This window comes from Sneathiella sp. D3-11, from assembly GCF_055809395.1.
Genome location: NZ_CM147911.1, coordinates 1,027,320 through 1,084,990, shown reverse-complemented (window position 1 = coordinate 1,084,990; position 57,671 = coordinate 1,027,320). Strand labels below are relative to the sequence as shown.

Genomic DNA, 57,671 nt, shown 5'->3' with positions numbered 1-57,671 from the left:
TCCCGCGCGCCATCGAACAGCCCCATCACGCCTTCGCCGATAACTAGGTCTTTGTTTCGCCTGACGTGCTCTAGAATGGTGTTTTGGCTTTCCGGTCGCATTGCCCAAGGATCGAGATTGAGACAGGGATTGCCGCTCGCATAGCTATGAAATACCGGGTCGATATAATCTGGACCGATTTTGAAGGAGCCTATGTCGATGCCCTTTCGGCGGAATGCCCGCAGCAGAGCCAGCGTGATTGTCGTTTTCCCTGAGCCAGACGCGGGCGCAGCAATAATCAGAGTAGGGGCATTCGCGGATGCCATGTCAGATCCCGTCAATTCCAGCGGAATAGCGGCTGTACCAGTCAAGATGCGGTCGAAGGTTCACAACTTCCCCGACAACAATTAGGGCCGGAGGCTTCAGGCCACTTTTCTCGACATCTATTGCGGCGTTCTCCAGCGTCGATACAATAACTTCCTGTTCTTCCGTTGTAGCCTTGAAGATGACCGCGACGGGCTCTTCTTTCGGGCGGCCAAAGCCGATTAATCGTTCTGTGATCGTCGCGATATGTTTCAGTCCCATATAGATAACAATTACCGGCGAGCCCTTGGCAATATGCTCCCAATCGACGTTCGGCACTTCGCCACTCGCGTCATGGCCGGTCAGGAAGGTAACGGCAGAATTGGTTTCCCGATGGGTGAGGGGAATGCCCGCATAGGCCAGACCGCCAACACCTGAGGAAATGCCAGGAATGACCCGAAAAGGGATATTGTGGGCAGCGAGCATTAATGCTTCTTCACCGCCACGGCCAAAGATGTAAGGGTCTCCACCCTTGAGGCGAAGCACTTTTTTCCCTTCACGGGCGAGGGCGATCAGCCGCTCTGTGATATCCGTCTGTTTCGGCGAAGGCTTGCCGCCGCGCTTGCCGGCATATTCGAGAATAGTATCTGGCCCGGTCAGGCTAAGAATGTCCTGACCGACCAGCGCATCATAAACCAGTACGTCCGCTTGCCGTAACGCTTCATAGCCGTACAAAGTTAGCAGTCCCGCGTCACCGGGACCGGCGCCAACCAGCCAGACGGATCCCGGATCGAACGCGGGTAGTTTACTCAAAATTTCTTCCATAACCTTCTTTTACACATCTATTCTCAAGACGCCTAGCCATCAGTGAGGCCGGGGCCTATAAATGTAACTATGACAGAGAAATCCGCAAAGGAACTGCGATATGGATGGACCACTGGCGCTTGCGCAACCGCCGCAACGAAGGCGGCATTGACGGCGTTATTTGGTGGCGCCTTTCCGGACCCGGTGACAATTACCCTGCCACGCGGTCAGAATCCTGCTTTTGCCTTGGCAACAGAGGAAAAAGGCCAGGACTTTGTTCGCGTCAGCGTCATTAAAGATGCGGGCGATGATCCGGATGTTACTCATCTTGCGCGGATTATTTCGACCGTCAGGCGAGGTAAGGCCGGTGCAGGTATTCGTTTCCTTGCGGGTAACGGTGTAGGGACTGTCACAAAGGACGGGTTGCCCATTTCCGTTGGTAACGCGGCGATTAATCCCGTGCCGCGACAGATGATGCAGGAGGTCGTTGCCGAGGTAGCCGGTAGTTTTAAGGAACCACAGGATATTGATATCGAGATCAGTGTTGAGAATGGCGAGGAACTCGCGCGTCACACAATGAACAGGCGCCTTGGCATTGTTGGTGGCCTCTCAATTCTGGGGACGACCGGTATTGTCGTGCCCTATTCCTGCGCTTCCTGGATTGCGTCAATCCACCGTGGCATTGACGTTGCGCGGGCGAATAACCTCGCTCATCTAGCTGCAAGCACGGGGTCAACATCCGAAAAGGCCGTGGCGGCGATTTATGATCTGCCGGAAGCCGCTTTGCTGGATATGGGAGATTTCGCGGGCGGTGTGTTGAAATACCTTAGAAAGCATCCTGTGCCACGCCTCACAATTGCCGGCGGATTTGCCAAGATTACCAAGCTTGCGTTGGGGCATATGGATCTTCATTCTGGGCGTAGCCATGTTGATTTTAGCTGGTTGGCCAATCAATTGGCGACCCTCGGAGCGGATGCGGATTTAGTTGCTATGACTGCAAAGGCAAATACGGCGATGCAGGTCCTTCAATCCGCCGAGGCAACGGGTCTCCCTTTAGCGGATTATGTCGCACAAAAGGCGCGAGAAGTTGCGTCGGAGATTGTGGGTGATGGTATTATCCTAAATGTACTTATTTTTGATCGATCCGGAAATTTGGTGGGCCGGAGTGATGACTAAGAATAAGAAAATTCTCCTCCTTGGCGGGACGAGCGAAGCAGTCGAACTAAACGAAACCCTAGCGGGAAGGTCCGACGTTGACTTGATCACCTCCCTTGCTGGACGTACGCGCAATCCGACGTTGCTGTCCGGAAAAACGGTTGTCGGCGGGTTCGGCGGAGAAGAGGGGTTAATAAACTTCATCGCCGACAATCAAATTGAACTTGTCATTGATGCGAGCCATCCGTTTGCTGGAAAAATCACCCAGAATGCCTGCGCTGCATGTGCGGAATGCGGTATCGCCTATCTACGGTTTCAACGCCCTGAATGGAAACAGGAGCCGGGAGATTGTTGGATTTCTGTTTCCAGCGTAGAGGGGGCCGCAAAGAAGGCGTGCGATTTCAATCGAATTTTTCTCACAGTTGGGCGTCAAGAACTCTTACCGTTTGAGGGAATTACGGGTAAATTCTTTCTGGTACGAAGCATTGAAAAGGCTGAGTTTGCGCCGCAGCAAAGCGAAGTAAAATTCATCCGGACACGAGGGCCATTTTCGAAAGAAGATGAAGTCAGATTGCTTTGCGAATATCGGATCGATCTGATTATCAGCAAAAATAGCGGCGGCACAGCGACCTACGCGAAAATTGCGGCCGCTCGGGAACTCAATATACCCGTTACCATGATAGCACGTCCGGTCTTGCCTGATTGCACCAGTTTTTCGGATATGGGTGCGCTACTTACTGCGGTTGGTTTATAGGCCGAAATTTTATGCTTTTCGTTTCGGCCGAAGGACATGCACATGATCCGCATGATAGAGGGCGCTGTCCCGATAACCCTTTGCCTCCAGCACGCGACCGACAATGATCAGGGCGGTGCGGGTGATTTTTGAGGTGCGGACTTTCCCTTGGATATCCGCAAGTGTCCCGCGAATGATTTGCTCATCCGGCCAGCTTGCTCGGAAGACTACAGCGACCGGACAATCCTCTCCATAATGAGGAATAAGTTCCGCCGTCACATTACGGAGATTTCGAACAGAAAGATGAATGGCAAGTGTGGCGCCGGACTTCCCAAGGGTCGCCAAATCCTCCCGATTTGGCATGGCCGTTGCCTTCATGGACGTGCGGGTCAGGATAACAGTTTGACTTACTTCGGGCAGGGTAAATTCAGTTTTTAGGGCAGCAGCCGCGGCTGCAAAAGCAGGCACGCCGGGTGTGATCGTGTATTCGATTTCGAGGTCATCAAGGCGGCGCATCTGTTCGCCAATTGCACCGTACAGACTGGGGTCGCCCGAATGCACGCGCGCAATATCGAGCCCATGGTCGTTCGCCTTGATCATTTCATCGATGATCTCGTCAAGGGTGAGGGGGGCAGTATCAATGATATGCGCGTTATCAGGAGCATGGGTCAGGATTTCCTCCGGCACGAGCGATCCTGCGTAAAGGCAGACCGGGCAACTCGCAATCAAATCGCGACCACGCAAGGTAATGAGGTCCGCAGCTCCCGGTCCGGCGCCAATAAAATGAACGGTCATGTATCTGTTCCTGTTTTCGCCTGTTTATCTGCTGATTTTCCGCTATATCCGCGGGGGTGTAAACCCAGCTTTTTGTTGCCGAATTCGTGGTAGTAATGCGGCTCTCGCTGGAGCCAACCATGACGAGCGTGAGCATATCAATCCTCTCTGGATCAAGATCGCTTAAGGTTGCGAATGAGACATCTTCCGTTTCCCGGCCCAGATTGCGTGCAATAATTACGGGTGTATTCATGGGACGATGCTGAAGCAGAATTTTCTTCGCGGCATGAAGCTGTGTCCGTCTTTTCATGGAAACGGGGTTATAAAATGAAATGACGAAATCGCCTTCCGCGGCGGCCGTAATTCGCTTTTCAATCACCTCCCGCGGGGTGAGCAGGTCGGATAGCGAGATTGTGCAAAAATCATGTCCAAGCGGCGCTCCGGCCCGTGCCGCAGCCGCTTGCAATGCAGAAATACCGGGCGTAACCTCAATATCAAGGCGGTTCCATTCTGAATTTTCTTCTCGGTCGATAAGTTCAAAAACGAGGGTTGCCATGGCATAGATGCCGATATCGCCGGAAGAAATGAGGGCGACATTTTTCCCTTCCGCGGCGAGATCAAGTGCCGCGCGAACACGCTTTTCCTCTTCTCCGAGACCAAAGTCATGGCGCCGCTTGCCATCGATACTATGTCCCAAAAGGTCAAGATAGAGGCCATAAGCGACAAGATCGGTTGCTTCTTCAATCAGACGGCTTGCCTCCGGTGTGCGCCAGGGTTTCTGCCCCGGTCCAATTCCGATGACAGAAAGCTTGCCTTGCATTCGTCCTATGTTGGTTGCGTCGATGAATGCCGGGGATAGCGCGACAGCGCACGTCGCTCTTTGTGACTTTTCTTTTGGGATGATCAGACTTCCTTCCGGTCCGGCCGCGGCAAGCGCGGCGCCCTCGCTCACGCCATAACAGCCGACTTCCTTGAAGACGACGTCCGACGGCGTTGCAAGGCGAGGGGTTTCCTCAGCCAACTTTGCGGCCGTGAAAAAACGTGCCTGCAACCCAAAATGAGCAGCTACTGCATGTACGGCGGGTTCGTCTGATTTCAGGTCAATCGAACAGACGGCGCCCACGGCAAGTGGACTTATCTCCGAAGTAGAGAGTGTCTCTTTCACCAGTTCAATCAGATCGGCGGGCGGGGTGTTTCTCTCGCAGCCTACGCCGATGGCCAGTCTTTTCGGGTGGTAATAGAGCTTCTCGCTACTTCCATTTCCGGCTTTGTGGGTGATTTCAATCGTCAGCGTCCCATCCTCGGCAAAGGGCAGGTTGGATGTGCTTAACCAGCCATGGACGCCTTCCAATCGTATTTTTTCGCCGCTCAGGATCTGCGCCATAAACTCCTTAACATGTTGCGGGTTGGCAAGGGTGAGGTCACTTGGCGGTGCGTCCAATGCGATGTTGAAATGAATATCACTGGCCGTCGTGATTGCCGCATGGGCATTCAGCTTCTCCGCTATTTCCCGGGCCAATCCGTTGGCGCCGTGATGACCGCCGAGAAGTGGCACGATATTGCTTCCATCATCTGCGATAGCAACTACCAGTGGCTCGGTCAGCTTGTTCCGCAGGATTGGGGCGAGGCATCGGATTAGAATGGCGGCGGCGCAAATACCAACTATAGGTGTGCCTGCGCGAAATAGTTCCTGCAAATGGGACGCCGTTTGTGTGAAAGTTAAGTCGGTTTCCTCCGTCCTCCCGGCAAGTCCATGTATGAGGGCTTCCGGATAGGATTTTTGAATTCGTGCCGCTGTCTCCCGGCCACTTTCATTCAGGAGGATGACGGCAATTGGGGGTGTCATTTCCATGCCTGTCCCCGCTTGTGAATAAGGATCATTGAGAAATAAGGGGCGGCGTTCTCAGGTACATCGGAGAGGGGTAGGATTTTCTCTGTCTCCATTGTTGCTCGCTCGATATACCGAGCATTTTCCGCAAGTCCAAGTTCGAAGATTATATCACGGACACGGGCGAAATGGCGGCCAACCTTCATGATTGCGGCACTGTCGGTTTCGCGGAGCCGGTCCCGCAATACTTCGGAAGAGAGCGGTGCGGGCAGCACGGTCAGGATATCATTCCGTGCCGAAAGAGGCGATTGCAGCGCTGTCGCGCAAGCGGTTAGGGAGGAGACACCCGGAACCACTTCGACTGGATATTTCTCGGCAATTCGTCCAAATAGATACATGAAGGAGCCATAAAAAAAGGGATCCCCCTCACAAAGGACGACGACGTCCTCTCCTTTTGCAAGATACTTGCCCAGCTCTTCGGCCGCATCATCATATGCGGCCTGCGCGGGGGCACGTTCGACAGTCATTGGGATGCGCACGGCAATTTCTGTTTTCGGCTCCGTCAAGTGCGGCGCTATGATCGCCCGGGCAAGGCTGTCACCATCTTCAAGCGCCGGATAGGCAAGCACTTTCGTTGCCTGCAGCAGCTTAAGCGCTTTCAGGGTGATAAGGTCCGGATCGCCCGGGCCGATCCCGAGACCGTAGAGGGTGCCTGTCATTCTTTTACCAATCGTATTTGGGTTACCTGGCGGAAGGGTTTCCAGCTTGTGAACCTACCAATTTTTTCCGCACGTGAAATGTTATGCCGTGTCAATGTCCCGCCGAAGCGGTTATGGATTTCAAAGAGGTGTTGTTCGCCTTCAATGGTGACGGCATTGCATACCAATCGGCCGCCCTGTTTGAGGGACGACCAGCAAGAGTCGAAAACGCCTTCATGGCTGAGGCCGCCACCGACAAAGATTGCGTCCGGAGCGCTGAGTTTAGATAGGGCGTCTGGCGCTGTTCCCTTGATCAGTTTCACCTGCGGCACGCCCAGTTTCCGGCAGTTTGCCTCGATCAGGGATTGGCGATCTTCCCGGGGCTCGATTGCAAATGCGCGGTTCGCCGGGTGGCACCGCACCCATTCTATGGCGATGGAGCCTGAGCCGGCACCAACGTCCCAGAGAAGCTCTCCCGGAAACGGCGCAAGGGCGGATAGCGTTGCGGCGCGGATTTCCTGCTTTGTGATTTGGCCATCATGATCGAACGCATTGTCGGGAAGGCCGGGGGTTTTTGAATAGAGTTGCGCGGCTGCATCAGAAGGGCATTGAAGGGCGATCGTGTTCAGATCGCGAAAGGTTTGGGTGCCGAAGTCTTGGGCGGTTCCATGATGGATTTTTTCCGCAGCGCCGCCCATATGCTCCAGTACGGACATCTCCGTTTTTTCCATGCCAAATGATTTGAGAAGAAGAGCGACATCGGATGGTGTCTTGCCGTTATCGGAAAGGGCAAGAATTCGACTGTTTGGCGCAAGATAGGGGATGAGTAGTTCCAGCGGTCGGCCATGGAGAGTGATCTGTTCGGTTCGGGATAGATCCCAACCAAGACGGGCAGCGGCGAGGCTGAACGCGGAGAGGGCAGGGAATATTGCCAGCTCCTCCGCCGGCAGTCTTTTCGCAAAGGTCACGCCGATGCCGTAATGCATGGGATTGCCCGTTGCGAGAATGCAGATATTGTCCCCACGCCGCGCCATGATTTCTTCTACTAGTATCATAAGCGGGCTTGGCCAAGTTTTTCGCTCCCGTCTGTCATCGGGAAGCATGGCGAGGTGTCGATCTCCGCCGACCAGCAGGGCGGCTTGCTCAATTGCGCGCCGTGCTGCGGGAGAAATATTTTCCACCCCGTCTTCACCAATTCCGACAATGCTGAGCCAAGCTGTCATATGCGCTCCTGAGCGAGACTGGCAAAAGCATTTAGGGCGGCAGCGGCCATTGCGCTTCCGCCTTTTCGGCCGCGTAAGGTAATAAAAGGAACGCCGAGATGGCTCTCTACCAAGGCCTGCTTTGACTCTGCAGCACCCACAAAACCTACAGGAAAAGCAAGAATAGCGGCGGGTTTCGGTGCCCCATTCTCTATTTGCTCAAGGAGGTGGAAAAGCGCCGTCGGCGCATTGCCAAAGACAGCCACAGCGTTCTCAATCCGGTCAAGCCAGAGATCAACCGCCGCGGCAGACCGGGTTGTCTTTCTCTTTGCGGCCATTTGCGGTGTATTCGGGTTATTCAAACTGCAAATAACCTCATTTCCAGCGGGCAAGAACCGGCGAATAATGCCATGGGTCACCATTTCGCAGTCACAAAATATTGGGGCACCCTCCCGAAGCGCCGAAACAGCCGCGCTGGCGATATCGGGGTGATAGGCAAGGTCCGGTAAAATCTCCGGCATACCGCAGGCGTGAATTATGCGCGTAGCCACCGTCTGCATGTCGGCACTCATGCCAGAGAAATCAGCTTCGCGCTTTATTGCCGCGAAGGATTCCTCATAGATTGCCGCCGGATCGCGCAAATAGTCATACATGGCGTCAGTTGCCGCTCTTCTTCATACTAACCGGCCCCAACGGGTGATCGGCGTGGGGATAGGGATGATGCGCATGATCATGCGCATGGTCGCCATGTCCATGATGCTCATGTTGATGACTATGGTCATGCTTGTGATCATGGCTATGATCGCCAGTGCCAATCCCTTCCACATGATGGTGGTGGCTTTCCTGTTTTAGACCGACTTCATCCTCAAACCCGAGGGCCTGTTCACGATACTTGCACATGCCACAGTTCATGTTGTTTTGCCCGTTTAGAATTTCCTCAACCCGGTCTGCGAAACAGTCGAGCACAAGCGGATGATCATTGAGATAGGGAGCCTTGATGAATTCGATGTCCGGATGGGCCGCGGCAACCTTATCCGTATAGTCGTAGATCTGATTGACGAGAACACCGGTAAAGAGGAAATAAGGAAACACAACGATCCGCTTATAGCCAAGCCGAGCTGCATGCTCCAACCCCGGCTCCACCAGCGGGAAGGTGACGCCCGAATACACCGTCTCTCCCCAGCCAAAACCAAGCCCTTCCCACAGGAGGCGCATAACCTTCGTGACGTTGGAGTTGGCGTCCGGGTCCGACGCACCACGCCCGACGACGACCAGCATGGTTTCATGCAGTGGCACGTTATCCTGGGCGCTTGCAAGCGCCTCCTTAATGCGCTCTCCCGCCGCGCGGATCATTTTTGGATCGATGCCAAGTTCCCGCCCGTAGGAAATCGTCAGACCGCCGTGCTCGGTAGCATACCGATTTAGGACGGAGGGGATATCATTCTTAGCATGTCCGGCGGCAAATAGCATGCCCGGAACGGCAAGGATATGATTATGGCCACTCTCCCGGAGCCTATCCAGACCATCACGAATGATGGGTGTGGCAAATTCAAGGAAGCCCGATTCAACATGGTACTGGGGCAGGCGTGCGGCAATTCCTTCCGCAACGGAAGCAAACTCACTAACCGCTCCCTTGTCGCGGCTACCGTGGCCGCAGACCATCACGCCATATTTTTCCGTCATATCAAGCTCCAGTTTCTGCGCGTATGTACTGCGCCGTGGTTAGTTTTAGGGGGCAGCCTTGTCCGGGGTCAACAACTTCAGGATTGACGTGCCTGCAAGCCCATATCATGTTGCGTCGATGTCCAACATACTGTTCACGTCTAGCTCTGCTTTTTTCACACCACCGTTGATTATCCTGTTGGCGCTGATTATCGATGCGCTGGCGGGGGACCCGAAGTGGCTTTACCGAACTATACCGCATCCGGTTGTTTTGCTGGGCAACCTGACCGCAATGTTGGAGAAGAATACCAACAAATCCGGAAACAGCGACTGGCAGCAGTTTCTGGCCGGTGTGCAAACCTGTGTAGCCATCATTGGTATTGCGACCGTAGCTGGATATGTCGTCGCGATACTTTGCCAGAGCTTTGCCGCTGGGATGATCTTGCTGGCAATATTGGCGAGCAGTTTGATCGCATGGCGGAGCCTTTACACTCATGTTCAGGATGTGATGATTGGTCTGGATGTCAGCCTTGACGAGGGACGAGGGGCGATCTCCCATGTCGTCGGGCGCGATCCAGAAGGTCTGGATGAGAGCGCCGTTTCGCGCGCAGCTATCGAATCGCTCTCGGAGAATTTTTCCGACGGCACGGTTGCACCTCTCTTTTGGTTTGTCTTGTTGGGACTTCCCGGGCTTTGTGCCTATAAGGCCATCAATACCCTCGATAGCATGATTGGGCATCGCAACGAGCGATATGAATATTTTGGTAAAGCTGCAGCGCGGATCGATGATGCCGCGAATTATATTCCAGCGCGATTGACCGCGCTCTTGATTGTTGTCGCGGCCTGTCTGGTGAAAGGGGCGAACGCGAAGGTCGCCCTTCGAGCCATATTCAACGACGCGCGCTATCACCGCAGTTTTAACGCGGGTTGGCCGGAGGCAGCTATGGCGGGAGCTCTCGGTATCACTCTTGCTGGTCCGCGAGTTTATGGTGGAGTTGAAGTTCCAGACCGTTGGATGAACGAGAACGGCGCGCGTGATGCTGGGCCGGAACATATCTTGCGCGCGCTCATGCTCTACCGGGTGGCGGGCGGTTTGACTATGGCGCTGCTTCTTGGCCTCGCACTTGTCATATACAGCTTTAACTGATCCCATTTGCAACCTCCAGCAGGCCGTTTAGGTCCAAATTATGCTCCATATGACTTGCAAGTTTATCTAAAGTACTCTCCACAAGATATTCAAAGTTATCAATTTTTTCATTTCGAAACTTAAACCGGTTAATAAAATTATATCGAAACTCATCGCTCGCGAACAACCCGTGTAAATAGCCCCCCATAATTCGGCTATTCGCTGAAATTGCTCCGTCTGAGCCAGAGGCAAGCGTAACAAATGGTCGATCGAGAGCCGGGCCAGTACTTCGGCCCACATGCATATGATACCCGCGTATCTTGGTGCCAGTCAGATGCTCCGATCCATCCTCCTCTATCAGTTTCTTTTCCGCCGTGAGGATGGTTTCGAAATCGAGAAGACCAAGTCCGTCGATGGTTCGCGCAGGTCCCTCAATGCCGTCCGGATCAGAGAGCTTTCGGCCCAGCATCTGATAACCCGCACAAAGACCAATGACCGTTCCATCCTGTCTGACATGGGCCTGTATATCGATATCCCATCCTTGAGATCGTATGAAATCCATATCGGCCAGCGTGGCTTTTGAGCCGGGTAGCAAAATTACATCCATTCCGGCGGGAATGGCACTGCCAGTGCCGCACCATATGAACCGTTACGCCGGGCTCCGCAAGCAACGGAACAAGATCATCGAAATTGGCGATGCGTGAAAAGACAGGGACAGCAATATTGACCGTGCCCTCACGCGGGGCCTGCGATGTGATCGCGAAGGCATCTTCCGGTGGCAAGTAATGAGCCTCGGGGAAGAAAGGGAGCACACCGAAGCTTTTAAGACCAGTCTTCTCACTCATAATGCTAAGTCCGTCATCAAAGAGAGAAATATCGCCGCGAAACTTGTTGATAAGGTAGCCTTTTGTTCTCCGTTGCTCCGACGGTGAGAGCAGCATGTGCGTGCCGACAATCTGCGCGATAACGCCACCCCGGTCGATATCCCCGATCAGAGCAACCGGTATATCGGCGGCTTCGGCAAACCCCATATTGGCGATGTCATTGGCGCGGAGATTGACTTCCGCGGGGCTGCCTGCGCCTTCAACAAGCACCAAGTCAGCGCCCTCCCCGATCCGGTGGAAGCTTTCCAGCACCTTCGAGAGCAGCTCCGGTTTCATCTTTTGATAATCGCGGGCGACCGCCGTGCCGTACATTTTCCCCTGCACAATCACCTGTGCGCCGATATCGCTCTGTGGCTTCAAAAGCACCGGGTTCATGTCATTGAGAAGGGGTGTTCTTGCGGCCTGCGCCTGAAGTGCCTGCGCGCGTCCAATTTCGCCCCCTTCAATCGTGACGGCCGCATTGTTCGACATGTTCTGCGGCTTGAACGGCATGACTTTCATCCCTCGATTGCTGTAGGCACGGGCGAGGCCAGCGACAAGCAAAGACTTGCCAACATCCGAACCCGTTCCTTGCAGCATGAGGGTGGCTGTCATTAGAATTCGATCCCGACCTGTGCCTTGACGCCCGAGCGGAAGGGATGCTTGATCTGCGTCATCTCGGTTACGAGATCAGCAATCTTGATCAGCTCGTCCTTGGCGTTCCGCCCCGTAACGACAACATGCAATTTTTCCGGCTTGTTCTTAAGGAACTCGATCACTTCACCAAGCGGGAGGCTATCGTATCGGAGCACGATATTTAGTTCATCAAGGATCACCATATCATAGGCGGGATTGTCCCCGCGGCTCGCCTCGATCATTTCTTTCGATTTCTTCCACGCATTCTCGGCGGCGCGGATGTCTCGCTCCCGGTCCTGGGTTTCCCAGGTAAACCCTTCGCCCATGGTGTGAATTTCGATCTGGTCAGGAAAAGCTTCCAGAACTTTGCGCTCTCCCGTTTCCCATTTTCCCTTCACATATTGCACGACGCCGACTTTCATATCGTTACCGATCGCGCGCGCGGCGAGCCCGAAGGCCGCCGTCGACTTGCCCTTGCCTTTGCCGGTATGAACAATCAGCAGGCCTTTCTCAATTGTTTTTTTTGCCAGCATCTTGTCGCGAGCTGCTTTTTTCTTTGCCGCCTTTTCATTGGCGCGGGCGATTTCTTCCGGGGTCAGCTTGGTGGTCATCGGGTTCCCTCCCGTTTCAGCATTGCAAGGTCATCGTGAATAGTGTTGCGTCGGGGACGCCAAAGGTCGCGGTCAAGCGCTTCCTGAAACCGGTCAGCCATTTCGCTCAGGGCGTCAGGGTTATTCTCTTTCAGGAAGTCACGGACCCGTCCGTCCGCCAGATAGGCGTCAAAAACCGCATCAAAATGATGATCCTTTACGGCCTGTGCCGTGGCGGCGAACGCGAAAAGATAGTCGACGGTGGCGGCCATTTCGAACGCACCCTTGTAGCCGTGGCGCATCACGCCCTCGATCCATTTCGGATTGGCGGCGCGGGCCCGGACGACGCGGCCCACTTCTTCCTCCAGTGTCCTGATTTTCGGGCTTTCAGGACGTGAATGGTCATTATGATAGACAGTCGGTTGCGTGCCCTTGATATGCCGGACGGCGGCCGTTACACCACCTTCAAACTGATAATAATCGTCACTGTCCAGCAAGTCATGCTCACGATTGTCTTGGTTATGGATAACGGCCTCAACATTGCCGAGCCGCTGTTCGAACAAGGATTGCTCTGCCTTACCTTCTTCGCCAGCACCATAGGCATAACCACCCCAGGCGATATATGCGCGCGCAAGATCACCGGAGTCCGTCCAGCCTTTTTCATCGATTAAAGCCTGTAATCCTGCACCATAGGCGCCCGGCTTACTGCCAAAAAGGCGATAGCCCGCTCGCTTTTCAGCAATTTCTTCGGAAATGCCCGCTTTCACGAGTTTATCTTTATCAGCACGGACATGCGCGGCGAGGGGGTTGGTTTTTTCGTCTTCATCCAATGCAGCGACGGCCCTAACGGCACTATCAAAAAGTGCCATCTGCTGCGGGAAGGCATCGCGGAAAAAGCCGGAAATGCGCAGCGTTACGTCAACGCGGGGTCGATCCAGCAACTCCGCGGACATGATCTCAAATCCAGTGACCCTGTTGGATGCCTTATCCCATGTTGGTCGAACGCCCATCAGTGCAAGAGCCTGAGCAATATCATCCCCGCCGGTTCTCATGTTGGACGTACCCCATGCACTTAGGATCATCGTCTTTGGCCATGCACCATTTTCCTGCCGAAAGCGATCAACAAGAAGTCCTGCGGACTTCCAGCCCAGCAACCAGGCTGTCGGGGTCGGGACTGCGCGACTATCGACGGAATAGAAGTTTTTCCCCGTCGGAAGCACATCATTCCGGCCACGCGTGGGCGCACCGGAAGGTCCGGGCTCAACAAACTGTCCGTTCAACCCTTTAAGAAGGCCGGCTAACTCCGCCTTGCCGCTGGTTTCGACGGTCGGCCGCAGATGATTCTCAAGGCCATTCAGCACCGTCTTTGTCCGATGCCAACCTTCTTCGGGAGACGTCTCGCCAGATACAAGAGCGGCGGCAAGCTGTTCGATCCGTTCCACAGTATCGCCGTTGGATCGCCAGGTTCCCTCAAAGTCTAGAGCTTCAGGGCGGGCGCCATCCCATTCTGCGCCCATCTCGCAATCGAGAGGATCGAAATCCTCCAGCAAATTAAGATCCAGCGCGATGCTGCGGATAAGGGAGGCATTCGCGCCGTCGCCATCTCCGCGTGGAATGCGTAGGAGCGCGACCAGCAGATCGGTGAGCTGTCGACCGGACGGAGATTTTCCGAAAATATGAAGGCCATCGCGGATTTGCAGCTCCTTCAATTCGCACAGATAATTATCGAGCTTGGTAAGTCGTTCATCTTCTGGCTCGTCAGGAGCAATTCCACAGTCAATATTGATGCCCGACATCTCTGTCAGTTCAAGAATTTGCTCCCGCAGCAGGACGATGCGCCGGGGATCGACGCCGGCGGCTTCATAATATTCATCGACAAGTCGTTCCAGATCAGCAAGCGGGCCATAGCTTTCCGCACGGGTCATGGGCGGCGTCAAATGGTCGATAATGACGGCACTGGCGCGACGCTTCGCCTGCGTTCCCTCGCCAGGATCATTCACGATGAAGGGATAGAGATGCACTGTCGGGCCAAAAACAGCCTCGGGGTAGCACTCACGGGAAAGCGCAACGGATTTGCCCGGCAGCCATTCCAAGTTGCCGTGTTTCCCCATATGGACAACGGCGTGAACCTGTTCTTCCTCTCGAAGCCAGGCATAGAAGGCGAGATATCCGTGCGGGGGAACGAGGTCCGGGTCATGATAGCTCGCTGTCGGGTCGATATTATAGCCGCGTGCGGGCTGGATGCCGACGATCACATTGCCGAGTCGACGGGCTGCGAGGAGAAACTGCTCCCCTTCGATGAACGGATCACTTTCCGGGTCGCCCCATCTTTCGATGATTTCGTTTTGCAGCTTTTCTGGTAAGGTCCTGAAGTATTCGCAATAGCGGGAGAGGGGATAGGCAATGCCGTTTTCCCTTTTGCCTTCTTGTCTCGGTCATTCGTCGGCCCGTCCAGCAAACCCTTTATCAGGGCATTCCCATTCTCGGGAATGCTTGAGACCGAGTATCCTTCGGATTGCAACGCATTCAGGACTTCGATGGAACTCGCGGGCGTATCAAGGCCAACGCCATTTCCGATCCGGCCGTTCTTGTTGGGATAGTTCGCAAGGATCAGTGCGATTTTCCGGTTCGTCCGCTGCGTGTTGCGCAGCCGCGTCCAGTTTGCCGCAAGATCGGCAACGAAATCCACTCGGTCCTGCACAGGTTTATAGGTGATAATATTCGTTTGGGTCGCCTCGTCATATCCACCGTCGGCCTTAAACGAAACGGCACGCGAGAGAATTCGTCCATCTACTTCGGGTAAGGCGACATTCATGGCTATATCGCGGGAGGAAAGGCCGGTGACACCTTCCTTCCAATGGTCTTCATTGCCGCCAGAAAAAATCACCTGCAGAATTGGGCAATCAGCGGCGTCAAAGGGAGTGGATTTTCTCGCTCCGCCGGGGCTGGAAATAGCGAAGCCAGTGGCATTCAACAACACAGACGGCGGTGCTTCGGCCAGTAGATGTTCGATAATCTCCGCCGAAACTGGATCCTTCAGGCTGGAGACGAAAATGGGAAGCGGGTTTAGTCCACGGCTTGAAAGGGCTTCGATCAGGGCATCCACCGGGGCTAGATTATTCGCCTGATACAGCGCACGGTAAAAAATAATGCCGGTAACTGGAGTATCTTCCTTCCAGTGCCGCCGAATATCCGCCATGCTCAGTTGTGTCTCATTCGGCCAGTACAATCCAGCCTTTAACAGCGGCTTGGGTTCGCGCCAATCGGTTTCATGATCCAGTAGATACGCACTATAATCCAGAAAACCTGAGTAATTCTCTTCACCGCCTTCAACAAGATACCGCCAGAGCCGATGGGCTGTCCCATGCGGAACGGTATTGAGGGCGGCGAGTTCTTCATCCGGTTGATCATCCCCCGGCAGGAAAGCAAGCATAATTCCTTTTGCGCGACAGCATTCGGTGATTTTTTCCACCGCATAGGGCCAGTAGCCGATTCCGCCCAACAGGCGGACAACCACCAGCTTTGCGTTGGCAATCATATCCTCAACATAGATATCGACGGAAAGATTGTGGGACAGCTGCATCGTATTGGCAAGCCGAAGGGATGGCGCGCGTTCACGCGTCTTCTGGCTCAGTGCCAGGCTGGACAGCTCCGTATCCGCCGCGGACAGAAAAATGATATCACCCGGCACCTGTTCGAGATCAACCGCTTCCGATCCATCAGCAATGCCGCCGGGTATGGCCGCCAGAAGATGCATGTTAGCCCTTTATTATTTTGGTGATGGTGGACTGATCCATATCGTGCTCGCCAATTATCACGAGCTTGCTGATACGTTTCTCATCGGCGGCCCATTCCCGATCATAATAGTGCTGTAACCGACTGCCGACGCCCTGCAGAACGAGCCGCATATCCTTGTCCTTCACGGTAAGGAAACCTTTCACCCTCAAAATATCTTCCGCGGCGATGGCCTTTTCCAGCTTGGCAATCAGTGTTTCTGGAGATGTGATCTCCCCGACCTCCAGAACAAAACTGTCAAAGTCGTCATGCTCATGGTCATCGGCATCATCATGAACCGACGGGCGCGCGTCTAGATCATCCTCTGCCGCTGCACCAAGACCCAGCAGAACCCGAGCGTCCAGCTTACCATGGCTCGTCTGGAGCATTTTCACCTGTGGACGGAGACGATCCTTTAGTCCGGCGGTGGCCGAGGAGAGTTCCTCATCTGCAAGCATGTCCGCCTTGTTGAAAATGATCATGTCGGCGCAATTGATCTGATCATCGAACAGCTCTTCCAGCGGGCTGTCATGATCCAGCATTTCGTCAGCTTCCCGCTGGGCCTGCACGGCGTCGGGGTTAGCGGCAAACAACCCATCACGATAGGCCGGGCCATCAATCACGGTAACCACTCCGTCGACTGTTACTTGCGTGCGCACTTCGGGCCATCCAAAGGCCCGGACAAGCGGTTTTGGAAGTGCAAGGCCAGAGGTTTCGACAATGATATGATCGGGGCGATCTTCGCGGCTTAGTATTTTCTGTATGGTGGGGAGGAAATCATCGGCAACCGTGCAACAAATACAGCCGTTGGCAAGCTCGACAATGTCTTCTTCCGTGCAGTTTTCATTGCCGCATCCCTTGAGGAGGTCCCCGTCGACGCCAAGGTCGCCGAACTCATTGATGATAAGTGCCAATTTTCGGCCCTCCGAATTTTCGATTAGGTGGCGGATCAGGCTGGTCTTGCCCGCGCCAAGGAAACCGGTGATAACGGTTGCCGGTATTTTCTCACTCATATCATTACTCCGGGGAAATATGTCGCGCAGGCCAAAGGGCCGGCCGGGCAGGGGCGTTTGGAATTAGGGTGCGGATATCGCAATGTCATTACGCTCATCATGATCCTCCGTCATGCAGCAGAAATTGATACAGTTGATGGCAGGTCTCCTGGCTTGCGAATGGCACCGGCACTTACCTTCCCGATTGTCTCAGTGGTTTTTTGTGCAGGCTAGTCGCATACAGTTGCGGGGACAGCCGCGGCATTGACCCATGGATCGCACCGCATTCCCTTATAATCCCTGATTGGGAACCATCGGAGCGGACGCTACGGCGGAAAGCGTTGCCTGTCAATCCATTGACGGTGCTTTTATCGATTTGCCCAACGGTCCGGGCTTTTTTAGGATGCCCACTCGACCGGCTTCCGTTCAGAGTAGTCCAAAACAGAGCCCCCGGTGATTCTGCGAGACAGAAATCATCAGTCCTGCCAACGATATTGAGATCCATCTCATTTAGTATTGGAAATGGCGTAATTATTCGAACTCGGCATCCCTTAAACTGCTTCGTGATTGCAGAATGCAGTTTGTTTTCGCAAATTTATCCTGTAGTTTCTTGGCCATGGCGGAAACAGCGAAAAATAAAATTGTCGTCAAGGACCTGTATAAGAGCTTTGATGGCGTTCAGGTTTTGAACGGCATAAATCTTGAGGTGAAAGCTGGCGAGATTCTAACTTTGATTGGGCCGTCAGGCGCTGGCAAGACGTTGACGCTGAAATGCATTCTCGGATTGATCAAACCCGACAGTGGCTCGATCCTCCTCGACGGGAAAGAAGTTAGCGATATGCCGGAGAAGGACCGGATGGAATTTTTCCGAAAATTCGGTATTCTGTTTCAGCGTTCGGGATTGTTCGACGGCCTTCGGGTCTGGGAGAACATCGGCTTTCGCCTGAATCAGCAATCCGGTGTGAACAAGCAGGATGTCAAGGCAATGGCCATCAAGAAGCTGCGCTCTGTCGGACTGTCGGCGGATGTAGCTGACTTATTCCCGTCGGAACTCTCCGGCGGTATGCAGAAACGTGTTGGGTTCGCCCGTGCAATAGCCGGGGATCCTCCGATCCTGTTTCTGGATGAGCCAACTGCCGGGCTCGATCCGATAATGAGCAATGTCATCAATGATCAGATTTTCAATAACGTTCGTGAACTCGGCAGTACAGTTATGGCGATAACCAGTAACTTGCTGACAGCACGTATTATTTCCGACCGCATCGCCATGCTGCATGAGGGACGCGTTGTCTGGACGGGCGACGTCCGTGAAGCGGGGCATACGGATGATCCATATGTGTCGCAGTTCTGGAATAAGCGAAAAGATGGACCAATTCAGATGTCGGTTTCGACTGTTTCAGCCTGAATTTCCGTTATTTGGTGATCACGTAAAACATCCTGAAAGCGTCTAGTTTGGGCTTTGTTAGCGAGTCAAATTAGCGTGGTTTCCATGAATGATGGCAAAAGTGACAGCCTGACAGCTTCAGATTTATTGACGCCACGGGACAATCTGCCGTGGCGCAAAGAAGAGCAGGCTCTGACCCGCTGGGTGCGCCCCTTTATAATAGATAACGCGGTTACACGGACGCATTGCACGTCAGTATTAACACAGGAAAGAAGGGAGCGAACACTCCTTCGGGATTCCGTTGAAGGGGAACTCGCGCGGCTGTCTTCAGTTAAGCAACGCTTCTGGATCGCTGAGTATAGATTTCTTGAAAAACTGCTGTTGTTCAGACAGCTCGTGACTTATGCGCCGTCTTTTCTGAACCTCTCGCATATCATGCCAAAAAAGCTGATTTATTGCAGACGGATGGTGGTGCGGTCATACCTTGAACAGAGTTCTCTTCCTAATACGCCCTTTGTCGAAAAGCTGTGTAGGCAGTTTGTGCGCAGTTGCGTGTTCTTCTATCCGGCGGAAAAACTCATCGAGGCAAGCGATAAATTCATATGTCTAGCTGGGAAATCAGCGGATCAGTCAAGAGCGGCGAACCGGCAACGGATTGCCATGGAGTTGCGTGCACTTCAATTGATGAGTGATCGGGAAATATGCGATCAATTCAGATGCGAGGATGCATATTTGAATGAACTTGCCCTGTTGACCAAGCTCGCGCGCAATTATCGCCTGGGCGTTGATGATATTTTTCGGATAACGGCAGACGAAATCAGCAATTTCTGGAATTTTCAGGGCTAAAAGATGGAAATGATGCAGAAAACATGCCGTTGAGCGATGCGTGCCTTGCGCTTTTTTATCCGTAATCGTACCCTTATTTTTTAACCGCTTTTCTTGCAGGTTTCGCAGCGCACAATGCACCAACTTACGGATATTGCCATCATTGCCACGATAGCCCTGATGTTCGGGATGATCATGACACGGCTTAGGCAGCCGGCAATTGTCGGTTACTTGCTAACCGGAATGGTGCTGGGGCGTTCGGTTTTCGGGTTTGTTGAAGATCGTGAAAATGTTGAAATTCTAGCCGAGCTTGGGGTGTTGCTGCTGCTCTATCTGATCGGGATGGAACTCAACCTGAAGTCCTTTATGCGCATCTGGAAAACGGCTATTGGCGGCGTTTTTCTTCAGGTTGCGGTCTCTTATGTTGTCGTCGGACTGATTGCACTTTTTCTGGATTGGCCGTGGGAATTGACCTTACTTCTGGCCTTCAGCCTGTCGATCAGTTCGACCGCCGTTGCAGTTAAAATTCTCGAAGACATAGGGGAACTTCACCAGAGGACCGGTAATATCGCGGTGGGTCTTCTCATCGCACAGGATCTTGCGGTGGTGCCGATGCTGCTTATCGTTGGCAGCCTCTCAGGTGAGGCGTTGAATGTACCCGTACTCCTCTTGACACTCGGACTGGCGGTGGCCTTCCTGATAGGTCTTATTCTCTTCCTGAGCCGCAGGGAACGCATTCACCTGCCATTCTTGAAAGCCATTTCCGGTCATGCGGACCTTACGCCCTTGTTCGGGATTGTTTTCTGTCTCGGGCTTGCGGCGATTAGCGGCCTTTTCGGCATGTCTCCTGCGTTTGGGGCGTTTCTTGCCGGCCTTATCATTGGGAACAGCCAGGAACGAAAAGGTATCGTCGAAGCAACGCAGCCGATCCAATCAATTTTGCTAATGATCTTTTTTCTTTCCATCGGCCTGCTGATAGATGTCACTTATATCTGGCAGAATATTGGCCTTGTCCTGTTGATGCTGCTGCTGGTGATTGTCGGAAAAACGGCCATCAATATCGTCATTTTGAGGGTAACGGGCGTTGACTGGCGTTCCGCCTTTATCGCTGGGACCGCATTGGGCCAGGTAGGGGAATTCTCTTTTCTTCTTATGGCAACGGGGAGCGCAAGCGGCTATGTGTCGCGTGATATCTCTCAGTTGATGATTACGGTGATTGCGCTCAGCCTGATGATCAGCCCGCTCTGGCTTCTGACGGCCCGGCGCGCGCAGAGCGTTGCAGCCGGTCAGGCCAGCAATTTCCAGGTCTTCTGGAATAAGGCTTACGGTAAGGAGACCTTGGCAGTAGTTCGCATTTTCAGGGCAACGACAGGATATCTCGGCTCATTAACAGGCGGAACGTCGTCGCAGGCGCAGACCGCGGTCCAAACGGATGCCGGAGAAGTGGCGTCGCCTTCCCGCGCGGAAGGATCGGAAATCATCATCCAGAGTGAAGATGCTGCATCCTATCAGGCAATTCTGGAAGATGAGCGGGGCAGCGATCAAAAAGACAAGAATTAGTATCGCTTCTTGTCACGTTATGCTGTGATCTATAGATTTCGCCCAAACAGAACCAATACTCAGCATGATCGGTTGACATGAACATAAAGAGGCAGCCCATGGACCGAATTCAGGAAATTCTCAACTTCTGGTTTTTACCAGAAGATCATGCGGAATACGGCAAACCGCGCGAGGCATGGTTCAAAAAAGATGAAGATTTTGACGCTGAAATTCGAGAACACTTCCTTGATGATTTCGAAAAAGCGGAATCCGGTGCGTATCTCGACTGGACGGAAAGCGCTCGCGGTTCTCTCGCGCTAATCTTGTTGTTCGATCAGTTTACGCGGAATATGTTTCGGGACTCACCGCGTGCTTTCGATGCTGATGGCAAGGCGAGGGAGATTGCGCGCCATATGCTCTCTCGCGGGTACTATGATGAACTTGGTGCTGTGCAAAAGCAGTTTGCAACCCTTCCGTTTGAGCATAGCGAGGATCTTGAGGATCAGAAGCTTTCGATGCAGTTGTTTAAAAAACTTGGTTCGGATGAACTGGTAGATTATGCAGAGCGGCATTATATCATTATTGAAAAGTTCGGCCGATTCCCGCACCGGAATGAGCAGTTGGGACGGCAAAATACCGAAGAAGAAGAGGCTTTCTTAAAAGAGCCTAATTCTTCCTTTTAGATAAACGTCTTAATATAACGAACGGGAAAAATACATGGGTCAGTTATCAGATCAGGTTGTTATCTTAACAGGTGCCAGTCGGGGTATAGGTGCCGCTGCGGCTTTGGAGCTTGCTGCAAATGGTGCGAAACTCTGTCTGAGTGCGCGCTCCGCCAGCTCTTGCAGCGGTGTCCTTGAGCAGATCAAGAATTCGGGCGGTGAGGCGTTCGCCGCGAGTTGTGATGTGTCCGACTATGCAGCTGTTGAAAAAATGACGGCGGAAACGATGGATCGCTTTGGTCGGATCGATGCCTTGGTCAATAACGCTGGCATCGTCGACCCGATTGGTGCGATCGCGACGAGCGATCCTGACGAATGGGCGCAAAATATTTCGGTTAATCTCGTGGGTGTCTATAACGGGACACGCGCTGTTCTTCCGCATTTCCTGAAACAGAGTTCTGGGGTGATTATCAACATCAGTTCCGGCGCGGCGCATGGTCCGATGGACGGATGGAGTGCATACTGTTCTGGAAAAGCCGGCGTTTACATGATGACTCGCGCAACGGCGTTGGAGGCTGGCGAAAAGGGTGTTCGCGTATATGGGTTTGCCCCGGGAATTGTCGATACGGATATGCAGGGGGTGATCCGCGCTTCGGGTATCAATTCGGTCAGTCAAATTCCGCGCGAGAATCTTGCCCCGGCTGATGAACCTGCGAAGGCCATTGCCTGGTTGTGCAGTGACGCGGCCAGTGATCTGGCCGGTCAGGAACTATCGATCCGTGACGAGACACTCCGCAAGAGGATTGGACTTTCTGTCTAAGCCCGCGTCCATGAGGCAAAATGCCCGATCTGTTTATGCAAGCCTTAAAAACGCGGTTTGCATTTGCCTCATCTTCTCTATCGCGTTCGTCCTGGTTCCGGAGTTCGTTCGCGCCGAAATGTCTGTCCCGGATAAGGTGCTTAAGGTTCCGGGAATTAAAGGCGATGATAATCGGGTGCGTGTCAAGATCTCGGATTATCCCTGGCGTATGATCGGACGACTAAACCGAAGCGGCAGTCATTGCACGGGTATCCTCGTGGGGCCGGTATCGGTACTGACAGCGGCCCATTGTTTTTGGGATAGTCGGCGTCAACAATGGTCGGTGCCAAGCGCGTTTCATTTCGTGCTTGGCTATGAGAAGGGGGACGTGAAGGCACATTCCAGGATCGAGCGGTTTGAATTGCCGGATGGGCGGCAACCTACTTCTCTTGATAAAAAGTCGACGCTGGAAAATGATTGGGCAATTGCAACATTAAAAAACCCACTTGGGGAGGAATTCGGCTTTGCGCCTGTAGCCACTTTTAATCTTCGCGAATTAAAAGATGTTCTCGCCAGCGGAGCTGTTGTTGTTCAGGCTGGCTATAGCCGGGATATTGCACATATGTTGACCGCAGATAAAGATTGCGAGATCAGCAGTATCCAGCAAAGTAAATCCGGCTTGCTGTTGCGGCACCAATGTGATGCAACGCAGGGCGATTCGGGCTCTCCTCTTTTTCTGTATGACGGAAAGTCGTACTCACTTATCGGAATTCATGTTGCGACAATGTCGAATTCCAAGGGGATGAACGATGGGATTGCGGTGTCCTTGGACATGTTCAGGAACCGTGTGTCACAACTGCAAAAATAATGAGAAGAACAAATTTTTAGGCAAATACGGCGAAATTTATTATGATCTACCTCATATGGGGGATGAAATGCGATGTCCCGACGGATAAAGTAATAAAGAATTAACCAAGGCCTTTTTTATCTTACCTTGGGTGCGCAGGGGTAGTGGCGACTATGAGTGATAAGCAAACAGATCAAAATCAGTTGATCGAAGATGATCAGGCCGTATCTGAAAATAGTGAAATGGCGGACCTTGCTTTCCTGGAGTTGGATGAGAGTGGAACCGTTGATCTGGACGCCTTGTTTGATGCACTGAATATCGCGGCGGAAGAAGCCGGCAGTTCCATGGAATTTGCCGAAAGCGGTGATGGCGATACAGGTACGCTGACACTTTCAGGCGCGGAATTAAATTTTGGCAATGTCGCCTCTGAAGACCTGCCGGATGCGACGGATTTACTTCTGAAAAGTAATATCGTTTCTGACGAGTCTTGAGTTTTTAGCCCTTCTTGCTTTTCTCGATATTTGCCTTGAAGTCGGCACCGGTTTCAGTCTCGAAAAAGCGCATCATCGCATCAACAACTTCTGGGTCGTATTTTTCCGGATTGAGTTTAAACACGCGAAGGGCCTCGTCAACACTGATAGCCTCGCGGTAAGAACGCGGTGAAATTCGTGCAATCAGGATATCCGCCATTCCGAGAATACGGGCCGGCATATCGATTTCATCCTTTGTCAGGCCTTTTGGATAACCGGTCCCGTCAAGAAGCTCGTTAATTTGGGTGACGGCATCAAGGACTTCTTTTTCCACATCGGCGTTGCTTAGAATCTTTTCGGCGATCAATACATGTTTCTGCATCACTTTCTGTTCTTTTTCACTCAGCCGTACATCCTTTTCCCTAATCTCACGCGGGATGGATATTTTACCGATCTGTGAAAGATGCGCACCGGTGTTGATTATTTTGATCATTTCAGGAGACAGCCCCAGCTCCACTGAGATGTGATTGGCAATCTGCGCCATTCGAATGGAATGATCTGACAGATAAGGGTCATTAGCTTCCAGCATCTGGGCAAGAACAGTAATGGCTTTGCGATCCATTTCCTCTTTCCGGCGCTGGAATTTCACATAGTCGGTGATGTCACTGCTGACTGTGACAATGCCAAGGAATGCTCCGTCTTCATTGAGAAAGCGGGATTTAGCGATCCTCAGAATCCGCGTTCCGTCCCGCCTTTCAATTTCGACAAAGGCGTTGACCGTCTGTTCCGTCGCGATGGCCTTGCGATCATGTTCAGCAAGATCTCGGGCGGCCTTTTCGCCAAACAACTCACGATCCGTTTTGCCGGGAATGGATCGAAGCGGGTAATCAGCGACCCTGGCGAGGGATGGATTCGCGTAGATGTAACGCCCTTCCGGGTCGGTTAGGCCGATCAGTTCATCTATTGTGTTGTTGATACTTCCCAGCAACCGTCGTTGTGTGTTTATCTGGTCTGCAAATTCCTTGTACTGTTGGGCGAGTGCGCGGGCGCTTTGTCCCTTTAGGGTCAGCCAGATCACGACGAGAACGGTAAAGACAATAATGAGGAAGCTGAACGCGAGGCCAATGACAAACATCGCATAGGTCCGAAGCGGCGCCAATGCTTTATCGCTGGACACCTGCTGAAAGACCACAAAGTGAGTGTTCGGAACCAGCGCCCCGGAGGAAAAGACACTGTTGCTGTTTTCTCGAGCTATTTCCTGAAAGTTTGTTGCGCCGGGCGCAAGCTGCGCATCTTCCTGAGGTGCAATAAATGGAGGTTTTAGCGGGAACAGCTCATAATATTTTCCATCCGCTTCCTGATAAAGCTTAGTCACATCCGGCTGATTATTATAGAGCGGTGCGTTCAATAGTTCTGAAAGCGCATTTGATGCCGGGACGGTGAGTAGCAGAGCCCCGACTATGACATCATTACCGCTGCTGTTGGGTTCGCGTTGCGCCGCATGAATTGGCAGGACGAAGTCAAAAACAAGCCCGGCATCGCTCGCACGAAGAGGTAGGAAAGTTACTTCTGTTTTCTCATACTGCGCTTGCGCGGTTGAGCGTTGATTGTCCGTTAGGGACGGAGCATTTCCGGAAGCAAGATAAGCACGGCCATCTTTACCGATAAGGTATGCTCCAATAAGTTCCGCCTGATTGACGAAATTTGAGAACGCGTTCTGCATGTAAGGCAGTTGATCATTCAGTGATTTTGGGAGCTTGCCGTCACCCACAAAATTAATTTCTGTGGCAAACAGCTTGAAAAGTTCATTTTCTGCGATCCGGTTGGCGTCTTCGACTTCACCCGCAAGCCAGGTTTCCATCACTTGTGCCTTGCCGGCCGCGCTCACATCAAGGCGTTTTTGAAGCTCCCCGACTAATTCCTGTTTGCGAGACTCTATTGCGTAGTCACACAGAAAGTATCCCAGGATCGCAAAGACGATGAGAAAAAGCGCGGCAATCTTCCAGGGGGCTTTGCGAAAAAGGTTGCTATCGCTTGGCGCACGGTCGGAAAGAAATGAATTTAGTTCAAGCTTGGCTGTTGCATCAGTCATTTTGGTTGCTCCCTGCGGCATCTTGCGCGGTCAGGAAATCAAGGGGAATATGGGCCCATCTCCTATTTTCATTAACGGAGTAGAACGGGACGTAATAGTTGACGAGGCGTTCTTCCAGTATGGTATCGTTCAGGTTGTCGAGAACATAGCGTTTGCCCCGGCGCTCGACGCTTAATACGGCATGTGCCTTGTTGCGCAGGACATCGTTGGCGATAACAATACGCATGGCATCGGGGTCAAAACCGAGCTCTTTAAGGCTGACATATTTCATGATGGCGAAATCTCTTGATCCGCCGCCATTTGAAATAAACTCAAGCGGCGACGCCCAATGGCTGTCAGATAATGCCCCTGCGTCGTCGGGAATAAATTTCCAGCCATTTAGAAAACTGTTCAGTTCCTGCATCTGGATGCGCTTAGGAGAATTTTGTAGTTCTGCGATTTTCGTGCGCCACAACGTCATCTGTTGCGACTCACAATCCTCGATGCGGGCATCGCATTTGGCGGCAGCATTTGCGAGCTGGGGAAAACTCGCTTTAACTTTGAGCCAGAGGGGTAGGGCTGCCAGATTATCTGATGAAATTTCGACTAAGCCGAAAAGGCCCTTTTCCGTCACGTCCGCGTGAGCGGTCGCACCGGTCACTGGGCCTAAAAGGAAAAGACCCGTTAGCAGAAAAGCGGTGGCGTGCTTTATCATTCTATTGTGTTTCATCACCGTTCCCTCAATGCCGTATCCCGTGTTTTCAGGATAGGTTTCAGGATATAGTCCAGCACTGTTTTATGGCCTGTGAGGATATCGACAGAGGCGACCATGCCGGGAATAATTGGATAGGAGTTTTCCCCGCGTTTGAGGAAATTCTGGTTTGTACGAACGATGATCTGATAATAGCTTTCGCCGGATTTCTCATCAACAATCGTATCGGCACTGATCCGTTCAAGCTTGGCTGGCAATCCGCCATAAATTGAGTAGTCATAAGCCGTGATCTTTACTGTGGCTTCTTGTCCTGGCCGCAAAAAAGCGATGTCGGCCGGGCGAATATTCGCTTCCACCAAAAGCGTATCGTCGATTGGCACTATTTCAATAATATCCTGACCCGGTTTGACGACGCCGCCAATGGTCTGGATTTTAACGTCCTTTACTTCACCAGTTACAGACGAGCGCACATCCGTCCGTGCAACACGATCCTTGACACCGAGAATGGCCTGACGAGCCGCCTCATACTCCGCACGTGTCTGGCTCAGTTCTTGTGATGCAGTACTTTTGAAACTGAGAATTTTTTCCTCAATTCGCTGATTAGCTTCCTTAAGCGCGCCTTCAACACGTGGCTTGGAAAGCTCGGATGCAGAAATCTGCCCTTTCAGGTCGTTAATTTCCCGGCGTAGCTTGAGAGATTCCACCTTTGGGACAATCCCTTTCTTGACGAGAGGTGCCGTAATTTCCATTTCTTCATTGGCGAGTCCGAGGCTGGCACGGAGCTGTCTCAGGCGACCATTAATCTCTGCAATTTCTTGGTTTCGCTGTTGCGCCTGTTGCCGCAAGATTTGTATTTGCGATTGGAGTTCAGCCTGCCGCGCATTATACAGATTTAGCTCGCGCACGGAAATGTCCTTACGCTCCGCCAGAAGTTCAGCAGGGAAGGTAAGGGGTTCACCCGTGGCCTCCGCTTCAAGACGGGCGATACGCCCCATCAGGTTAAGATAATTGGATTCGATTTCTCCCGCGCGGGAGGAAAAGCCGGTATCGTCAATGCGTAGAAGAATCTGGCCCTTTTCGACGATATCGCCTTCATGTACCAGCAATTCTCTGAGGATGCCGCCTTCCAGATTCTGGATAATTTGTACTTGGCTGGACGGTATGACCTTGCCGTCGCCGCGGGTGACTTCATCCAGAACCGCATTTTTTGCCCAGATGAACCCGACAACGAAAAAGGCGATTACACCAAACAGCAGGAGGAAAGAGCGCGGATGCGGGCCTTGTACTCTCGCGGCTACGACGTCCGACGCGAAATCTGAGTCATTCCATTTCAAATTTTCTGCCATAGTCAGTCCCCCGGTCCGTTTCGCTGTGGTTTTGACACGGTTGCCGAAACAGTTTTGGAGGTTGAGTTTCCACTCTGACCGAGTTTCAGAATTTCATCGCGCGGGCCATCCGCTGCGATCTTGCCATTTCCAAGGACAATGATCCGATCAACCAGCGAGAAGAGGGAGGTGCGATGCGTCACGAGAAGCAAGGTCTTTCCTTGAATATAGTCTTGAAGACGGCTAATCAGCCGTCGCTCTGAATTGATGTCCATGGCACTTGTCGGTTCATCGAGCATCAGGATAGGCGGATTGGGCAGGAAAGCGCGGGCAAGACCAATTGTTTGCCGTTGCCCTCCGGACATGGTCGCGCCTTTTTCTCCAACATGCAGGTCATAGCCATGTGGATGCCGAGAAATAAAATCATGTACACCGGAAAGCTTCGCGGCATTCAGGATCATTTCATCGTCGGCACGCGGATGCCCCAGGATGATGTTTTGCCTAACAGAGGCCTGGAACAGGGTGATATCCTGCATGACGCTGCCAATGCTCCGGCGGATATCGGAAGGGTCGATTTGCCGGATATCCGTGCCGTCAATCAGTACGGCGCCTTCATCGGGCTCATAGAGATTGATTAGCAGGCGCGAAATCGTTGTCTTCCCTGATCCGACTGGCCCGATAATTCCGACTTTCTCACCCGCCCGTATCTTGAATGATACATTGTCGAGCGCGGGGATGTCGGTGCCCGGATATTTGAAAGTTACATCCTTGAATTCGATATCACCCTGGATATTCGGGCGGCTGAGTTGACGTTTTTCCGCGCCCCGTTCCACCGGGAGGGACATGATATGATTAAGTCCCTTCAAGGCGACGATAGCTTGATTGAGGCGGGTAAGCAGCCCGGCGATCTGGCCAAGCGGTGCCATTGTCCGCCCTGTTAAAATGGTGCAAGCGATCAAGGCGCCTACTGTAATAGTCGAGTCCGGTTCTCCCATTAACATGACGCCATAGACGACCACGCCGACGGTTACAAGTTGCATGGCAGCCGCGGAAAGATTGATGCCGAGGCCGGCAAAGAAGCGCGCGGCAACGCTTGTTTCAGCGGTCTTCCCGACGAAGCGTTCCCATTCCTTCTGCATATGGCCTTCAATTCCCATGCTTTTAACGGTGTCGAGGGCGGAGATTGTTTCAACGATAACCCCATGCTTCTGGGCGGCTTCTTCCGACGTTTTGGAAACGGCGCGGCGCATGGGCCATTGCAGACACAGCCCGATAAGCAGAACAACAGGGACGGCAACAGCGGGAATGATAAAAAGCGGGCCACCGATCAGGTAAATGATAAACAGGAAAATCGCGAGGAAGGGTAGATCGACGAGCGCCGTTACGGTAACGGACGTGAAGAAATCCCGCAATGTTTCAAACTCTCGCAGGTGATTGGCAAACGCGCCAGCAGACGCAGGACGGGCCTTTACCTGAAGGTTGAGAACTTGCTCGAATATTCGGCTGGACAGCAGAATGTCAGCCCGTTTACCGGCATTGTCGACAAAATACGACCTCAGTGATTTAAGTAACAGATCGAAGCCGATCACGGTGATTACACCAATTGCCAGCACCCATAATGTCTCGATCGCCCGGTTGGGAACGACCCTGTCATAAACATTCATAATAAAAAGGGGCTTGCCATGGCGAAGCTGTTGATCAGAAAGGCGGCGATAATGACCTGAATATATGTCGGCCAGAATTGCCACATGGTCCCCCAAAACCATGAGCCGGGCCTATCCTGTAACTTTTCATCCTTATCAACGCGGTACTTGAAACTTGGTCGGGTCAGAATAGCGTACCCGGCATATTCAGCGTCCAGTTCTGTGAGCGGCAGGCTGTCGGAGCCTTCCCCTGTTTCCGGGAAGATAACTTTGGCTTTCCTGTCTTCCCGCGAGAGCAGGATACAGGCGCGCCGGTCATTGAGCAGGACGACGCAAGGTAGAACGGCTTCCGGTATCTTATCGAGATTTCGATTGGTGATGCGGGCACTGATGCCGACGCGTTCCGCGGCCCGGACAAATAGCGCCGGTGTTAATTTGTTGTCTTCAAGTGGGAGGCCGTAGGCTAGCGCATCCGGAGTGCGTGGATCATCGAAAAGCTTAGTCAAAGCCGCGAGGCAGCCAAGCAGGGGATCCTGATCAGAGCGCGTGATTTCGGAAAGGTTGACCTGCCAGTTTCCCTTACTTTTGATTTTTGTCCGAAGGGCAGCCTCTGTGGTCTCTAGCTTACTTGCTGCTGCAGTCGGCTTACCTGTTTTCAATTTGGTGTCCCTTGTCTTTTTGTTTCCGGCTTTTGTGACGAATAGATCGTCCGTTGTGTTGACATCGAGCCTCGCGGATTTGCGTGAATTTTCGCTCACCGGCATGCCCTCATTTTTCGCCGGCTTTCACGCGACCCAATCATGCCGGCATATCCAGCAGATCCGCCTCGCGTTCGGGATTTGAGAGAATTGAACTCTCCATGGTTCCTTTGCCCTGCCATACCCTTACTTTCCCGCTCAGTCCTCAATAACAATTTCGGCGATTTCATGTTGCGATGGAGAAATGATTGCGGCCGTTCGAACTTCCCCTTTGTATTGTCTCGCAGCTTCCATCCTGCTTTTACAAAATCCTTTATGCGGAACGGACTACTTTTCCACGTTGGTCATTCAACGCTTATTTGGTGAAAATGCAGTTAACATATTGGCAAAAGTGTATTTTCTAAAATTATGGAATGTGCGCCGGTCCTTTGAATTAATACGCCGCTCGTTTAGGCTTCTACGCCAATATATTACGTATAGTTGCGGGGTTTTCGCCTATTTTTCAACAAAAATTAACCATAACTGGTAGTGATTTAAATGACATTGAAAAGTGGCGCCCTTTCCGTACGCGCCAAGAGGCGTATTTGCGACAGGGTCGGATGGCGAAGTTGTTATGATAGGGCAGCTTGAATGGATTGTTGTAATTTTACCACAGGCTGTTGCGAAGACCACTAAATATATGGTCTTCGCCGTTATATAGAGTTGATCGACGGCGGAAAGAAAGCGTAGATTGCCGTCGTATTATAATTAAGTTTTGGATGGATGTTTTGCTCAGGCATTACGCATCAGGCGAGCGAAAATTTCTTCGACGTTAAGCAAAACAGACAAAGTGGGAGAGGGGTATGAAGCTTAGAAACCGTGCGGGGAAGACAATGAATGTACTTTCCGCCAGTGTTCTAACGGCGGTCTTCGGAAGTTATATAGCGGTGGGGGCCGCGCAATCCGAAACATTGGTGGATGCAGTCCAGCAAACGGTTTCGACCTATCCGGAAATCGCCGAGGCTTCGGCAAATCGCCGCGCGATTGATCAGGAATTAAGACAGGCGGAAGGACTTTATCTTCCGTCGCTCGATCTTGAAGCGGGCATTGGTTATGAGTGGACTGATACAGTTACCATTGATAACGAAGATTTGCGCCGCACGGAATCGAGCCTTCTGCTCGTGCAGACCCTTTACGATGGTGGGTTTCGTAGCGCAGAAGTAGACCGGCAGGGAAATCGTGTCGATAGTGCTGCGTATCGGGTCCGGGAACGGGCCGAAGCCATCGCTCTTGACGCGGTGCGGTCCTATCTTGATACGCTTCGCAGTCAACAAATTGTTGAACTGGCGAAGGAAAATGTCGAAAAACATCGCCGGACACTGAATGAAATCCAGGACAGGGTGAGAGCCGGACAAAGCGGTATTGGTGATGACCAGCAGGCGCTGGCGCGTCTTGCTGCAGCTGAAGACACTCTCGTTGAAACTTTGCGCGCGCAGGACGATGCGGAAATTACCTATCGGAGAGTTGTGGGTGTACAGCCGGTAAATCTCGAACTTCCTGACTTCAGCGACAGCGTTCTTCCCGACAATATTGATGATATCGTGGCGATTGCGCTGGAAGGTAATCCGGACATTATGTTCGCTTCTTCAGATATCAAAACGTCTGATGCGGAAATTCGGGCGACTCAGGCAAGCTACTATCCGACAGTTAATCTGGAGGTAGGAGGCTCTGCGGATAATAATCTCGATGGGGTTGAAGGCCATAACGACGATTTATTGGCGATGCTTCGGTTGCGCTACAACCTCTATAGAGGGGGGATCGACGAAGGCCGTGAGAAGGAAGCGTTAGCACGCAAAGCAGAGACGGAGCAGCGCAAACGCCGTTATGAACGCCTCGTAGAAGAGGAAGTTCGACGCAGCTGGAGTTCACTCGCCCGTTCGGAAGCGCGTTCGGAAGTTCTCGCAGCGGCTGTTGTTGCCAATACTGAGGTTGCCTCGACTTACAAACAGGAATTTGAAATCGGGCAGCGTGATCTGCTGGATCTGCTGGATGCGGATAATGAACTGTTTAACTCCCGGACGTCGCTGGTGACGGTGGAGTATTCGGTTAGGTTTGCAAAATATCGGTTGCTTGCCACTATGGGCCGGTTGAACTCGACACTCGGTGTGACCCTGCCCGCGGAAGCAACGCCGATGGAGAAAAAAGGCTAACAATATCGAAAGTCTATAACAAGAGCCGCGCTTAGACGTAATGTGCGGCTTTTTTTATGTCTGCGGCGCTAGGGCTTGTGACGCCACCATCCAATCTCATTGACAGAATATATCGGTCGGTAATGTCGGATGCGAGTGGCATCAACGACTTGTCCGATTTGATTGTCGAGCACTAGATTTTTGCCTTTATAATTCACAACCAGAATTGCATGGGCGATGCCGAGATTAACATCCTGCAGAACGACAATTTTCATGTCCTTCGCTGACCACCCGAGGGCGCGCAGCGTAAAATACTTGACGATCGCGTAGTCTTCGCAATCACCGAACCGGGCAAAGAATTCTTTAGGAATTTCCCAATAATCACGCACTCCCCAATTGATGGGATCAAGAATATAGCGAAAAAGATTCATGTGCCGATTGATTTTTTCAAGCTGCTTTTCTTTCGGCAGTGACCGCCATTCCTCTATCAGGGCGCGCCATTTCTGATGGGCGCAGCGATTATATTTTCCTGAAACGCAATCGCCAAGTGCCTATCCTTGTAGGTTGCGAGCACCTTTCGCCATTTTGGAAAGGGTTTGAGGCCGGAATAGGGGGTTGCCTTATAACCGAACAGGTCACCTGCCTTTGCGTCAGCGAGAGATGGTGCTGCAATAACGCAGCAGGCAAGAATAAGTGCTGCGCATATCGTGGCAAATCCGGGTCTTGTTCCTGTCACCGCGTTGGTTCCTGCCATCTGGTTAAAAAAGCCTCCTGTTCAGGCGCATTATGGGCAACAAATCATTAACAAAGACTGAGCAGGACATCTAATGTCATTGCGTCGTTAAGTAATTTTTGGGTAATTTAGATCGGTGATTTACCTATCTTAAAGAGTTTCAAGGCATTCTGCCGTACAGTGAAATATATAACCGGGGCATTTATGTCGGATAATCAATTAGATGGTACGGAAAAGAAAAGCACCTACAAAGCGCTCTCCTTAGGCGTTTTGCTGCTTATGGCTGTCGTCGTTGCCGGCATTTGGGGCACTTTCAAATTTGTCGAGGAACAGCGTTCGCGCGACCTCCGAAACTGGGAGGTTCGCCTTGGTATTGTCGCGGATAGCCGCGCGGCAAGCGTCGATGACTGGCTGCGCAAGCAGGAACAGGCTATTGGCACTCTCGCGAATAATGCGTCTTTACAGGTGTATCTAACCCAGTTGGTTATTGAGACGGCAGAGAATGGCAACTCTATCGCTGAAGTGCCGGAGGCGGGTTATCTCATTAATCTACTGAATAATCAGGCTGTTATCAGCGGATTTTGGGAGCCGGAGGAGCCGCAAATCCGTGCAAATGTGGCGCGGCCCGGTCGGGCAGGCATCGGGCTTACGGACGCAACAGGAAAGCTTCTGGTCTCCAGCGGAAATATGCCCCCAATGAACCCGACAATACGGGCCGCCATGGCGAAAGCCGGGGATGGTGAGCCTGCTCTGATCGATCTTTATGAGGGGATTAATGGCGATCCGACCATGGGCTTTGTCTGGCCGATTTATGCGGTGCAGGATGAAGGGAGCCCAAAGGATATTATTGGATATGTTGTTGGTCTTCGGACGGTGGAAACCTCACTATTTCCGCTATTGTTCCAACCGGGTGATACATTGCAGACGGCAGAAAATTATCTTGTCCGCAAGGATGGGAAGCTCGTGCAATATATCTCTCCGCTGGCGGATGGCACGCTCGCTCTTGCCCGCAAGCTAAGCGCACAGAATGATCTGGCTGCGGCATTCGTAATCGAAAATCCGGGAAGTTTTGAACTTGCCTCCAATTATCTCGGGAGCAAGGTTCTCGTAACGGGGCGTGCGTTGACGGCTGCGCCTTGGTTCCTTGTTCGAACAGTCTCGGAACAGGAAGCGTTGGCCGAAACCGATCAGCGCCTTTCAACGATGCTCGGCATCTTTATATTGCTGATTTTTGCAGTCGCAGGAACGGTGGTTGCCGTCTGGCGGCATGGCACCTCCCTTCGCGCGGCGGAGCTAGCGGTGCGCTATAAGGGCATGGCGGAGCAGTTGAGAGAGCGGAGCGAATTTCTGAAAATTGTGACCGATCAGCAGCCAACGTCTATTGCTGTTTTCGATGCAGAGGATAAATACACATTTGCGAATAGTGTCGCCGCCGAAGACGTGGAGATATCGCAAGATGAAATGATTGGCAAGAAAGCCGCGAGTGTTCTTGGGCCTGAGCAGGCACGGGAAATCATCGAGATGACAAATCTCGTGCGTCAGGACTATGAACCTCGTTCGTTGATTAGCCGTATAAAGGCGTCGGAGGAAAGTGCAGCGGATCGGGTGATCAAGTCAGATTTTGTGCCCCTGCGATCAGCGCGGGTGAACAGCAAGGAAGTTCTCACTGTATTTCAGGATATTTCTGATGTTGTAGTTGCACAGGAGCGTCGCGAGTCCGTATTGCGTACACTTGTTTCAACATTGGTGGCTTTTGTGGATCGCCGCGACCCTTATTCCGCAGATCAATCCCGTCGGGTCGCGAAGGTTGCGGTGGCAATTGCTGAAGAAATGGGCGCGCCAGATGAACTGGTGCGGACAGTTGATATCGCGGGTAACCTGATGAATATCGGCAAGATTCTCGTTTCGCCAGAAATTCTGACTAAGACGAAGAACCTGACTAAGAAGGAAATGGAAATCATTCGGAACAGTCTGGTCGCCAGTGCGGATCTCCTGGATGAAGTTGACTTTGATTTGCCGGTTGCCGCCACATTGCGCCAATTGCAGGAAAATTTTGACGGCAGTGGCCAACCAAACGGCCTAGTCGGCATGGAGATCAGTGAACCAGCTCGGATTATTGCCGTCGCCAATGCCTTTGTCGGCATGGTCAGCCCGCGCGCTTACCGGAGCGCACTAAGCTTCAGCGCGGCAGTGAAGAATCTTTTAGAAGATGCCGATACGCGGTATGACCGACGTATGGTCAGCGCTCTGATCAATTATCTCGAGAACCGGGGAGGCCGCGAGAGCTGGAAATACTTCTCTGAGAATGTAGAGAAAGACTCTACTGAGGGCGGAGGGTAATTCCTCTAATTCCTTTAAAGGAGACCTGTGGCCTGTAGGGCCGCCGGGCCAGTCAGGATGAGCTTGACCACTTCGCTTTGTCGGCTGGTGTCGGTTTTGCGGAAGACTTGTCTCAGTTGAGAGCGAACTGTGTGCATGCTGACCCCCCATTGCTCTGCGAGGTCATCAAGCTTATGACCATTGGTCAGGCCAAGCGCCAAGCGCCCTTCCGCTGGTGTCAGGCCATATAGCTTACAAATTGATTCTACAGAAAGCTCAACTGGTTCAGCCGGGTCAGAGACAAATAGAACGGCACCCTTTCCGGCGGCCCCGGTTCCGATAGGGGCGACCATGACATTCAACGGATAGTCACTTTCCATCCGGGTCAGGGAAATGGCGAAATCGCCTTCTGATTTGCTGTCGCCGCCGGGGGAGAGTGTGTCGGACAACAGCTTGGCGAGTGCCCGGCTTTCACCTGGCAGTGTTGCACGGCATATCCGGTCAGTACCAACAACCAGACCGTCACCCTTTTCCAGATAGCGTTTTGCCTTTCCATTGAAGAAAAGGATTTTCGTATCAGCTGTTACCAGGATAACCCCGATTGGAAGCCTGTTCAGTACGGCCGTCGCAGAATCAAGAAGTGGTGCCGATTCTGCGCTTTGCCGATGACCCTGATGGCGCTGAATGGCGTTGAGCAAGCAGCGCGACATGCCATCTGTCGAGAGTTGACTTTTGATGAGGTAGTCCTGCGCGCCCAACCGAATAGCCTCACGGCCGATATTTTCGTTATCATCCGTGAGCACAACAATCGGTGTGTGGGGAGTTTTTTCTCCAAGGAGCGATACCGCTTTGATCCTGTCTTCCTGAGTTTCTGTCAGATCAAGAATAATGACTTCGCCCTGCTGACCGTGACCGGCTTTCACATAACTGTCGACAGAAGCAATATGTTCGAACGAAAACTTTGCCGTCGACGCATTGGACAGCAACCAACCTAATTGTTGGGCATCCTCTTCCTTTTGTCCAATAAAGTGAACTGTTGCAGTAGAGTTTTTGTCCATTGAATATGGTTTTCCGACTTGTTTATTCGGTTTCCTTGACATGACCGCCAAAATTACGACATTTAGGATCGCTAAAATTACCTAAAATTTTGATAACCTGCCAAAAATGATGCAATTGAATTTTTTGACATTTCCTGTGTATCTGACAGCAATTTAATCCCATGAGCTAATTCAAATGCCAAGATATATTGCTTTTTATAAACCCTATGGCGTACTCAGTCAGTTCACCGGAGAAAAAGGCCAGAGAACTCTTGCCGATTTTGCGTTGCCGGAGAAAGTATATGCGGCGGGGCGTCTCGATAAGGATAGCGAAGGACTTCTTCTTCTAAGCGATGACGGGCCCTTTATCAAGAAACTGCTGAATCCGGATAATGCTCATGAACGAGTGTACTGGGTGGAGATAGAGGGAGAGCCAAATAAAGCAGCTCTTGAAGAGTTGTCTGGCGGCGTGGTTTTCAAGGGATATAAATCGAAACCTTGCCGAGTTTCTCGACTTGATCCTCAATCCGACATCGCACCGCGCGATCCGCCGGTGCGCTTTCGAAAGTCTATTCCGACATGCTGGATTGAAATAGCGCTGACGGAAGGCAAAAACCGTCAGGTTCGGCGGATGACGGCATCTGTTGGTCACCCGACTTTACGTCTTATCCGTAAAAAGATCGGCAAGCTTACACTCACCGATCTTGTACCTGGGATATGGCAGGACGTAAAAAAAATGGATATTTTCTGATCTTGCTTTAGTCCGAATTTCGCGTGCTTAGTGCGCGAACAGGACCGGTGCCGTCATATGCTCAAGAATATTCTTTGTGGCACCCCCCAGAATCATTTCCCGCAGGCGGCTATGGCCATATGCCCCGAGAACCAGCATGTTCCCGCTATAATCGACGAGTGCGTCGAGAATGGCGTCACCAACACTGATGCCGGGCCAGTGGCCGGACTTGAAATTAGCTGTAATGCCATGACGTTTGAGGTGCGCAAGTATATGCTCCGTCTCATATGTCTCGTCCTCTGTCGCATTGACCCGGAGGAGGGTGACTTTTTCCGCTTTTTTGAGAAAGGGTAATGACTCATGTAAAGCACGGGAAGATTCGCGCGTGTTATTCCACCCAACGATCACATGGCTTCCGAAATTGCTGTAATTCCCCGCAGAAGGAATAATTAATACAGGGCGGGGCGAACTGACGACTATCTCTTCGGCGATATATCGCGTTTGCGCATTATTCTCATCGTCGGGGTCGCCCTGACCCACGATCACAAGGTCAGCGGAAAGGGCATGTTCATTAATCAGATCCGGAGCATAGCCTTCTTCTACAACTACCTCGACTGGACGACTTACTTTTGCCGCAAGGCTTTCAAACTTGGCTTTTGCTTCCGCAGCATTCTCTTCTTCAACTTTCCGGGATTGCTCAATAAATTCCGGCGGGACATAGCCCATAAAGGAAGTGGGGACAGTTACCTGCGCAATTGTATATAACCCGATTACATATGCGTCATGCTCAACCGCGAGACCAAGAGCCGTCTCAATACGGGCTTCCAGCCGTGAATCGTTACTCAAATGTAGCAATATGGTTTTTATGGACATTACGCTTTCCCTTTCAACAATCCTGAACGAATTTCACTTAATTATGGATAGCTTTTAGTGAGCCGCATTGATTTGAGACAAACAACAATGCGCGCCGCCTCCCTGTACACACTGTATTCGATAGTTACCTTATGAACAGTTCAGTTAGATAACAACCTGTTATTTGTTACGGCATAGGCAGTCTGGATGTTCTCTGTTATGAATGGCAGCCGACAACATATATCCAGACAAAGGAAATTCGTTAAATGGATGCTATCGAAGCACTTGTAACGCGTAAATCTTCGGCGATGCTAACGACACCTGCCCCCGGAAAAGACGATCTTAAGCTCATAATGCAGGCGGCCGTTCGGGCCCCTGATCATTGTCGTCTTCGCCCGTGGCGTTTCATCGTCTTTGAAGGGGCGGCAAGGGAAAGGCTCGGTCATATTTTTGAAGAAGCCCTGAAGGCAAGAGATCCGAATGCGACTGAAGCCATGCTCCAAAAGGAGCGCGGCAAGCCCATGCGCGCACCAATGATAATTGCTGTTATCGCCCGGATAGAGGAGCATCCGAAGGTGCCAGAGGTGGAGCAGATCCTTTCCGCGGGAGCGGCCGCGCAGAATATTATGGTCGCGGCGCATGCACTGGGATATGCAGGCATATGGCGAACCGGAAAAACATGTTTTGATCCACAGGTTAATGCTGCTCTCGGAGCATCGGATGCAGATCAGATTGTCGGGTTTCTCTATTTGGGAACGACCGAGAGGACACCGGTCCTGCTGGAAGAGCCGATTGATCCCTATGTGGAAATCTGGGAAGGCTAAGCTTGACAGAAAACCGGGGCGTTAATGACAGTATAATAATGGAAGGGAAGTAATATGTCGGATCTTGTGTTTCATCACTATGATGCATCACCCTATGCTGAGAAAGTCAGAATGATATTTGGCTTTAAGGGGGTGAGTTGGCAGTCTGTTCAAATACCCCGCATGATGCCCAAGCCGGAACTGACGCCACTTACCGGCGGGTATCGGAAAACGCCGGTTATGCAGTCAGGCGCCCATATTTTTTGCGATACGCAAATCATTATTCGTGAACTCGAAGCGCGGTATCCGACTCCCACATTATTTCCCGACAACAGTCAGTTTGTGGGTTGGGGCACGAGTTTCTGGACCGACAAGCTGCTTTTCAGCACGGCGGCGGCAATTGTTTTCGGAACTTTTGGCGACCAGATGCCTCCGGAATTTGTTAAAGACCGGGCGGAATATTCTGGTGGAAACTTGAATGTTGAGAAAATGAAAGCCGCACTTCCTTTCTCACTTCAGCAGTTTGCCGCCATGATGGACTGGGCGGAACAAGGCCTTGCAGATGGTCGGGACTATTTTCTGGGGCCGAAGGCAAGCCTCGTTGATTTCAATCTTTATTATACAGTACGATTTGCGGGGCGTGCACCAGCGGTGAAGGAAATTCTTGCGGAATTTCCGAAACTATCGGCCTGGATAAAGAGAATTACCGCCTTTGGTGAAGGTACTTCCACTGAGATCAGCGCAGCCGATGCCCTCGAAATCGCGAAAAATGATGATGTCTCGGATTACAGCGGCACCATTGGTGCGAACGAGGAGAAAACGGCTGGGGATCAGGTAACCGTGATGCCAAACGATACCGGTCGCGTTCCCGTATCTGGTGAACTTGTTACCCTTGATCGGCGGGAGATCGCGATCCGTCATAATAATGACACTGTGGGAGAGGTAATTATCCATTTTCCGCGCGCCGGATTTATCGTGCGTTAAGAGTCAAGAATAGGGCAAAATCACGGTTTTGCCTTATTCCATGCCTATTTATCGTTATCTGAGTGTCGAAAGCTGTTATGACGGTTGTGGATTTATTTAACGGGCAATGTTATGAAGCTGAAATGAAATCCCCAATTTTCCGGAGAGACCATTGAATAAAAAATTTCGAGCGTTTGCTATCGGACTTGCTATTTTCGCAGTTGCTATGATGCAGAATTTGCAAGGGTCCTCTCTCGCGTATGCTCAATCAAAAATACCGGAAGCTGTTGTTGCGATCGTTGACATTACCCATGTTTTGCAAGTGTCCGAGCCCTCTAAAAAAGCCGAAGAAGATGTTAAGGCTCTATTGAAAACCAAAGTGGATGAACTGAATAAACGCGGTGATGACTTGCTTGCCGAGAAAGAGGCACTTGATAAGCAGCGGGCCATTCTGTCGCCGGATGCTTACCAGAAGAAACTTTCGGAGCTTAATGTTCAGCGGCAAAACCTGCAGCGCGAATTCCAGGTCATTAACGGCAAAATGAACGAAGTGCTGGTCGGTATTCGCTTGCGTTTTCGTGAAATTATTGTGCGTCTCGCCGCAGATGTCAGCAAGGAAAAAGGCGTCAATCTCGGGATCGACAGAGCTAAAACCGTTTTCTTTAATCCAAGTATGGATATTACCGAGGAAGTATTAGCCCGGTTTAATAAAGCCAATCCAAAGGTTGATATCAAACTGGAAGATACGAAAGAGAGTGCGGCACCCGCTAAAAAGAACTGAGCTTAGATCTTCGCAAGTAATTCTTCCTTCAACGCCTCATCGCAGAAGGCCGCGAGAATTGCATTTCGGGTGATCTGATTAAGGTTGCTCTCCGATAAGTGATAACTCTGGGCAGCTTCGTCATATTCATGACCGATGGATGTCGCGAAAAACGGCGGGTCATCCGAATTCAGTGTCACAACGCATCCGGCGTCCATCAAGGCCTTGAAGGGATGGCTGCTTCTGTCCCTAAAGAGGCCTGTGGCGACATTGCTTCCCGGACTCAGTTCAAGCGGAATTCTCCGATCCGCAATTTCCGCGATTAGCGCAATATCTTCAATGGCGCGTACTCCATGTCCGATGCGACTGATCGGCAGATTGTCCAAACTGGCGCGGATACTTTCCGGCCCGCCGAATTCTCCAGCATGCGTTGTTGTCTTAAACCCGGCCTTATTGGCGAGATTAAAGGCTGGTGCAAAGTCCTTTGGGTGAAATTGTGCCTCATCACCACCCATGCCGAACCCGACGACATAGGGGTGAGGGGTTGCAACAAAACGCTCTGCTACCTTGAGGGCTTTTTGGGCGCCTAAGTGCCGCACGCAGGTCACAATAATTCGCCCGACAATGTCGAATTCCCTCTGCGCATCATCTATGCCGGCGGCAATACCTTCCAGATGATCGGCATAGCTCATCCCGACTTCGGCAGCATGATCGGGGGAGGAAAACATCTCGACATAGATCGTGTCTTCCTGCGCACATCTAGCGAGATAGTCATAGGTAACCATCCGGTAATCGTCCTTGGTCAGGATTGTCGCCGCCGCCTTGTCATAACAATCAAGGAAGTGCCAAAAATCATCCCAGGCATATTCAGACTCTGACTTGAATGTTGCCGGATCAATTTGCGCGCTATTCCTGGCCGCTAGCTGCCGGACAAGCGCAGGGGGCATAGTTCCTTCCAGATGAACATGGAGTTCTGCTTTCTTGACCATGGTTAGTCCAGAAAGCTTTTGCCGTGCGCAAGCGGAGGCAAACCGAGATGCTGGGCGATCGATTGGCCGATATCGGAAAAGCTGTCTCGCTCTCCAATAGATCGTCCCTGAATGCCTATTCCGAAGGCAATGATAGGGACAGCCTCACGTGTGTGATCCGTTCCCGGCCATGTTGGATCGCAGCCATGATCAGCCGTAAGGATCGCTATATCGCCCTCCTTAAGGGCTGTGTGTAGTTCCGGTAACCGGGCATCAAATTCCTCCAATGCGCGGGCATAACCAGCAATATCCCGTCGATGACCAAAGGATTGGTCAAAATCGACAAGGTTTGTAAAAATAAGGCTGCCATCTTTGGCACGCGCCATGGCGTCAATCGTTGCATCCATCAGTGCCATATTCCCGGCTGCCTTGACAATTTCACCGGTACCTTGATGGGCAAAAATATCACCAATTTTCCCGATGGATATAACCTGTCGACCTGTTTCTGTCAGTTTATCAAGAAGGGTCGGTTCAGGCGGGGGCACGGCAAGGTCTTTCCGGTTCGCTGTCCGCGTGAAATTTCCATTTTCACCGACAAAGGGTCGGGCGATTACGCGGCCGATCTCCAGCGGAACAACCAGCTCGCGGGCAATGTCACAAAGCGCGTAGAGGCGATCGAGGCCGAAAGTTTCTTCATGCGCAGCGATTTGAAAGACGCTGTCTGCGGAAGTATAAACAATGGGCTTGCCACTTTTCATATGTTCATCGCCGAGTTCCGCAATGATCTCCGTGCCAGACGCATGGCAGTTGCCAAGGATGCCGGGTAGTTTTCCTTGTTCGATCAGGGCATTCGTCAAGTCGTTCGGAAAACAGGGGATGGTTCTCGGGAAATAGCCCCAGTCGAAAAAGACCGGCACGCCGGCCATTTCCCAATGCCCGGACGGTGTATCCTTGCCCTTACTCATTTCTTGCGCGACACCATGAAGGCCTTCGAAATTATTTGTCCCGCTGGGTGTGTCAACATAGTCATCATGTGCGGCGAACAAGCCGAGTTTACGCAAATTCGGCAAGTGAAGGGGCCCCGACCGCTCAGTGGAATTTGCGCGGCCCGCCGCGGCGGCTTCGATGATATGACCGAAAGTATCCGCGCCGATATCGCCAAAAGCTTCCGCGTCATGGGCGGCACCGAGGCCAAAGCTATCCAGTACGATCAATATGGCGCGCATTTATATATCCTCCCTGGTGAGGCGGGTTCGCACGGCGGGGGAGATCGCAGGTGGCTCCTCTGCCAATGTAATGGCGTTGAGGATACGTTTCTCCGCCCGCGCCGCATCAGCATCATTCCGGGCGATAATCGTCGCGATCGGGTTTTGTGGGCCAAGTTTCGCACCCAGGCCAACAATATTGGTAAGGCCGACGCCATAGTCAATTTTATCCGAAGCCTTATGCCGCCCACCGCCAAGGTCCATCACGGCGACCCCCATCTCCCGGACATTCATGACACCGAGATAGCCGCGCTTCGGTGCGATCACGTCTCGTCGGACCGGTGCGAGCGGGAGATGTTCCTCCATATTTGTCATCAAGTCCTTCGGTCCGCCAAGCGCGGCAATCATCTGGGCGAATTTTTCGGCGGCGGTGCCGCTGCCCAACGCACCCCTGACCGCATGTGGTGCCGTCGCTTCATCGGCGATCCCCGCGATAACCAGCATTTCCGCAGCTAGTGCCAGCACCACATCGAGGAGACGCTGATCAACATTCCGACCCATCAGGAAATCAATCGTTTCCCTCACCTCAATTGAGTTTCCAGCCGTTCTGCCAAGTACCTCATTCATATCGGTCAGCAGGGCGGATGTCCTAAGCCCGGCACCGTTTGCAACCGCAACAATGCTGCGGGCAAGCTCTGTCGCATCGCCGTAGTCCTCCTTGAACGCGCCGGAGCCGAATTTTACATCCATCACCAGTGCATCCAGCCCTGCCGCGAGCTTCTTGGACAGGATCGACGCCGTGATCAGCGGGATGGATTCCACCGTCGCTGTAACATCGCGGATCGCGTAAAACCGCTTGTCGGCGGGGGCGAGATCATCTGTTTGGCCGATGATGGCGCAGCCGATATTCTTGACAATCTTGGTCAGCAAGTCCCGATCGGGTGCAGTATTGTAGCCCGGCACGCTATCGAGTTTGTCGAGGGTTCCGCCCGTATGGCCAAGGCCCCGTCCGGAGATCATCGGAACAGCACCACCGCAAGCCGCGACAATTGGCGCAAGCATCAGGCTCACCTTGTCACCGACACCCCCGGTGGAATGTTTGTCAACGACAGGCCGACCAAGATCGGCCTTCGACCAGTCCATCACATGGCCGGAGTGAACCATGGCGCGGGTGAGGGCAACGCGTTCTTCCATGCTCATGCCCTGAAAGAAAATGGCCATGGCGAAGGCCGCAATCTGTCCTTCAGAAATGGAACTATCCGTGAGGCCCCGCACCATGAACATGATTTCCTCCTCGCTCAGGGGCGCGCCGTCGCGTTTCCGGCGGATAATCTCCTGCGGGAAAAATTCAGCCGTTTTATTCGCCATAGGGGATCCAGATATTCTTGATTTGCGTTGCCTGACGCAGGAACTCGCGGCCTTCACCCTGCGCGATGTCGAACCAGTCCCGTGCCTTTCCATTATTGACCCAGGTGCGCTTCATATTTCCGATCGAGGCGGCTTCGACAAGCCGGCTACCATCTGTCGGGCCGAAATACCAGACCGATTTCACATCATCATGCTCTGCGAGCGTTTTCGCAAGACTATCGCGCGGTCCCGTGATGATATTCATCGCGCCCGCAGGCATGTCGGACGTTTCCAGTACCTGATAGAAGTCCGTGGCCGTGAGCGGATGCCGTTCCGATGCGATCAGGACGATGCGATTGCCCATGGCAAGGGCAGGGGCCGCAAGAGAAACCATGGAGAGAAGCGGGTTGTCATCCGGGCAGACGATGCCCATCGTCCCGATGGGTTCCTTCATGGCCAGGGTCACCCCGCGCATGGGCGGAGAATGAACGGCACTTTCATATTTATCTGTCCAGGCACCATAGGAAAAGAGCCGCTGGATCGTGGCATCGACTTCGGCTTGCGCCTTTTTCGTGCTGACGCCTGTCAAGACTTTGAGACGGTCCGCTAATTCCGATTTCCGAATGTCGAGATTTTCCGCGAGATAGTAGAGCACCTGTGCGCGGTTATGACTGCTCGCCTTGGTCCAGCCGGTCGCCTTGCGCGCGGCCTCGACGGCATTACGGATATCCTTGCGGTTGCCTTCACCGACCTCGCCAATTTTCTCGCCCTTCGCGGAGAAGACCGGCATGCTGTAGCCCGAATCCGGCCGGGCCTGCTTGCCGCCGATATAGAGCTTTGGCGTGCGGTCAAGATTGGCGAGGGATGCGTTGCTCTCGTCTTCTTGTGGTGTCGGAGATTTTAATTCCTTATAAAGTGGCAGTTTGGAGAGAAACTTTGGTTTCAATACCTCCATCATGCCTTCGTGGCCGCCTTCGCGTCCATAACCCGATTCCCGGTTTCCGCCAAAGCCGCAGGCCGCATCAAACTGGTTTGTTGAATTTACCCAGACAACGCCGCAATCAAGTTTTGGCGCAATATCAAGCGCGAGATTTATGTTCTCGCTCCAGACGGAAGCAGCGAGCCCGTAGCGTGTGTTATTGGCAATTGCGACGGCCTCATCCGGTGTGCGGAAGGTCATGGAGACGATAACGGGGCCGAAAATTTCTTCTTGTGCAACTGTTGCAGCCGGAGCGACATCACTGATCAGCGTTGGAGGATAGAAGCTACCGTCTTTCGGCATGTCGCATTTTGGTTGCCAGACGTTGCCTTCATTCTCACCGTTCTTAACGAGCTTCGTAATGGTGGCGAGTTGCGTTGGGTCGACGATTGCACCCATATCGATGGACTTATCGAGCGGATCGCCAATGCGCAATGTCTCCATTCTTTGCCGGAGCTTTGCGATCATTTTCTCGGCGATACCTTCCTGCAGCAACAGGCGCGACCCGGCGCAACAGACCTGCCCTTGATTGAACCAGATGGCATCGACTACGCCTTCGACGGCACTGTCGAGATCCGCATCCTCAAACACAATAAAGGGAGATTTTCCGCCAAGCTCCAGCGTCAGATGCTTGCCGCTTCCGGCTGTTGCAGACCGGATCAGCCGGCCTACTTCTGTTGATCCGGTGAAGGCGATTTTATCGATATCGGGGTGCTTGACCAAGGCTTCGCCGGTTGCGCCATCGCCTGTCACGATATTCACGACGCCCTCAGGAAGGCCGATGTCTTTACAAATTTCGGCAAAGCAAAGCGCAGTGAGCGATGTATATTCTGCGGGTTTCAGGACGATTGTATTTCCTGCAGCAATCGCGGGGGCAATTTTCCAGGCGAGCATGAGCAAGGGGAAATTCCAGGGTATAATCTGGCCGATAACACCCATGGGCTCAAATTCGGCGAATTCCTGATCCTGAAGCTGCGCCCATCCGGCATGGTGATAGAAATGCCGCGCGACAAGGGGAATATCGATATCTCGCGTTTCCCGAACAGGTTTCCCGTTATCCAGCGTTTCAAGCACGGCCAACAGGCGGGAATTGCGCTGGATAGCGCGGGCAAGTGCATAGAGATAGCGTGCGCGCGCAGGACCGCCAATACCATTCCACTCTTTTTGCGCGGCGCGGGCCGCTGTGACGGCGGCGTCGATATCCTTCGCATTGCCCGCAGCAATTTTTGCAAGTGGCGTGCCCGTGGCTGGGTTACGGCTTTCAAACCATTTCTTGGATGATGGTTTGACCCAGTCATCACTAATGAAGTGATCAAACTTGCCCTTTCGCGCTGCGATCCATTCAAGCGCGGTGTCGCTGTTTTCAGGTGCCGGTCCATAGTCCATCTTGTCGAATAATTCTGCGATGCTCATGGTTTTCCTCATGCCATTGGATGGCGAAAATCGGCGGAATAGCGCCCGGTGACGAAATGCTCCAACTGCCGCTCTATATCGCCTAAGAGGCTGGAAGCGCCAATGCGAAAGAGATCAGGCTCCAGCCAGTCCGTGCCGAGCTCTTCCTTCATCATAATCTGGTAGTTCAGCACATCCTTTGCCGTGCTGATCCCGCCCGCCGGCTTATAACCGATCTTATGCCCCGTCATCCCATAATATTCGCGGATCATCCGCAGCATGACGAGGGTAACGGGCAGGGTGGCGTTTACGCTTTCCTTCCCCGTGGAGGTTTTGATGAAGTCCGCCCCGGCCATCATCGCGACCATGCTTGCTTTCGCGACATTGCGAAGGGTGGAAATATCGCCCGTACCGAGAATCGCCTTCATATGTGCATCGCCACTTGCGGCACGGAAGGTTTTCACCTCGTCATAAAGAGCCTGCCAATTCCCTGTCAGCACATGGCCACGGGTGATAACAATGTCAATTTCCGTCGCGCCCGTCGCGACGGAGGCTTCAATCTCTTTTACCCGCAGATCAAACGGGCTGAGCCCCGCCGGAAAGCCGGTTGAGACGGCAGCGACGGGAATGTTGGTGCCTTTTAATGCCTCTACAGCTGTTTCCACCATGCTGTGGTAGACGCAGACAGCACCGGTTGTGATATTTCGGTCCGCCATTCCCATCGCGTCCAGAATATCCGCGCGGACTGGCTGGCGCGCCTTGGCGCAGAGACGCTTGACGCGGCCCGGGGTGTCATCTCCGCTCAATGTTGTGAGGTCGATACAAGTCACGGCCTTCAAAAGCCAAGCAGCTTGATGGCCCTTTTTAACGGTGCGCCGACCAGGGAGGGTGGCCGCGCGGCGCTCAACCGCACTTAAATTGACGCGCACTATGTCGAGCAGGTCAAAGTCAAGTGACATGCCGGGGTTGCGTGCATGGCTTTTTGTGGCTGGTTTTAACGGGCTAATGGACGCCATTTTCCGTACTCCGAATATGAGCTTTCAGAAGCTCCCGTTTCAGGGTTTCCAAAAAGACGATGACCAGGCTTTCAAGGTCCGCGGCAACGATCTTTGCGCTTTTCAGCGTTTGTTCGTGGCTGAGTTGCGTCTTGCTCATCCCGGCGGCAAGGTTTGTAATATTGGAGATTGCCGCTACGCGCAGGCCACAATGTCGCGCGACGAGCACTTCCGGTGTGGTGGACATACCAACAGCATCGGGACCAAGCGCCTTGAAAGCTCGGATCTCTGCCGGAGTTTCGAAATTGGGGCCGAGGTAATGTAAATAGACACCTTCATGCAGGGTGATGCCGAGTTCCTTGGCGACCGCCGCGAGATGCTTGCGCAGGGTTGGATCATAGGCATCCTCCATCGAGAAGAAGCGCGGACCAAAGTCATCCTCATTCGCGCCGACCAACGGGTTGAGGCCTGTTAAATTTATATGGTCCCTGATCATCATCAGGCTGCCTGGTCCCATTTTCTTTTTAAAGCTGCCCGCCGCGTTGGTGAGTAACAGAATTTCAATGCCGAGAAGCTTTAACATTCGAACGGGGAGCGCTAGGTCCTGCGGATTGACGCCTTCGTAATAATGAACGCGGCCCTGCATGCAGGCGACGGGCATTCCGCCAAGACGGCCCAGAATGAGTCGTCCCGCATGCCCTTCCACGGTGGATGTCGGGAAATCCGGGATTGTGTCATAGTCGATACTGGCGACAGTCTCGATCTTTTCCGCGATGTCGCCTAGGCCGGAACCGAGCACAATGCCGACACGGGGAGTAAATCCCGGCGCTGCTTTCTGAACGAATTCGGCGGCTTTATGCGGATCAAGCGTCATTATCTTTCCTTAATATAGGGTTCGCCAATGGCTTTGGGCGGATTGGCCTTTCCGACAAAGCCCGCGAGCAGCAACACAGTGAGTATATAGGGGAGTGCCTGAATAAACTGAACAGGAATTACGCCGACAATGGGTAATTCCACTCCTTGAAGGCGCGCCTGAACTGCATCGGTGAAAGCAAAAAGCAGGCAGGCAAACATAGTTGGGACGGGCCGCCATTTCCCGAATATCAGCGCGGCGAGGGCGAGATAGCCTTTTCCGGCCGTCATATCACGGATAAAACCGGCGCCATGGGCTGTTGAAAGATAGGAGCCCGCGATGCCGCAGAGAAAACCAGTCATGATCAGCGCTTTATAGCGCAGCCAGTCAACGGATATTCCCGCTGTATCCACTGCATGGGGGTTTTCGCCAACAGCGCGAACACGCAGGCCGAAGCGGGTCTTATACATGATCCAAGCGCAGATCGGTACGGAGGCAGCGGCCAGATAGACAATGATATTATGGTTCGAAATCAGCTCCGAATAGATATATCCGATAATCGGAATATCATGGGCCGCTTCCGCAAAGGGCAGGGTGATTGGCTTGAAACGCGCATCGCCGCCAAGATGTGGCGTCTGCCCGCCCATGCTGAACCAGGCGTACCCAAGTGTTGGCGTCAGTCCGGCAACGACGATATTAATGGCCATGCCGGACACGACCTGATTTCCCTTGTGGGTGACACAGGCATAGGCGTGCAACAGCGAGAGCGCAATCGAAGCCAGAATACCAGCTCCAAGGCCAATCCAGGCGGAGCCCGATACGGCGGCAACGGCGGCGGCGGAGAAGGCCGCGCCCAGCATTTTGCCTTCAAGGCCGATATCGACGACACCGGCGCGTTCAGAAAACATTCCGGCAAGGGCCGCGAGGACGAGGGGGTGGCCACCCGAAATGTCGCATCTAGCAGAAGGATGATGGTCTGGAATGTTTCCATCAACTTGCCCCCATCGTCTGGACTCGCGCAAATCGGCGATAGGCAGCCTCAATCTTCGGGCGGAACATATGCTCAAGCGCACCGGAAAAAAGGATAATCAGTCCCTGAATGACGATCACCATTTCCTTATTTATTGATCTCATTTCAAACGCCAGTTCTGATCCGCCCTGATACAGGGCCCCGAAAAGCAGTGCTGCGAGGAAAATACCAATGGGATGATTGCGCCCCATCAGCGCGACGGCAATTCCGACAAAGCCATAGCCCCCGGTGAAATCCAGAATAAGACGATGTTGCACTCCCTGAAGTTCGTTAATCCCGACAAAGCCGGCAAGGCCGCCCGAAATCATCATGGCGATGATAATGTTCTTCGAGGGGGATATACCGGAGTAACGGGCGGCGGCCTCATTCTGTCCGACGACGCGAATTTCATAACCCCACCTTGTATGCCAGACCAGAAAGTAGAAACCGGCACTCAACACAAGCGCATAGATAAAAGAGATATTGAGCGGTGTGTTCGGCATCGCAATGAAGTCATGAAAATAGGGCAGCCAGGTTGTCTCGATGAACGGTCGGCTTTCCGGCGATTGGCCATTCGGATCGATGAGAATATCAACCAGCAAATAGGTCAGGATTGAAGCGGCAATAAAGTTGAACATGATCGTCGTGATCACGATATGGCTTCCGCGCTTGGCCTGAAGATACGCAGGGATATAAGCCCATGCCGCACCGAAGATGGCCGCGGCAATCATTGCAAGTGGTATGATTATCCAGATCGGCAGATTGTCAAAATATAGACAGACGAGACTGACCCCTATACCGCCAAGGGCGGCCTGCCCTTCCGCGCCGATATTAAAGAGGCCGCAATGAAAGGCGATGGCTACGGCCAGACCGGTAAAAATGAAATTGGTCGTATAATAGAGCGTATAGCCAATCGCCTCCGGGTAGCCGAATGCGCCATATATCAATACTTTCAGCGCTTCGAGAGGGTTGTCCCCGATAATTAGAATCACAATCCCTGAAATCAGAAGGGCCGCAAGCAGATTAACGAACGGGATCAACGCATAGCTTACCCATCCGGGAATTTTAAGGGTCGCACCGAATTTGACTTGCTCCTCTGCCATCAGATTGCTGCCTTCGTTTCAGATTGAGCATCCTTAACGCCCGCCATCATCAGCCCGAGTTTGGTTTCTGTTGCCTCCGCTGCAGAGAGCTCCCCGACAATTCCTCCATCAAACATGACGGCAATCCGGTCGGCGAGGGACATGACTTCATCGATTTCAACGGAAACGACAAGGATGGCTTTTCCCGCATCACGCATCATAATGAGTTGCTTATGGATAAACTCGATGGCACCTATATCAACGCCGCGCGTTGGTTGGCCGACCAACAGAACATCCGGGTTCTGTTCCATCTCCCGCGCGAGAACCAGTTTCTGCTGATTGCCGCCTGAAAACCCCGAAACCTTGAGGTATGGGTCCGGCGGTCGTACATCATATTTCTTGATGTAGTTCCGGCAGGTCTCGACCATGGCCTTGCGGTCGAGGCACAAACCCCGATTATATTCAGGCTCGTCGTGATAGCCGAGAATGGTGCATTCATTTGCGCTGAAAGATAGCACCAGTCCAGATCGTTGCCTGTCTTCCGGCACATGTCCAAAGCCGATTTTCCGCAAATTCCGTGCGGTGAACGCTTTGCTATCCACGAGTTCTTGTCCTTCAAACCGTATGCTGCCTGATTTGGGTGTAAGAATGCCGCCGAGGACTTCCAGCAGTTCCGATTGTCCGTTGCCGGAAACGCCTGCGATCCCTAGAATTTCGCCCGCCTTTAGATCAAGATTAATATCTTTAAGGCGAGGAACACCGTCTGTGTCTTCATAGTTGAGATTGCGAATGGAAACGAGAGTGTCTTTTGGGTTAGCCAGTTTTTTCTCCACTTGCAGGAGAACCGAACGGCCGACCATCAACTCCGCGAGTGCAGGCTGGCTGGTTTCACTCGTTTTGACATGTGCAACCATTTCCCCGCGCCGCATCACTGAGACACTATCGGTAATGGCCATAATTTCCCGGAGCTTGTGGGTAATCAGGATAACCGTCTTTCCCTGATCGCGGAGGGTATCTAGAATACGAAAGAGGTGATCCGCTTCTTGCGGCGTGAGTACGCCGGTTGGTTCATCGAGAATGAGAATCTCCGCGCCGCGATACAACGCCTTCAGTATCTCAACCCGTTGCCGCAGGCCAACGGGCAGATCGCCAACAATTGCATCGACATTGACCTCAAGCGCATATTCCTGTTCCAGGCGGACTAGCTCTTTACGGGCCGACGCCAAGCCGCCCGCAAGACGGTAACCGTTCTCAACCCCCAGGATTATATTTTCAAGAACCGTGAAGGTATCAACGAGCATGAAATGCTGATGCACCATGCCGATTCCGGCTTCGATAGAACTTTGCGGATTTTCAATTGGGCAGATTTGCCCGTTGACATAGATGTCACCGCTATCAGCTTGGTAAAAGCCGTAAACGATGCTCATCAAAGTCGATTTTCCAGCACCATTTTCGCCGACAATGCCGTGGATGCTCCCCCGGTCCACCGAAAGGGAAATATTCTTGTTTGCATGGACCGGGCCGAAGCTTTTGTTTATACGGCGCAGTTCCAGCGCCGGACTTTGTTCTGACATGACTGTCAGGCTTATTTGTCCATATAATTTGTCACCTTGATCTTGCCGGAAATGATGTCCGCCTTTGCTTTGTTCATGGTGGTAATCATGTCTTCTGTCAGGACACCCTTGTTCCATTCATCAACGGAAAAGCCAACGCCATCTTCTGCAAGGCCCAGCACCTGAATGCCGGGTTGCCAGGTTCCGTCCTTTGCGGACATCATCGCATTATAAACGGCCACATCAACGCGCTTGAGCATGGATGTCAGCATCGTTCCCGGATGCAGGTGGTCTTGATTACTATCGACGCCGATCGCTAACATCTTCTCATCGGCGGCGGATTGCAGTACGCCAAGCCCGGTACCTCCGGCGGCGGCAAACACAACATCCGCCCCCCGGTCAAACTGACTCTTTGCGAGCTCACTGCCTTTTGTCGGGTCGTTCCAGGCAGCCGGGGTTGTGCCTGTCATGTTTTCAATCACTTCCGCCTTCGGGTTTGCATAAAGAACCCCTTCCTTGTAGCCCAGAGCAAATTTTCGGATCAAAGGGATATCCATACCGCCGATAAAGCCGACTTTTCCGGTTTTGCTGGCCATGGCTGCGGCCATGCCAACCAGAAAGGAGCCTTGTTCTTCGCGGAAGACGACGGATTGGACGTTGGGTAGGTCGACAACCATATCAATGATGGTGAATTTCGTGTCTGGATGGGCCTTCGCCGCCTTTTCAACGGCTGCGGCTTGTGCAAAGCCGACGGCTACAACTATGTTCGCGCCTTTGCGCGCCATGCGTTCAGTTGCCTGTTCCCGCTCTGAAACCTTGGTGACTTCCCATTCCAGATAATCGATGCCTGCGTCTTTCTTGAATTTCTCAGCACCGTTGAAGGCAGCCTCATTAAAGGATTTGTCAGACTTGCCGCCCATGTCAAAGACGATCGCGGGTTTAAAATCATCAGCCACCGCCAGCCCACTCACTGTAAGTGCTGCCGTTGCAAGAAGCCCAAGGGCAATCTTTTTCATCATAGTTATCTCTCCCAGTTAAAAGTCCGACTGTTCCGTGTTCAGAAACAGGGGGGCGACCTTAAATCCAAATCAGGCAGACTGGTCAAGTTCTAGGGTCGCATTCGGCAAAGTATAGAAAGTAAATTTTCGGATCGCCATAATTTATCGCTATTTTGGTCGCCTAAGTAGTGATTTTAGAAATGAAGTCGGATATTGTCAGTAGCTAACCTGTTTGCACTATAGGGAAGGGCAGCTATCCCATGGCCTATGATCCGCGATTTCCGAATCTTCACATCCTTGATCACCCGCTTATCGTCCATAAACTTACACATATGCGGAACAAGGACACATCGACGAAAACCTTTCGCCAGTTGCTCAAGGAAATTGCACTGCTAATGGGGTATGAAATCACGCGCCACCTGCCGACGACCCATGAAAAGATTGAAACGCCTATATGCTCAATGGATGCGCGGGTTCTCGCGGGGAAGAAATCGGCCATAGTGCCGATTTTGCGGGCTGGCCTTGGCATGGCGGACGGCTTGCTGGAACTGATGCCGTCTGCGCGGGTTGGGCATATTGGTATGTATCGAGATCCGGAAACGAAACGCCCCGTCGAATATCTCAGGAAACTGCCAACGGCGGAAGACAGGTTGTTTATCCTGGTGGACCCGATGCTGGCGACCGGCTATTCCGCTGCGGCGGGCGTCGAAGTGTTGCTGGATCACAAGGTCGATCCAAAGAATATCCTTTTCATGGCGCTGGTTGCCGCCCCGGAAGGGGTTCAGGTCATGCTGGAAAACCACCCCGATGTGACGGTCTATGTGGCGGCGCTGGATGAAAAGCTGAATGAGAAGGCCTATATCGTGCCAGGCCTTGGTGATGCCGGAGACAGGCTATATGGGACATTGTAACCAACTCTCGTTTACCATGATTTTGTGCAGCGCAGTAATAATTGGTAACAATGTTTGATTTGAGTGGGCAGGCGGTCTTCCGTACATTCAGGCTGCGAATTTGTAGCAGTAACTAAAGTGGCGGAAAATGGTCGTTTTTCAGAAAACATTGCGTAATAGTATCAGCTGTACCGGCGTTGGATTGCATGGTGGCAAGTTGATCAATATGAAATTGTCGCCGGCTCCGGTGAACAGCGGCGTTGTTTTCAGGCGAACTGACGTTGATCCGGCCGTTGCAGAAATTCCGGCGCAATATGATACTGTGACTGATCTTATGATGTGCACCACTGTTGAAAATGATGCGCACACTAAAGTCGCCACTGTCGAACATTTGATGGCGGCCCTGTCTGGATGCGGCGTTGATAATGTTGTTGTTGAGCTGGACGGTCCCGAAGTTCCGGTGATGGATGGTTCTTCCGCACCCTTCGTCTTTCTTGTTGAGTGCGCCGATGTGATCGAGCAGGAGGCCCCGCGACGCTATATTAAGGTGTTGAAGGAAGTGGAAGTGAGTGACGGGTCAGCAAAAGCCAGTCTCTCTCCGGCTGATAATATTTCCGTCTCCTTTGAGATTGATTTCGAAAATCCTCGTATCGGCAAACAGAATTGTCGCTTCAGCTTGCGTAATGGCACGTTCAAGAATGAACTCGCACGTGCCCGGACTTTCGGCTTTTTGAGCGAATTCGAGCAACTCAAAAAGCTGGGCCTCGCAAAAGGTGGATCCCTTGATAACGCGATCGTGCTCAGCGGTCCTGATATTTTGAATGAAGAAGGCCTGCGCTATGACGACGAGTTCGTGCGTCATAAGGCGTTGGATGCTATTGGCGATCTATACCTCGCTGGCGCGCCAATCATTGGTGAGTTTTATGGGTTCCGGTCAGGGCATGCATTGAACAACAAGCTTTTGCATGCCTTCCTTTCTGATAAGGATGCCTGGTGCTATACCACGGAAGCGCCAGTTCGCATTGGCAATGTGGGTGGGGCTCACTGGCCAACCCAGAAAGCAGCGGCACCCGCTACGGACTGATTTGATCGGTTATGTTCACATACTGGACTTTGTAGTATTTAGAAGTAAAAAGGCGCGGATATGAATTCCGCGCCTATATTCGTTTTTGCATGTATAATCAGGCGGATTTACGCCGTCTTTCCTTGCCTGCCAAGCTTTTGATCAGGCCGCTGACTGCCGATCTCACTGCTGGTTCATCAATATCGCCATAATTGCGCACTAACTCAATGGTTGAGCGGTTTTTGCCGCCATGTTCCAGAGGGATGCTTGTTGTCGATGGCTCAAGATTCTCGAAGAAATAGGCAACGTCTACTTCCAGCCGTTTGGCTATCTCATACAATCTGCCTGCGCTGACACGGTTTGCGCCTGTTTCGTATTTCTGAACTTGTTGATATGAAATATCCAGCGCCTTTGCCAGATGTTCCTGAGTCAGACCCATCATAGTTCTTCTTTCACGAATCCGCTCACCGACATGATCGTCGACTCTTTTCGCGACTTTACCCATTGTTGTTTGGTACCTTTCTTAGAGATCAAATTATTTTTCTAGTTGTGCTACTACCAAGGGCGAAACCGCAGATTCAACGAAGTTATTATATTTTTATAGGAGAAAATCGAATCTCTGCTCCACCCTTATAGGTAATGTATCACATACCAATATAAAAATAAAATACATAAAAACTAACAATAATTAGATAAATTTTTTTATCGATCGTTAGCTGATATTTATTTTTATTACTGATATAAAATATAAAATCGATAGATCGCTAATTATATAATATTCGTATTATCGTGTTTCGAGGGTTGTGTATGGGACATGGAAGAAATCTGAAACCATAACTTCCCCTAGGCGCGCTGTTTGGATAAAATGCCCCGGCACCCGAGATATATTCGGCGATGAACCAAGAGGGATAAGTTGAAATATAATTTCTATTCAAGCATTGGCAGAGTGCTGGGCGGTTTCCTGCTTTTAATATTGGTTGCCGGTTGCAGTTCAGATGAGCCCGAAGCCTATGTGGAACGGCCGGTCGAGCAGCTTTATAATCAGGCTCTTGCAGATTTGAATAGTGAAGACTACTTCGCAGCGGCGCAGGGCTTTGATGAGGTGGAGCGACAACATCCTTATTCCGTCTGGTCGACCAAGGCGCAGATTATGTCTGCCTTCGCCTATTATCAGAGTAACGAGTATGACCAAGCGATTCTGGCTGCGGAGCGGTTTATCGAATTGCATCCGGGCAATAAGGATGTAGCGTACGCCTATTATCTTGTTGCGATTTCTTATTATGAGCAGATCACAGGAGTGGAACGGGACCAGAAGGTGACGCGTCAGGCTCTCGACGCCTTGCAAAATCTTGTGCGCCGGTTTCCCAATACTGAGTATGCACGCGACGCTCGGCTCAAAATTGACCTGACCCGGGATCATCTTGCGGGCAAGGAAATGGCTATCGGCCGCTATTATCTAGGACAAAAATACATGATCGGGGCAATCAATCGCTTTCGAACTGTTGTCGAGCAATACCAGACCACGACACATGCCCCAGAGGCGCTTCACCGATTGACGGAGGCCTATTTGACGTTGGGTATCACGGAGGAGGCTCAAACAGCCGCCGCTGTCCTTGGCTATAACTTTCCCGGTAGTGAATGGTATCAGGATTCTTACGCGCTTCTCGACGAGAATTATCTGAAACCGGAAGCAAATGAGGATTCCTGGATCGTCAAGGCCTGGAAATCAGTGTTTTAGCCGTCGGACTGACATGCTGGAAAAACTCTCCATCCGCAATATCGTTCTGATCGACAAGCTGGATTTATCCTTTGAGCGTGGGCTTTGCGTCCTCACGGGGGAGACCGGGGCGGGTAAATCAATTCTGCTCGACAGCCTTGCGCTGGCGCTTGGTGTTCGCGCGGATGCGGGGTTGGTTCGTGCAGGAACGGATCAAGGTTCGGTCACGGCAGAATTCTCCCTTATCCCGTCGCATCCTGTATTTTCTTCGTTGGGCGATATAGATGTCGAACCGGGAGAGCCTTTAATACTCCGGCGAATGCTCGGTTCAGACGGGCGTAGCCGGGCAAGTATTAATGATCAGGCAGTGAGTGCCGGCTTGTTGCGCAACGTTGGCGAAACGCTCGTTGAAATACATGGTCAGAATGCGGAACGCGGCTTGCTTGATGCGCGGGGGCATCGTGCGCTACTCGATCAGTATGCGCGTCTGGAAAAGGAAGTCATTGTCGTTGGACGCCATTATGAAACACTCCAGAAGGCAAATGAGAAGCTTGAACGGGCCGTACGAGAGATTGAACAGGCGCGAGTTGATGAGGAATATCTCCGTCATATCGTCGAAGAGCTTTCGGAACTCGCGCCGGAGGAAGGGGAGGAAGAAGCCCTCGCAGTGCACCGATCCAACCTGATGCATGCGGAGAAAATTGCGGAAGCGCTGCGCGATGCGGAAAAAGCGTTGACCGAGCATGGGGGTGTGGAAAACCGGATTAGGTCAGCGACCCGCGCGGTCGAGAGAGTTATTGAAAAGGCGTCAGGGAAGCTTGATCCGGTACTGGAAAGTCTCGAGCGTGCGGCCATTGAAATGGCAGAGGCGCAGGGGGTCATCAATTCTGTCGCGGGAGACCTTGATATGGACCCGGCCGGACTTGAAGTGGTGGAGGAGAGGCTGTTCGCGCTTCGGGCAGCAGCGCGCAAGCATAAATGTGAAGTGGCCGCTTTGCCAAAGTTGCTGGAAAGCTTTGTGGCGCGATTAAAGGCTGTGGAAGAGGGAGATCGCGAAATAGAAAGTCTCCGTGCTGCCGCCGCCGAGGCTCGTAAAAAATATGTAGCGGCAGCGAGCGCTTTGAGCCAAAACCGAAAAGCCGCGGCGCTGGAGATGGATCG

The 57,671-nt window shown here is 52.3% G+C and carries 48 protein-coding genes, 4 pseudogenes and 1 riboswitch (2 of these 53 cut by a window edge); of the genes and pseudogenes, 20 read left to right on the top strand and 32 right to left on the bottom strand.

Features of this window, described 5'->3' with window-relative positions:
- Together AC0L73_RS05700 and cobA are read right to left on the bottom strand one after the other, a co-directional pair.
- Window positions 1–305 (bottom strand): annotated as a pseudogene (locus AC0L73_RS05700) (cobyrinate a,c-diamide synthase); its annotated part reaches 481 nt to the left of the window's first position; the annotation flags it as partial.
- 1 nt (window position 306) lies between these two features.
- Window positions 307–1,107, bottom strand: coding sequence for a uroporphyrinogen-III C-methyltransferase (cobA, locus tag AC0L73_RS05695; RefSeq protein ID WP_473655090.1), 801 nt, complete (start codon window positions 1,105–1,107; stop codon window positions 307–309).
- A 69-nt stretch (window positions 1,108–1,176) separates the two neighbouring features.
- On the opposite strand from cobA, the gene AC0L73_RS05690 reads away from it, so the two are divergent.
- Together AC0L73_RS05690 and AC0L73_RS05685 are read left to right on the top strand one after the other, a co-directional pair.
- On the top strand, window positions 1,177–2,262 hold the full coding sequence (locus AC0L73_RS05690) for a cobalt-precorrin-5B (C(1))-methyltransferase (protein WP_473655089.1): 1,086 nt from the start codon (window positions 1,177–1,179) through the stop codon (window positions 2,260–2,262).
- The gene (locus AC0L73_RS05685) at window positions 2,255–2,995 is read left to right on the top strand and encodes a cobalt-precorrin-6A reductase (protein ID WP_473655088.1); all 741 of its coding nucleotides are present in this window, start codon (window positions 2,255–2,257) and stop codon (window positions 2,993–2,995) included. Before AC0L73_RS05690 ends, AC0L73_RS05685 begins: the two co-directional genes overlap by 8 nt.
- Before the next feature lie 9 nt (window positions 2,996–3,004).
- Here the strand turns inward: AC0L73_RS05685 and cobM are convergent, their stop codons facing one another.
- From cobM to AC0L73_RS05655, 6 genes are read right to left on the bottom strand one after another with little or no spacing between them, the layout of a single operon-like run.
- Window positions 3,005–3,718 carry a precorrin-4 C(11)-methyltransferase gene (gene cobM, locus AC0L73_RS05680; protein WP_473655416.1) on the bottom strand — a complete coding sequence of 238 codons (714 nt, stop codon included), beginning with the start codon at window positions 3,716–3,718 and terminating at the stop codon, window positions 3,005–3,007.
- Window positions 3,630–5,600: a precorrin-3B C(17)-methyltransferase gene (gene cobJ, locus AC0L73_RS05675; RefSeq protein ID WP_473655087.1), complete on the bottom strand. Its 1,971-nt coding sequence runs from the start codon at window positions 5,598–5,600 to the stop codon at window positions 3,630–3,632. The genes cobM and cobJ overlap by 89 nt, the downstream gene beginning before the upstream one ends.
- Window positions 5,591–6,295, bottom strand: a complete 705-nt coding sequence (gene cobI, locus AC0L73_RS05670) for a precorrin-2 C(20)-methyltransferase (protein WP_473655086.1) — start codon at window positions 6,293–6,295, stop codon at window positions 5,591–5,593. Before cobI ends, cobJ begins: the two co-directional genes overlap by 10 nt.
- Entirely contained in the window at window positions 6,292–7,497 is a 1,206-nt protein-coding gene (gene cbiE / locus AC0L73_RS05665) for a precorrin-6y C5,15-methyltransferase (decarboxylating) subunit CbiE (RefSeq protein WP_473655085.1), read from the bottom strand. The genes cobI and cbiE overlap by 4 nt, the downstream gene beginning before the upstream one ends.
- Entirely contained in the window at window positions 7,494–8,129 is a 636-nt protein-coding gene (locus AC0L73_RS05660; protein ID WP_473655084.1) for a precorrin-8X methylmutase, read from the bottom strand. Before AC0L73_RS05660 ends, cbiE begins: the two co-directional genes overlap by 4 nt.
- Window positions 8,130–8,133: 4 nt before the next feature.
- Window positions 8,134–9,159, bottom strand: a complete 1,026-nt coding sequence (locus AC0L73_RS05655) for a sirohydrochlorin chelatase (protein ID WP_473655083.1) — start codon at window positions 9,157–9,159, stop codon at window positions 8,134–8,136.
- Window positions 9,160–9,217: 58 nt separating this feature from the next.
- Between AC0L73_RS05655 and cbiB the strand changes: the two genes are divergently transcribed.
- Window positions 9,218–10,285 carry an adenosylcobinamide-phosphate synthase CbiB gene (cbiB, locus tag AC0L73_RS05650; protein WP_473655082.1) on the top strand — a complete coding sequence of 356 codons (1,068 nt, stop codon included), beginning with the start codon at window positions 9,218–9,220 and terminating at the stop codon, window positions 10,283–10,285.
- Here cbiB and AC0L73_RS05645 read toward each other — a convergent pair.
- The 4 genes and pseudogenes from AC0L73_RS05645 to cobW all read right to left on the bottom strand — a co-directional run bounded on the left by AC0L73_RS05645 (window position 10,278) and on the right by cobW (window position 17,140).
- Window positions 10,278–11,742 (bottom strand): annotated as a pseudogene (locus AC0L73_RS05645) (cobyric acid synthase). The gene cbiB and the pseudogene AC0L73_RS05645 overlap by 8 nt on opposite strands.
- Window positions 11,742–12,374 (bottom strand): cob(I)yrinic acid a,c-diamide adenosyltransferase, encoded by a 633-nt coding sequence (gene cobO, locus AC0L73_RS05640; protein ID WP_227949475.1) that lies wholly within the window; start codon window positions 12,372–12,374, stop codon window positions 11,742–11,744. The pseudogene AC0L73_RS05645 and the gene cobO overlap by 1 nt, the downstream one beginning before the upstream one ends.
- Window positions 12,371–16,110: pseudogene (gene cobN, locus AC0L73_RS05635) on the bottom strand (cobaltochelatase subunit CobN). The gene cobO and the pseudogene cobN overlap by 4 nt, the downstream one beginning before the upstream one ends.
- 1 nt (window position 16,111) lies before the next feature.
- Window positions 16,112–17,140, bottom strand: a complete 1,029-nt coding sequence (gene cobW, locus AC0L73_RS05630) for a cobalamin biosynthesis protein CobW (protein WP_227949479.1) — start codon at window positions 17,138–17,140, stop codon at window positions 16,112–16,114.
- 121 nt (window positions 17,141–17,261) lie between these two features.
- Window positions 17,262–17,450: riboswitch (cobalamin riboswitch) on the bottom strand.
- Between the two features lie 285 nt (window positions 17,451–17,735).
- On the opposite strand from cobW, the gene AC0L73_RS05625 reads away from it, so the two are divergent.
- From AC0L73_RS05625 to AC0L73_RS05595, 7 genes are all read left to right on the top strand, one after another.
- The gene (locus AC0L73_RS05625; RefSeq protein ID WP_473655081.1) at window positions 17,736–18,524 is read left to right on the top strand and encodes an ABC transporter ATP-binding protein; all 789 of its coding nucleotides are present in this window, start codon (window positions 17,736–17,738) and stop codon (window positions 18,522–18,524) included.
- Window positions 18,525–18,608: 84 nt separating this feature from the next.
- Window positions 18,609–19,349 carry a hypothetical protein gene (locus tag AC0L73_RS05620; RefSeq protein WP_227949483.1) on the top strand — a complete coding sequence of 247 codons (741 nt, stop codon included), beginning with the start codon at window positions 18,609–18,611 and terminating at the stop codon, window positions 19,347–19,349.
- 114 nt (window positions 19,350–19,463) lie between these two features.
- Window positions 19,464–20,888, top strand: a complete 1,425-nt coding sequence (locus tag AC0L73_RS05615) for a cation:proton antiporter (RefSeq protein ID WP_473655080.1) — start codon at window positions 19,464–19,466, stop codon at window positions 20,886–20,888.
- Window positions 20,889–20,986: 98 nt separating this feature from the next.
- Window positions 20,987–21,550, top strand: a complete 564-nt coding sequence (locus AC0L73_RS05610; RefSeq protein ID WP_473655079.1) for a DUF924 family protein — start codon at window positions 20,987–20,989, stop codon at window positions 21,548–21,550.
- A 34-nt stretch (window positions 21,551–21,584) separates the two neighbouring features.
- A complete protein-coding gene (locus AC0L73_RS05605; protein WP_473655078.1) occupies window positions 21,585–22,349 on the top strand; it encodes an SDR family NAD(P)-dependent oxidoreductase in 765 nt (254 codons plus the stop codon).
- Window positions 22,350–22,467: 118 nt separating this feature from the next.
- Window positions 22,468–23,196, top strand: a complete 729-nt coding sequence (locus AC0L73_RS05600) for a trypsin-like serine peptidase (RefSeq protein ID WP_473655077.1) — start codon at window positions 22,468–22,470, stop codon at window positions 23,194–23,196.
- A 152-nt stretch (window positions 23,197–23,348) separates the two neighbouring features.
- Window positions 23,349–23,666: a hypothetical protein gene (locus AC0L73_RS05595; RefSeq protein WP_473655076.1), complete on the top strand. Its 318-nt coding sequence runs from the start codon at window positions 23,349–23,351 to the stop codon at window positions 23,664–23,666.
- Between the two features lie 4 nt (window positions 23,667–23,670).
- On the opposite strand, the gene AC0L73_RS05590 is transcribed toward AC0L73_RS05595, so the two are convergent.
- Genes AC0L73_RS05590 through AC0L73_RS05570 form a run of 5 tightly spaced genes read right to left on the bottom strand, consistent with a single transcriptional unit; the run spans window position 23,671 to window position 30,154 of the window.
- The gene (locus AC0L73_RS05590) at window positions 23,671–25,737 is read right to left on the bottom strand and encodes an HD-GYP domain-containing protein (RefSeq protein WP_473655075.1); all 2,067 of its coding nucleotides are present in this window, start codon (window positions 25,735–25,737) and stop codon (window positions 23,671–23,673) included.
- Window positions 25,730–26,446: a transglutaminase-like cysteine peptidase gene (locus AC0L73_RS05585; protein ID WP_473655074.1), complete on the bottom strand. Its 717-nt coding sequence runs from the start codon at window positions 26,444–26,446 to the stop codon at window positions 25,730–25,732. The genes AC0L73_RS05590 and AC0L73_RS05585 overlap by 8 nt, the downstream gene beginning before the upstream one ends.
- Window positions 26,446–27,774, bottom strand: coding sequence for an HlyD family type I secretion periplasmic adaptor subunit (locus tag AC0L73_RS05580; RefSeq protein WP_473655073.1), 1,329 nt, complete (start codon window positions 27,772–27,774; stop codon window positions 26,446–26,448). Before AC0L73_RS05580 ends, AC0L73_RS05585 begins: the two co-directional genes overlap by 1 nt.
- A 2-nt stretch (window positions 27,775–27,776) precedes the next feature.
- Window positions 27,777–29,519 (bottom strand): type I secretion system permease/ATPase, encoded by a 1,743-nt coding sequence (locus AC0L73_RS05575; protein WP_473655072.1) that lies wholly within the window; start codon window positions 29,517–29,519, stop codon window positions 27,777–27,779.
- On the bottom strand, window positions 29,414–30,154 hold the full coding sequence (locus AC0L73_RS05570) for a cysteine peptidase family C39 domain-containing protein (RefSeq protein WP_473655071.1): 741 nt from the start codon (window positions 30,152–30,154) through the stop codon (window positions 29,414–29,416). The genes AC0L73_RS05575 and AC0L73_RS05570 overlap by 106 nt, the downstream gene beginning before the upstream one ends.
- Window positions 30,155–30,936: 782 nt before the next feature.
- On the opposite strand from AC0L73_RS05570, the gene AC0L73_RS05565 reads away from it, so the two are divergent.
- Entirely contained in the window at window positions 30,937–32,283 is a 1,347-nt protein-coding gene (locus tag AC0L73_RS05565; RefSeq protein ID WP_227949503.1) for a TolC family outer membrane protein, read from the top strand.
- A 68-nt stretch (window positions 32,284–32,351) separates the two neighbouring features.
- Here AC0L73_RS05565 and AC0L73_RS05560 read toward each other — a convergent pair whose 3' ends face one another.
- Window positions 32,352–32,732: a transglutaminase-like cysteine peptidase gene (locus AC0L73_RS05560; protein WP_473655415.1), complete on the bottom strand. Its 381-nt coding sequence runs from the start codon at window positions 32,730–32,732 to the stop codon at window positions 32,352–32,354.
- Window positions 32,733–32,749: 17 nt separating this feature from the next.
- Window positions 32,750–33,016: a hypothetical protein gene (locus AC0L73_RS05555; RefSeq protein WP_473655070.1), complete on the bottom strand. Its 267-nt coding sequence runs from the start codon at window positions 33,014–33,016 to the stop codon at window positions 32,750–32,752.
- Window positions 33,017–33,199: 183 nt separating this feature from the next.
- Here AC0L73_RS05555 and AC0L73_RS05550 point away from each other — a divergent pair, with 183 nt between their 5' ends.
- The gene (locus tag AC0L73_RS05550; protein ID WP_227949507.1) at window positions 33,200–35,335 is read left to right on the top strand and encodes an HD domain-containing phosphohydrolase; all 2,136 of its coding nucleotides are present in this window, start codon (window positions 33,200–33,202) and stop codon (window positions 35,333–35,335) included.
- 14 nt (window positions 35,336–35,349) lie between these two features.
- Here the strand turns inward: AC0L73_RS05550 and AC0L73_RS05545 are convergent, their stop codons facing one another.
- A complete protein-coding gene (locus tag AC0L73_RS05545; protein ID WP_227949509.1) occupies window positions 35,350–36,372 on the bottom strand; it encodes a hypothetical protein in 1,023 nt (340 codons plus the stop codon).
- A gap of 175 nt (window positions 36,373–36,547) precedes the next feature.
- Here AC0L73_RS05545 and AC0L73_RS05540 point away from each other — a divergent pair, with 175 nt between their 5' ends.
- Complete coding sequence (locus AC0L73_RS05540; protein WP_473655069.1) at window positions 36,548–37,102, top strand: pseudouridine synthase; 555 nt, start codon at window positions 36,548–36,550, stop codon at window positions 37,100–37,102.
- Between the two features lie 27 nt (window positions 37,103–37,129).
- Here AC0L73_RS05540 and AC0L73_RS05535 read toward each other — a convergent pair whose 3' ends face one another.
- Entirely contained in the window at window positions 37,130–37,954 is an 825-nt protein-coding gene (locus AC0L73_RS05535) for a universal stress protein (RefSeq protein ID WP_227949514.1), read from the bottom strand.
- 245 nt (window positions 37,955–38,199) lie between these two features.
- Between AC0L73_RS05535 and AC0L73_RS05530 the strand changes: the two genes are divergently transcribed.
- The 3 genes from AC0L73_RS05530 (at window position 38,200) to AC0L73_RS05520 (ending at window position 40,480) form a co-directional block, all read left to right on the top strand.
- Entirely contained in the window at window positions 38,200–38,757 is a 558-nt protein-coding gene (locus tag AC0L73_RS05530; protein WP_473655068.1) for a nitroreductase family protein, read from the top strand.
- 54 nt (window positions 38,758–38,811) lie between these two features.
- On the top strand, window positions 38,812–39,720 hold the full coding sequence (locus tag AC0L73_RS05525) for a glutathione S-transferase family protein (RefSeq protein WP_473655067.1): 909 nt from the start codon (window positions 38,812–38,814) through the stop codon (window positions 39,718–39,720).
- Between the two features lie 151 nt (window positions 39,721–39,871).
- Window positions 39,872–40,480, top strand: a complete 609-nt coding sequence (locus tag AC0L73_RS05520; RefSeq protein ID WP_473655066.1) for an OmpH/Skp family outer membrane protein — start codon at window positions 39,872–39,874, stop codon at window positions 40,478–40,480.
- Window positions 40,481–40,482: 2 nt separating this feature from the next.
- Here the strand turns inward: AC0L73_RS05520 and add are convergent, their stop codons facing one another.
- The 10 genes and pseudogenes from add to AC0L73_RS05470 all read right to left on the bottom strand — a co-directional run bounded on the left by add (window position 40,483) and on the right by AC0L73_RS05470 (window position 52,861).
- Entirely contained in the window at window positions 40,483–41,448 is a 966-nt protein-coding gene (gene add, locus AC0L73_RS05515; RefSeq protein WP_473655065.1) for an adenosine deaminase, read from the bottom strand.
- Window positions 41,449–41,450: 2 nt separating this feature from the next.
- Window positions 41,451–42,653: a phosphopentomutase gene (locus AC0L73_RS05510; RefSeq protein WP_473655064.1), complete on the bottom strand. Its 1,203-nt coding sequence runs from the start codon at window positions 42,651–42,653 to the stop codon at window positions 41,451–41,453.
- Window positions 42,654–44,000 carry a thymidine phosphorylase gene (gene deoA, locus AC0L73_RS05505; RefSeq protein WP_473655063.1) on the bottom strand — a complete coding sequence of 449 codons (1,347 nt, stop codon included), beginning with the start codon at window positions 43,998–44,000 and terminating at the stop codon, window positions 42,654–42,656.
- Window positions 43,990–46,371 carry an aldehyde dehydrogenase family protein gene (locus AC0L73_RS05500; protein ID WP_473655062.1) on the bottom strand — a complete coding sequence of 794 codons (2,382 nt, stop codon included), beginning with the start codon at window positions 46,369–46,371 and terminating at the stop codon, window positions 43,990–43,992. The genes deoA and AC0L73_RS05500 overlap by 11 nt, the downstream gene beginning before the upstream one ends.
- Before the next feature lie 8 nt (window positions 46,372–46,379).
- A complete protein-coding gene (gene deoC / locus AC0L73_RS05495) occupies window positions 46,380–47,366 on the bottom strand; it encodes a deoxyribose-phosphate aldolase (RefSeq protein ID WP_473655061.1) in 987 nt (328 codons plus the stop codon).
- Window positions 47,353–48,219 (bottom strand): purine-nucleoside phosphorylase, encoded by an 867-nt coding sequence (locus tag AC0L73_RS05490; RefSeq protein ID WP_473655060.1) that lies wholly within the window; start codon window positions 48,217–48,219, stop codon window positions 47,353–47,355. The genes deoC and AC0L73_RS05490 overlap by 14 nt, the downstream gene beginning before the upstream one ends.
- Window positions 48,219–49,189 (bottom strand): annotated as a pseudogene (locus tag AC0L73_RS05485) (ABC transporter permease). The gene AC0L73_RS05490 and the pseudogene AC0L73_RS05485 overlap by 1 nt, the downstream one beginning before the upstream one ends.
- Entirely contained in the window at window positions 49,189–50,310 is a 1,122-nt protein-coding gene (locus tag AC0L73_RS05480; protein ID WP_227949538.1) for an ABC transporter permease, read from the bottom strand. The pseudogene AC0L73_RS05485 and the gene AC0L73_RS05480 overlap by 1 nt, the downstream one beginning before the upstream one ends.
- Window positions 50,310–51,863 carry an ABC transporter ATP-binding protein gene (locus AC0L73_RS05475; RefSeq protein ID WP_227949540.1) on the bottom strand — a complete coding sequence of 518 codons (1,554 nt, stop codon included), beginning with the start codon at window positions 51,861–51,863 and terminating at the stop codon, window positions 50,310–50,312. The genes AC0L73_RS05480 and AC0L73_RS05475 overlap by 1 nt, the downstream gene beginning before the upstream one ends.
- 11 nt (window positions 51,864–51,874) lie before the next feature.
- A complete protein-coding gene (locus AC0L73_RS05470; protein ID WP_227949542.1) occupies window positions 51,875–52,861 on the bottom strand; it encodes a BMP family lipoprotein in 987 nt (328 codons plus the stop codon).
- A gap of 239 nt (window positions 52,862–53,100) precedes the next feature.
- Here AC0L73_RS05470 and upp point away from each other — a divergent pair, with 239 nt between their 5' ends.
- Window positions 53,101–53,751, top strand: a complete 651-nt coding sequence (gene upp, locus AC0L73_RS05465; protein ID WP_227949544.1) for a uracil phosphoribosyltransferase — start codon at window positions 53,101–53,103, stop codon at window positions 53,749–53,751.
- 127 nt (window positions 53,752–53,878) lie between these two features.
- Entirely contained in the window at window positions 53,879–54,814 is a 936-nt protein-coding gene (gene lpxC, locus AC0L73_RS05460; protein WP_227949546.1) for a UDP-3-O-acyl-N-acetylglucosamine deacetylase, read from the top strand.
- Between the two features lie 97 nt (window positions 54,815–54,911).
- On the opposite strand, the gene AC0L73_RS05455 is transcribed toward lpxC, so the two are convergent.
- Entirely contained in the window at window positions 54,912–55,298 is a 387-nt protein-coding gene (locus AC0L73_RS05455; RefSeq protein WP_227949548.1) for a helix-turn-helix domain-containing protein, read from the bottom strand.
- A gap of 408 nt (window positions 55,299–55,706) precedes the next feature.
- Between AC0L73_RS05455 and AC0L73_RS05450 the strand changes: the two genes are divergently transcribed.
- Both AC0L73_RS05450 and recN read left to right on the top strand, forming a co-directional pair.
- Complete coding sequence (locus AC0L73_RS05450) at window positions 55,707–56,531, top strand: outer membrane protein assembly factor BamD (RefSeq protein ID WP_227949551.1); 825 nt, start codon at window positions 55,707–55,709, stop codon at window positions 56,529–56,531.
- 13 nt (window positions 56,532–56,544) lie between these two features.
- Window positions 56,545–57,671, top strand: partial view of a DNA repair protein RecN gene (gene recN / locus AC0L73_RS05445; protein WP_473655059.1) — the 5' portion only. Its footprint extends 535 nt past the window's final position; only the first 1,127 of its 1,662 coding nucleotides appear in the window; it begins with the start codon at window positions 56,545–56,547; its stop codon lies beyond the right edge, outside the window.

Excerpts from the sequence above, each read along its gene's own strand:
- cobA (WP_473655090.1), bottom strand. The coding sequence starts at position 1,107 with ATGGAAGAAATTTTGAGTAAACTACCCGCGTTCGATCCGGGATCCGTC.
- AC0L73_RS05690 (WP_473655089.1), top strand. The coding sequence starts at position 1,177 with ATGACAGAGAAATCCGCAAAGGAACTGCGATATGGATGGACCACTGGC.
- AC0L73_RS05685 (WP_473655088.1), top strand. The coding sequence starts at position 2,255 with ATGACTAAGAATAAGAAAATTCTCCTCCTTGGCGGGACGAGCGAAGCA.
- cobJ (WP_473655087.1), bottom strand. The coding sequence starts at position 5,600 with ATGGAAATGACACCCCCAATTGCCGTCATCCTCCTGAATGAAAGTGGC.
- cobI (WP_473655086.1), bottom strand. The coding sequence starts at position 6,295 with ATGACAGGCACCCTCTACGGTCTCGGGATCGGCCCGGGCGATCCGGAC.
- cbiE (WP_473655085.1), bottom strand. The coding sequence starts at position 7,497 with ATGACAGCTTGGCTCAGCATTGTCGGAATTGGTGAAGACGGGGTGGAA.
- AC0L73_RS05660 (WP_473655084.1), bottom strand. The coding sequence starts at position 8,129 with ATGTATGACTATTTGCGCGATCCGGCGGCAATCTATGAGGAATCCTTC.
- AC0L73_RS05655 (WP_473655083.1), bottom strand. The coding sequence starts at position 9,159 with ATGACGGAAAAATATGGCGTGATGGTCTGCGGCCACGGTAGCCGCGAC.
- cobO (WP_227949475.1), bottom strand. The coding sequence starts at position 12,374 with ATGACCACCAAGCTGACCCCGGAAGAAATCGCCCGCGCCAATGAAAAG.
- cobW (WP_227949479.1), bottom strand. The coding sequence starts at position 17,140 with ATGAGTGAGAAAATACCGGCAACCGTTATCACCGGTTTCCTTGGCGCG.
- AC0L73_RS05625 (WP_473655081.1), top strand. The coding sequence starts at position 17,736 with ATGGCGGAAACAGCGAAAAATAAAATTGTCGTCAAGGACCTGTATAAG.
- AC0L73_RS05620 (WP_227949483.1), top strand. The coding sequence starts at position 18,609 with ATGAATGATGGCAAAAGTGACAGCCTGACAGCTTCAGATTTATTGACG.
- AC0L73_RS05615 (WP_473655080.1), top strand. The coding sequence starts at position 19,464 with ATGCACCAACTTACGGATATTGCCATCATTGCCACGATAGCCCTGATG.
- AC0L73_RS05610 (WP_473655079.1), top strand. The coding sequence starts at position 20,987 with ATGGACCGAATTCAGGAAATTCTCAACTTCTGGTTTTTACCAGAAGAT.
- AC0L73_RS05605 (WP_473655078.1), top strand. The coding sequence starts at position 21,585 with ATGGGTCAGTTATCAGATCAGGTTGTTATCTTAACAGGTGCCAGTCGG.
- AC0L73_RS05600 (WP_473655077.1), top strand. The coding sequence starts at position 22,468 with ATGTCTGTCCCGGATAAGGTGCTTAAGGTTCCGGGAATTAAAGGCGAT.
- AC0L73_RS05595 (WP_473655076.1), top strand. The coding sequence starts at position 23,349 with ATGAGTGATAAGCAAACAGATCAAAATCAGTTGATCGAAGATGATCAG.
- AC0L73_RS05590 (WP_473655075.1), bottom strand. The coding sequence starts at position 25,737 with ATGACTGATGCAACAGCCAAGCTTGAACTAAATTCATTTCTTTCCGAC.
- AC0L73_RS05585 (WP_473655074.1), bottom strand. The coding sequence starts at position 26,446 with ATGAAACACAATAGAATGATAAAGCACGCCACCGCTTTTCTGCTAACG.
- AC0L73_RS05580 (WP_473655073.1), bottom strand. The coding sequence starts at position 27,774 with ATGGCAGAAAATTTGAAATGGAATGACTCAGATTTCGCGTCGGACGTC.
- AC0L73_RS05575 (WP_473655072.1), bottom strand. The coding sequence starts at position 29,519 with ATGGTTTTGGGGGACCATGTGGCAATTCTGGCCGACATATATTCAGGT.
- AC0L73_RS05565 (WP_227949503.1), top strand. The coding sequence starts at position 30,937 with ATGAAGCTTAGAAACCGTGCGGGGAAGACAATGAATGTACTTTCCGCC.
- AC0L73_RS05555 (WP_473655070.1), bottom strand. The coding sequence starts at position 33,016 with ATGGCAGGAACCAACGCGGTGACAGGAACAAGACCCGGATTTGCCACG.
- AC0L73_RS05550 (WP_227949507.1), top strand. The coding sequence starts at position 33,200 with ATGTCGGATAATCAATTAGATGGTACGGAAAAGAAAAGCACCTACAAA.
- AC0L73_RS05545 (WP_227949509.1), bottom strand. The coding sequence starts at position 36,372 with ATGGACAAAAACTCTACTGCAACAGTTCACTTTATTGGACAAAAGGAA.
- AC0L73_RS05540 (WP_473655069.1), top strand. The coding sequence starts at position 36,548 with ATGCCAAGATATATTGCTTTTTATAAACCCTATGGCGTACTCAGTCAG.
- AC0L73_RS05535 (WP_227949514.1), bottom strand. The coding sequence starts at position 37,954 with ATGTCCATAAAAACCATATTGCTACATTTGAGTAACGATTCACGGCTG.
- AC0L73_RS05530 (WP_473655068.1), top strand. The coding sequence starts at position 38,200 with ATGGATGCTATCGAAGCACTTGTAACGCGTAAATCTTCGGCGATGCTA.
- AC0L73_RS05525 (WP_473655067.1), top strand. The coding sequence starts at position 38,812 with ATGTCGGATCTTGTGTTTCATCACTATGATGCATCACCCTATGCTGAG.
- add (WP_473655065.1), bottom strand. The coding sequence starts at position 41,448 with ATGGTCAAGAAAGCAGAACTCCATGTTCATCTGGAAGGAACTATGCCC.
- AC0L73_RS05510 (WP_473655064.1), bottom strand. The coding sequence starts at position 42,653 with ATGCGCGCCATATTGATCGTACTGGATAGCTTTGGCCTCGGTGCCGCC.
- deoA (WP_473655063.1), bottom strand. The coding sequence starts at position 44,000 with ATGGCGAATAAAACGGCTGAATTTTTCCCGCAGGAGATTATCCGCCGG.
- AC0L73_RS05500 (WP_473655062.1), bottom strand. The coding sequence starts at position 46,371 with ATGAGCATCGCAGAATTATTCGACAAGATGGACTATGGACCGGCACCT.
- deoC (WP_473655061.1), bottom strand. The coding sequence starts at position 47,366 with ATGGCGTCCATTAGCCCGTTAAAACCAGCCACAAAAAGCCATGCACGC.
- AC0L73_RS05490 (WP_473655060.1), bottom strand. The coding sequence starts at position 48,219 with ATGACGCTTGATCCGCATAAAGCCGCCGAATTCGTTCAGAAAGCAGCG.
- AC0L73_RS05480 (WP_227949538.1), bottom strand. The coding sequence starts at position 50,310 with ATGGCAGAGGAGCAAGTCAAATTCGGTGCGACCCTTAAAATTCCCGGA.
- AC0L73_RS05475 (WP_227949540.1), bottom strand. The coding sequence starts at position 51,863 with ATGTCAGAACAAAGTCCGGCGCTGGAACTGCGCCGTATAAACAAAAGC.
- AC0L73_RS05470 (WP_227949542.1), bottom strand. The coding sequence starts at position 52,861 with ATGATGAAAAAGATTGCCCTTGGGCTTCTTGCAACGGCAGCACTTACA.
- upp (WP_227949544.1), top strand. The coding sequence starts at position 53,101 with ATGGCCTATGATCCGCGATTTCCGAATCTTCACATCCTTGATCACCCG.
- lpxC (WP_227949546.1), top strand. The coding sequence starts at position 53,879 with ATGGTCGTTTTTCAGAAAACATTGCGTAATAGTATCAGCTGTACCGGC.
- AC0L73_RS05455 (WP_227949548.1), bottom strand. The coding sequence starts at position 55,298 with ATGGGTAAAGTCGCGAAAAGAGTCGACGATCATGTCGGTGAGCGGATT.